At 52.3% G+C, this 56,315-nt stretch carries 58 protein-coding genes and 2 tRNA genes (1 of these 60 cut by a window edge); 44 read left to right on the forward strand and 16 right to left on the reverse strand.

The window, feature by feature from the left end; all coding sequences use genetic code 11:
- Window positions 1–110 precede the first annotated feature (110 nt).
- Together OGX91_RS23705 and OGX91_RS23710 are read left to right on the forward strand one after the other, a co-directional pair.
- Window positions 111–186: transfer RNA gene (locus OGX91_RS23705), tRNA-Gly, on the forward strand.
- A 155-nt stretch (window positions 187–341) separates the two neighbouring features.
- Window positions 342–417, forward strand: a tRNA-Gly gene (locus tag OGX91_RS23710).
- A 269-nt stretch (window positions 418–686) separates the two neighbouring features.
- Here OGX91_RS23710 and queG read toward each other — a convergent pair.
- Window positions 687–1,826 carry a tRNA epoxyqueuosine(34) reductase QueG gene (gene queG, locus OGX91_RS23715; protein WP_005122159.1) on the reverse strand — a complete coding sequence of 380 codons (1,140 nt, stop codon included), beginning with the start codon at window positions 1,824–1,826 and terminating at the stop codon, window positions 687–689.
- Here queG and nnr point away from each other — a divergent pair.
- The 21 genes from nnr to OGX91_RS23820 all read left to right on the forward strand — a co-directional run bounded on the left by nnr (window position 1,825) and on the right by OGX91_RS23820 (window position 23,938).
- Complete coding sequence (gene nnr, locus OGX91_RS23720) at window positions 1,825–3,372, forward strand: bifunctional ADP-dependent NAD(P)H-hydrate dehydratase/NAD(P)H-hydrate epimerase (RefSeq protein ID WP_286627448.1); 1,548 nt, start codon at window positions 1,825–1,827, stop codon at window positions 3,370–3,372. The genes queG and nnr overlap by 2 nt on opposite strands.
- Window positions 3,344–3,805, forward strand: coding sequence for a tRNA (adenosine(37)-N6)-threonylcarbamoyltransferase complex ATPase subunit type 1 TsaE (gene tsaE / locus OGX91_RS23725; RefSeq protein WP_003025570.1), 462 nt, complete (start codon window positions 3,344–3,346; stop codon window positions 3,803–3,805). The genes nnr and tsaE overlap by 29 nt, the downstream gene beginning before the upstream one ends.
- A 16-nt stretch (window positions 3,806–3,821) precedes the next feature.
- Entirely contained in the window at window positions 3,822–5,159 is a 1,338-nt protein-coding gene (gene amiB, locus OGX91_RS23730) for an N-acetylmuramoyl-L-alanine amidase AmiB (RefSeq protein WP_286627450.1), read from the forward strand.
- A 9-nt stretch (window positions 5,160–5,168) separates the two neighbouring features.
- A complete protein-coding gene (mutL, locus tag OGX91_RS23735) occupies window positions 5,169–7,031 on the forward strand; it encodes a DNA mismatch repair endonuclease MutL (RefSeq protein ID WP_040232957.1) in 1,863 nt (620 codons plus the stop codon).
- Window positions 7,024–7,974: a tRNA (adenosine(37)-N6)-dimethylallyltransferase MiaA gene (gene miaA, locus OGX91_RS23740; RefSeq protein WP_005122167.1), complete on the forward strand. Its 951-nt coding sequence runs from the start codon at window positions 7,024–7,026 to the stop codon at window positions 7,972–7,974. Before mutL ends, miaA begins: the two co-directional genes overlap by 8 nt.
- Window positions 7,975–8,184: 210 nt before the next feature.
- A complete protein-coding gene (hfq, locus tag OGX91_RS23745; protein ID WP_003025584.1) occupies window positions 8,185–8,493 on the forward strand; it encodes an RNA chaperone Hfq in 309 nt (102 codons plus the stop codon).
- Between the two features lie 74 nt (window positions 8,494–8,567).
- Window positions 8,568–9,848 (forward strand): ribosome rescue GTPase HflX, encoded by a 1,281-nt coding sequence (hflX, locus tag OGX91_RS23750; protein WP_003830495.1) that lies wholly within the window; start codon window positions 8,568–8,570, stop codon window positions 9,846–9,848.
- Between the two features lie 189 nt (window positions 9,849–10,037).
- Window positions 10,038–11,291, forward strand: a complete 1,254-nt coding sequence (gene hflK / locus OGX91_RS23755) for an FtsH protease activity modulator HflK (RefSeq protein ID WP_155021459.1) — start codon at window positions 10,038–10,040, stop codon at window positions 11,289–11,291.
- Window positions 11,292–11,293: 2 nt separating this feature from the next.
- Window positions 11,294–12,298: a protease modulator HflC gene (gene hflC / locus OGX91_RS23760; protein ID WP_005122169.1), complete on the forward strand. Its 1,005-nt coding sequence runs from the start codon at window positions 11,294–11,296 to the stop codon at window positions 12,296–12,298.
- A gap of 82 nt (window positions 12,299–12,380) precedes the next feature.
- Window positions 12,381–12,578, forward strand: a complete 198-nt coding sequence (locus tag OGX91_RS23765; protein ID WP_005122170.1) for a DUF2065 domain-containing protein — start codon at window positions 12,381–12,383, stop codon at window positions 12,576–12,578.
- A 102-nt stretch (window positions 12,579–12,680) separates the two neighbouring features.
- Entirely contained in the window at window positions 12,681–13,979 is a 1,299-nt protein-coding gene (purA, locus tag OGX91_RS23770) for an adenylosuccinate synthase (protein WP_005134423.1), read from the forward strand.
- A gap of 216 nt (window positions 13,980–14,195) precedes the next feature.
- Window positions 14,196–14,621, forward strand: a complete 426-nt coding sequence (nsrR, locus tag OGX91_RS23775) for a nitric oxide-sensing transcriptional repressor NsrR (protein WP_005134424.1) — start codon at window positions 14,196–14,198, stop codon at window positions 14,619–14,621.
- Window positions 14,622–14,777: 156 nt separating this feature from the next.
- Window positions 14,778–17,240, forward strand: coding sequence for a ribonuclease R (gene rnr, locus OGX91_RS23780; RefSeq protein ID WP_040232960.1), 2,463 nt, complete (start codon window positions 14,778–14,780; stop codon window positions 17,238–17,240).
- A 70-nt stretch (window positions 17,241–17,310) separates the two neighbouring features.
- Complete coding sequence (rlmB, locus tag OGX91_RS23785) at window positions 17,311–18,042, forward strand: 23S rRNA (guanosine(2251)-2'-O)-methyltransferase RlmB (protein WP_003025615.1); 732 nt, start codon at window positions 17,311–17,313, stop codon at window positions 18,040–18,042.
- A gap of 115 nt (window positions 18,043–18,157) precedes the next feature.
- Window positions 18,158–18,562, forward strand: coding sequence for a YjfI family protein (locus OGX91_RS23790; protein WP_199947772.1), 405 nt, complete (start codon window positions 18,158–18,160; stop codon window positions 18,560–18,562).
- 15 nt (window positions 18,563–18,577) lie between these two features.
- Window positions 18,578–19,276, forward strand: coding sequence for a PspA/IM30 family protein (locus OGX91_RS23795; RefSeq protein ID WP_061548957.1), 699 nt, complete (start codon window positions 18,578–18,580; stop codon window positions 19,274–19,276).
- A gap of 57 nt (window positions 19,277–19,333) precedes the next feature.
- Window positions 19,334–19,993: a YjfK family protein gene (locus tag OGX91_RS23800; protein ID WP_048212887.1), complete on the forward strand. Its 660-nt coding sequence runs from the start codon at window positions 19,334–19,336 to the stop codon at window positions 19,991–19,993.
- 19 nt (window positions 19,994–20,012) lie between these two features.
- Window positions 20,013–20,411 (forward strand): DUF350 domain-containing protein, encoded by a 399-nt coding sequence (locus tag OGX91_RS23805; RefSeq protein WP_199947774.1) that lies wholly within the window; start codon window positions 20,013–20,015, stop codon window positions 20,409–20,411.
- A gap of 9 nt (window positions 20,412–20,420) precedes the next feature.
- Entirely contained in the window at window positions 20,421–21,062 is a 642-nt protein-coding gene (locus tag OGX91_RS23810; protein WP_048212885.1) for a DUF1190 domain-containing protein, read from the forward strand.
- 2 nt (window positions 21,063–21,064) lie between these two features.
- On the forward strand, window positions 21,065–22,231 hold the full coding sequence (locus OGX91_RS23815; protein WP_286627451.1) for a glutathionylspermidine synthase family protein: 1,167 nt from the start codon (window positions 21,065–21,067) through the stop codon (window positions 22,229–22,231).
- A gap of 84 nt (window positions 22,232–22,315) precedes the next feature.
- Window positions 22,316–23,938: an isovaleryl-CoA dehydrogenase gene (locus OGX91_RS23820; RefSeq protein ID WP_149691082.1), complete on the forward strand. Its 1,623-nt coding sequence runs from the start codon at window positions 22,316–22,318 to the stop codon at window positions 23,936–23,938.
- Window positions 23,939–24,023: 85 nt separating this feature from the next.
- Here the strand turns inward: OGX91_RS23820 and yjfN are convergent, their stop codons facing one another.
- Window positions 24,024–24,299 (reverse strand): DUF1471 family protease activator YjfN, encoded by a 276-nt coding sequence (gene yjfN / locus OGX91_RS23825; protein ID WP_182291323.1) that lies wholly within the window; start codon window positions 24,297–24,299, stop codon window positions 24,024–24,026.
- Between the two features lie 147 nt (window positions 24,300–24,446).
- The gene (gene bsmA, locus OGX91_RS23830) at window positions 24,447–24,776 is read right to left on the reverse strand and encodes a biofilm peroxide resistance protein BsmA (RefSeq protein ID WP_040232967.1); all 330 of its coding nucleotides are present in this window, start codon (window positions 24,774–24,776) and stop codon (window positions 24,447–24,449) included.
- A 181-nt stretch (window positions 24,777–24,957) separates the two neighbouring features.
- Between bsmA and yjfP the strand changes: the two genes are divergently transcribed.
- Window positions 24,958–25,707, forward strand: coding sequence for an esterase (yjfP, locus tag OGX91_RS23835; RefSeq protein WP_005134430.1), 750 nt, complete (start codon window positions 24,958–24,960; stop codon window positions 25,705–25,707).
- Here yjfP and ulaR read toward each other — a convergent pair.
- The 3 genes from ulaR to ulaG form a co-directional block, all read right to left on the reverse strand.
- Complete coding sequence (gene ulaR, locus OGX91_RS23840; RefSeq protein ID WP_005134431.1) at window positions 25,704–26,459, reverse strand: HTH-type transcriptional regulator UlaR; 756 nt, start codon at window positions 26,457–26,459, stop codon at window positions 25,704–25,706. The two genes, yjfP and ulaR, sit on opposite strands and share 4 nt — an antisense overlap.
- A gap of 289 nt (window positions 26,460–26,748) precedes the next feature.
- The gene (locus tag OGX91_RS23845) at window positions 26,749–27,726 is read right to left on the reverse strand and encodes a hypothetical protein (RefSeq protein ID WP_286627453.1); all 978 of its coding nucleotides are present in this window, start codon (window positions 27,724–27,726) and stop codon (window positions 26,749–26,751) included.
- Window positions 27,727–27,925: 199 nt separating this feature from the next.
- Window positions 27,926–28,990: an L-ascorbate 6-phosphate lactonase gene (ulaG, locus tag OGX91_RS23850; RefSeq protein ID WP_149691083.1), complete on the reverse strand. Its 1,065-nt coding sequence runs from the start codon at window positions 28,988–28,990 to the stop codon at window positions 27,926–27,928.
- Between the two features lie 363 nt (window positions 28,991–29,353).
- Between ulaG and ulaA the strand changes: the two genes are divergently transcribed.
- From ulaA to OGX91_RS23880, 6 genes are read left to right on the forward strand one after another with little or no spacing between them, the layout of a single operon-like run.
- The gene (gene ulaA / locus OGX91_RS23855; protein WP_040232971.1) at window positions 29,354–30,751 is read left to right on the forward strand and encodes a PTS ascorbate transporter subunit IIC; all 1,398 of its coding nucleotides are present in this window, start codon (window positions 29,354–29,356) and stop codon (window positions 30,749–30,751) included.
- A 15-nt stretch (window positions 30,752–30,766) separates the two neighbouring features.
- Window positions 30,767–31,072: a PTS ascorbate transporter subunit IIB gene (gene ulaB, locus OGX91_RS23860; RefSeq protein WP_003025655.1), complete on the forward strand. Its 306-nt coding sequence runs from the start codon at window positions 30,767–30,769 to the stop codon at window positions 31,070–31,072.
- Window positions 31,073–31,081: 9 nt separating this feature from the next.
- Window positions 31,082–31,549, forward strand: a complete 468-nt coding sequence (gene ulaC, locus OGX91_RS23865; protein WP_005134435.1) for a PTS ascorbate transporter subunit IIA — start codon at window positions 31,082–31,084, stop codon at window positions 31,547–31,549.
- 12 nt (window positions 31,550–31,561) lie between these two features.
- Window positions 31,562–32,212, forward strand: a complete 651-nt coding sequence (gene ulaD, locus OGX91_RS23870) for a 3-keto-L-gulonate-6-phosphate decarboxylase UlaD (RefSeq protein ID WP_005134436.1) — start codon at window positions 31,562–31,564, stop codon at window positions 32,210–32,212.
- A gap of 9 nt (window positions 32,213–32,221) precedes the next feature.
- Entirely contained in the window at window positions 32,222–33,076 is an 855-nt protein-coding gene (locus tag OGX91_RS23875) for an L-ribulose-5-phosphate 3-epimerase (RefSeq protein ID WP_005134437.1), read from the forward strand.
- Entirely contained in the window at window positions 33,076–33,762 is a 687-nt protein-coding gene (locus tag OGX91_RS23880) for an L-ribulose-5-phosphate 4-epimerase (RefSeq protein ID WP_005134438.1), read from the forward strand. The genes OGX91_RS23875 and OGX91_RS23880 overlap by 1 nt, the downstream gene beginning before the upstream one ends.
- A gap of 129 nt (window positions 33,763–33,891) precedes the next feature.
- Here the strand turns inward: OGX91_RS23880 and yjfY are convergent, their stop codons facing one another.
- The gene (gene yjfY, locus OGX91_RS23885; protein ID WP_003025668.1) at window positions 33,892–34,167 is read right to left on the reverse strand and encodes a DUF1471 family protein YjfY; all 276 of its coding nucleotides are present in this window, start codon (window positions 34,165–34,167) and stop codon (window positions 33,892–33,894) included.
- Between the two features lie 298 nt (window positions 34,168–34,465).
- On the opposite strand from yjfY, the gene OGX91_RS23890 reads away from it, so the two are divergent.
- The 6 genes from OGX91_RS23890 (at window position 34,466) to OGX91_RS23915 (ending at window position 37,894) form a co-directional block, all read left to right on the forward strand.
- Window positions 34,466–35,230, forward strand: coding sequence for a TSUP family transporter (locus tag OGX91_RS23890; RefSeq protein ID WP_040232973.1), 765 nt, complete (start codon window positions 34,466–34,468; stop codon window positions 35,228–35,230).
- Window positions 35,231–35,388: 158 nt separating this feature from the next.
- Complete coding sequence (gene rpsF / locus OGX91_RS23895) at window positions 35,389–35,784, forward strand: 30S ribosomal protein S6 (RefSeq protein ID WP_003025672.1); 396 nt, start codon at window positions 35,389–35,391, stop codon at window positions 35,782–35,784.
- Between the two features lie 6 nt (window positions 35,785–35,790).
- Entirely contained in the window at window positions 35,791–36,105 is a 315-nt protein-coding gene (gene priB, locus OGX91_RS23900) for a primosomal replication protein N (protein ID WP_003025674.1), read from the forward strand.
- A 4-nt stretch (window positions 36,106–36,109) separates the two neighbouring features.
- Window positions 36,110–36,337, forward strand: coding sequence for a 30S ribosomal protein S18 (gene rpsR, locus OGX91_RS23905; protein WP_000135199.1), 228 nt, complete (start codon window positions 36,110–36,112; stop codon window positions 36,335–36,337).
- Window positions 36,338–36,378: 41 nt separating this feature from the next.
- A complete protein-coding gene (rplI, locus tag OGX91_RS23910) occupies window positions 36,379–36,828 on the forward strand; it encodes a 50S ribosomal protein L9 (RefSeq protein ID WP_005134442.1) in 450 nt (149 codons plus the stop codon).
- 142 nt (window positions 36,829–36,970) lie between these two features.
- Window positions 36,971–37,894, forward strand: coding sequence for a DMT family transporter (locus tag OGX91_RS23915; protein ID WP_005134443.1), 924 nt, complete (start codon window positions 36,971–36,973; stop codon window positions 37,892–37,894).
- Window positions 37,895–37,923: 29 nt separating this feature from the next.
- Here OGX91_RS23915 and OGX91_RS23920 read toward each other — a convergent pair whose 3' ends face one another.
- Window positions 37,924–38,574 (reverse strand): OapA family protein, encoded by a 651-nt coding sequence (locus tag OGX91_RS23920; protein WP_040232975.1) that lies wholly within the window; start codon window positions 38,572–38,574, stop codon window positions 37,924–37,926.
- A gap of 218 nt (window positions 38,575–38,792) precedes the next feature.
- Between OGX91_RS23920 and bamJ the strand changes: the two genes are divergently transcribed.
- Window positions 38,793–39,413: a BamJ family beta-barrel-assembly machinery protein gene (bamJ, locus tag OGX91_RS23925; protein ID WP_170974407.1), complete on the forward strand. Its 621-nt coding sequence runs from the start codon at window positions 38,793–38,795 to the stop codon at window positions 39,411–39,413.
- Window positions 39,414–39,721: 308 nt separating this feature from the next.
- Window positions 39,722–41,131 carry a D-serine/D-alanine/glycine transporter gene (gene cycA, locus OGX91_RS23930; RefSeq protein ID WP_005134446.1) on the forward strand — a complete coding sequence of 470 codons (1,410 nt, stop codon included), beginning with the start codon at window positions 39,722–39,724 and terminating at the stop codon, window positions 41,129–41,131.
- 86 nt (window positions 41,132–41,217) lie between these two features.
- On the opposite strand, the gene ytfE is transcribed toward cycA, so the two are convergent.
- On the reverse strand, window positions 41,218–41,880 hold the full coding sequence (ytfE, locus tag OGX91_RS23935; RefSeq protein WP_005134449.1) for an iron-sulfur cluster repair protein YtfE: 663 nt from the start codon (window positions 41,878–41,880) through the stop codon (window positions 41,218–41,220).
- Between the two features lie 246 nt (window positions 41,881–42,126).
- On the opposite strand from ytfE, the gene OGX91_RS23940 reads away from it, so the two are divergent.
- Complete coding sequence (locus OGX91_RS23940) at window positions 42,127–43,698, forward strand: methyl-accepting chemotaxis protein (protein WP_040232976.1); 1,572 nt, start codon at window positions 42,127–42,129, stop codon at window positions 43,696–43,698.
- A gap of 61 nt (window positions 43,699–43,759) precedes the next feature.
- On the opposite strand, the gene OGX91_RS23945 is transcribed toward OGX91_RS23940, so the two are convergent.
- The 3 genes from OGX91_RS23945 to OGX91_RS23955 form a co-directional block, all read right to left on the reverse strand.
- Window positions 43,760–44,728: a DMT family transporter gene (locus OGX91_RS23945; RefSeq protein ID WP_040232977.1), complete on the reverse strand. Its 969-nt coding sequence runs from the start codon at window positions 44,726–44,728 to the stop codon at window positions 43,760–43,762.
- Between the two features lie 76 nt (window positions 44,729–44,804).
- Window positions 44,805–45,629 carry an AraC family transcriptional regulator gene (locus OGX91_RS23950; RefSeq protein WP_286627455.1) on the reverse strand — a complete coding sequence of 275 codons (825 nt, stop codon included), beginning with the start codon at window positions 45,627–45,629 and terminating at the stop codon, window positions 44,805–44,807.
- A gap of 81 nt (window positions 45,630–45,710) precedes the next feature.
- Window positions 45,711–46,559, reverse strand: a complete 849-nt coding sequence (locus OGX91_RS23955; RefSeq protein WP_188232330.1) for an SDR family oxidoreductase — start codon at window positions 46,557–46,559, stop codon at window positions 45,711–45,713.
- A gap of 90 nt (window positions 46,560–46,649) precedes the next feature.
- Between OGX91_RS23955 and OGX91_RS23960 the strand changes: the two genes are divergently transcribed.
- Window positions 46,650–47,030 (forward strand): winged helix-turn-helix transcriptional regulator, encoded by a 381-nt coding sequence (locus OGX91_RS23960; protein WP_005134463.1) that lies wholly within the window; start codon window positions 46,650–46,652, stop codon window positions 47,028–47,030.
- Between the two features lie 97 nt (window positions 47,031–47,127).
- On the opposite strand, the gene cpdB is transcribed toward OGX91_RS23960, so the two are convergent.
- Entirely contained in the window at window positions 47,128–49,071 is a 1,944-nt protein-coding gene (cpdB, locus tag OGX91_RS23965) for a 2',3'-cyclic-nucleotide 2'-phosphodiesterase (RefSeq protein ID WP_199947780.1), read from the reverse strand.
- 187 nt (window positions 49,072–49,258) lie between these two features.
- Here cpdB and cysQ point away from each other — a divergent pair, with 187 nt between their 5' ends.
- A complete protein-coding gene (cysQ, locus tag OGX91_RS23970; protein ID WP_040232979.1) occupies window positions 49,259–49,999 on the forward strand; it encodes a 3'(2'),5'-bisphosphate nucleotidase CysQ in 741 nt (246 codons plus the stop codon).
- On the opposite strand, the gene OGX91_RS23975 is transcribed toward cysQ, so the two are convergent.
- Complete coding sequence (locus tag OGX91_RS23975; RefSeq protein ID WP_286627456.1) at window positions 49,989–50,546, reverse strand: YtfJ family protein; 558 nt, start codon at window positions 50,544–50,546, stop codon at window positions 49,989–49,991. The two genes, cysQ and OGX91_RS23975, sit on opposite strands and share 11 nt — an antisense overlap.
- Before the next feature lie 326 nt (window positions 50,547–50,872).
- Between OGX91_RS23975 and OGX91_RS23980 the strand changes: the two genes are divergently transcribed.
- Complete coding sequence (locus tag OGX91_RS23980) at window positions 50,873–51,079, forward strand: DUF1107 domain-containing protein (RefSeq protein ID WP_003025710.1); 207 nt, start codon at window positions 50,873–50,875, stop codon at window positions 51,077–51,079.
- A gap of 65 nt (window positions 51,080–51,144) precedes the next feature.
- Here OGX91_RS23980 and paeA read toward each other — a convergent pair whose 3' ends face one another.
- Together paeA and msrA are read right to left on the reverse strand one after the other, a co-directional pair.
- Window positions 51,145–52,485 carry a polyamine export protein PaeA gene (paeA, locus tag OGX91_RS23985; RefSeq protein ID WP_286627457.1) on the reverse strand — a complete coding sequence of 447 codons (1,341 nt, stop codon included), beginning with the start codon at window positions 52,483–52,485 and terminating at the stop codon, window positions 51,145–51,147.
- Window positions 52,486–52,637: 152 nt separating this feature from the next.
- A complete protein-coding gene (gene msrA, locus OGX91_RS23990; RefSeq protein WP_149691085.1) occupies window positions 52,638–53,276 on the reverse strand; it encodes a peptide-methionine (S)-S-oxide reductase MsrA in 639 nt (212 codons plus the stop codon).
- 212 nt (window positions 53,277–53,488) lie between these two features.
- On the opposite strand from msrA, the gene tamA reads away from it, so the two are divergent.
- Window positions 53,489–55,222, forward strand: a complete 1,734-nt coding sequence (gene tamA, locus OGX91_RS23995; RefSeq protein ID WP_005134471.1) for an autotransporter assembly complex protein TamA — start codon at window positions 53,489–53,491, stop codon at window positions 55,220–55,222.
- A protein-coding gene (gene tamB / locus OGX91_RS24000) for an autotransporter assembly complex protein TamB (RefSeq protein WP_286627458.1) crosses the window boundary here: on the forward strand, window positions 55,219–56,315 show its start. It continues 2,680 nt past the right edge of the window; only the first 1,097 of its 3,777 coding nucleotides appear in the window; it begins with the start codon at window positions 55,219–55,221; its stop codon lies off the right edge, out of view. The genes tamA and tamB overlap by 4 nt, the downstream gene beginning before the upstream one ends.

Genomic DNA, 56,315 nt, shown 5'->3' on the forward strand with positions numbered 1-56,315 from the left:
CGAATTGCGACAAGGCGGCAACTGAATGAGTCCTTAGGAGCTTACTGAAGTAAGTGACTCAGGCGAATGAAGGCGGCCAACGCAGTAGCGGTTCGAAAGACGAAGATTATGCGGGAATAGCTCAGTTGGTAGAGCACGACCTTGCCAAGGTCGGGGTCGCGAGTTCGAGTCTCGTTTCCCGCTCCAAAATTTGAAAGTGCTTATAAGCACAGACCACCAATCGCAGGATTTCGAATTGCGACAAGGCGGCAACTGAATGATTCCTTAGGAGCTTACTGAAGTAAGTGACTCAGGCGAATGAAGGCGGCCAAAGCAGTAGCGGTTCGAAAGACGAAGATTATGCGGGAATAGCTCAGTTGGTAGAGCACGACCTTGCCAAGGTCGGGGTCGCGAGTTCGAGTCTCGTTTCCCGCTCCAAATTCTTACCTCAATAAAAATATCCACAACGAATAATCGCGTTGGGGACGTTTTTTTTCGTCATTGACATACTCTTGTAAACAGACTTATCCACAGGTTCGGGTATTATCCCTGGAATACAAAAAACTTCGCTGGGTGAATAGTATCATTTTAACTATTTGAAATTATTGAATTAATTATCATTTCAAATTGTTAATGCGATCACTTGACGATCTTTTCCCTCTTGAATATCAATGTGTTTTTATTTTTATACACAAGCTGTGGATGACTTACGCGTCGCGCGGCAGCCCCTTTTCAATGACCCTGACCAAACGTTGTTTCTTCGGTAACTGCACCTCAACTACGCAGGCATTTCGCTTCTCAATTTGCTGAGCAACCGCCCAGTCTATGTGTTCGTCGAGAAGTGGGTGCTCACCTCTGCGACTTTCCAGCGCGTGAATAACCGCTTCATCCCATGGGGCATTACCCAACGCAACGGCGATATTTCGCAGCCAGCGCAGGTGGCCAATACGGCGAATGGCAGAACCTTCCGTGACTTTTAAAAACCACGCCTCGCTCCAGCTAAACAGTGCTATTAACTCTGGAGCATGAAGCTGCTTACGGGGGGAGAAGTCATCCTCTGTCGTCAACTGCGAATAGCGGTTCCACGGACAAATGAGCTGACAATCATCGCAGCCGTAAATTCGATTCCCCAGCAGAGGACGAAATTCTTCTGGGATCGCGCCTTCCAGTTCGATAGTGAGATACGAAATACAGCGGCGTGCATCTACCGTGTAGGGTTCCACGATGGCTCCGGTGGGGCAGATGGTCATACAGGCAACACACTTCCCGCAGCCTTCTTCGACTGGCTTATCGACCGGCAGGGGCAAGTCGATCAGTAATTCCCCGAGGAAGAAAAATGATCCCGCTTCGCGATTGAGGATAAGTGAGTGCTTACCTGTCCAGCCAAGCCCGGCTTTTTCCGCCAAAGGACGCTCAAGAATGGGCGCGGAATCGACAAAAGGTCTAAAATTCAGCGAAACGCAGTGCTGTTGAATCCTCTCTCCCAGCTTTTTTAAGCGGTTACGCAGCAGCTTATGGTAGTCGCGCCCAAGCGCGTAACGGCTGACGTAACCGAGTGAGGGGTTTTTCAACGTACTGGCAAAGGCTGCATTAGCAGGAAGATAGTTCATACGTACGCTGATGACGCGTAGCGTACCGGGTAATAATTCGTGAGGTCGGGCGCGCATCATGCCGTGACGGGCCATCCAGTCCATCTCGCCGTGGTATTGTTTATCCAGCCAGGCCTGCAGTTTGGGCTCCGCTTCGCTGAGGTCAGTATCGGCAATACCGACCTGCTGAAAGCCAAGCTCCAGCCCCCACTGCTTAATATTTTGCGCTAACTGATTGAGATCGAGGGGCTCTGACATGATGGACCATACAATGAAGAAAAACCTCGCAAGTATACCACACTCCATCTGGCACGCCGATGACATCAGGCGGATGGAGCAAGAGGCGGCAGACAGTTTAGGGCTGACGTTGTACGAGCTGATGCAACGGGCGGGAGAGGCGGTGTTTCAGGTCACCCGCGAACGCTATCCGAATGCCCAACACTGGCTGGTGCTATGCGGTCATGGCAACAACGGCGGTGATGGTTACGTGGTGGCAAGGCTTGCCAAAGCGCAGGGGCTTGACGTTACGTTGCTGGCGCACGAGAGTGATAAACCGCTGCCCGAGGACGCACTGCAGGCGCGTGATGCCTGGCTTAATGCGGGGGGCGTCATTCACTCTACAGACATCGTCTGTCCTGGTCGTGTGGATGTCATTATCGACGCGTTATTGGGGACCGGTTTAAAACAGGCACCGCGCGAACCTCTCCAGACGCTGATTGAGCATGCCAATGCCCATCCTGCCCCCATCGTCGCCGTAGATATTCCTTCTGGTTTGCTGGCACAAACAGGAGCGACGCCGGGGGCAGTCATCAACGCTGCGCACACCGTTACCTTTATTGCGCTCAAGCCAGGCCTGCTCACCGGTAAAGCTCGCGATGTCACCGGACGTCTGCATGTTAACGCACTCGGGCTGGACGACTGGCTGGCGGGGCAGAACGCGCCGCTGCAACGTTTTGATGCTCAACAGCTTGCGCACTGGCTAACGCCGCGTCGACCTACCTCGCACAAAGGCTCCCATGGTCGGTTGGTGATTATTGGCGGTGACCACGGCACGGCGGGTGCCATTCGTATGGCCGGTGAAGCGGCGCTGCGTGCGGGGGCTGGGTTGGTCAAAGTACTGACGCGCAGTGAAAATATCGCCCCCATTTTGACTGCCCGACCGGAACTCATGGTCGATACGCTAACGCCGAAGACGCTGGAAGAGAGCCTGGCATGGGCGGATGTTGTAGTGATAGGACCAGGGCTTGGTCAGCAGGAGTGGGGCAAAAAAGCACTGCAAAAGGTCGAGAATTTTCGCAAACCGATGCTCTGGGATGCCGATGCGCTGAACCTGCTGGCAATCAATCCCGATAAACGTCACAATCGCGTGATCACGCCGCATCCTGGTGAAGCCGCGCGGCTGCTGGGCTGTTCCATTGCAGAAATTGAAGACGATCGCTTACTTTGTGCGCAACGTCTGGTAAAACGGTACGGAGGCGTGGTAGTGCTGAAAGGCGCGGGTACGGTTGTTGCTGCTGAACAAACTGAGATGGGTATTATTGATACCGGCAATGCCGGGATGGCCAGCGGCGGAATGGGTGATGTGCTTTCCGGTATTATTGGCGCATTGCTCGGACAGAAGCTTACCCCGTATGATGCAGCCTGTGCGGGATGTGTTGCGCATGGTGCGGCAGCGGATGTGCTGGCGGCGCGTTTTGGTACGCGCGGCATGCTGGCGACAGATCTCTTTACCACGCTACAGCGTATTGTTAACCCTGATGTGATTGACGTTTATCATGATGAATCGAGTAATTCCACTACCTGATGAACAGGCGACTTTAGACCTGGGACTGCGGGTAGCTAAAGCCTGTGACGGCGCGACGGTAATTTATTTGTACGGCGACCTGGGGGCGGGTAAAACCACTTTCAGCCGGGGATTCCTGCAGGCGTTAGGCCACAAAGGTAATGTAAAAAGCCCCACCTACACGCTGGTTGAACCTTATTCGCTCGATAATTTGATGGTATATCACTTCGATCTGTACCGACTTGCGGACCCGGAGGAGCTGGAATTTATGGGGATCCGCGATTATTTTGCCAATGATGCCATCTGCCTGGTGGAGTGGCCGCAACAAGGTAAAGGTGTACTGCCAGACCCGGACGTCGAAATACACATTGAATATCAGGCGCAAGGTCGGGAGGCGCGCGTAAGCGCAGTCTCCTCATCGGGTGAATTATTGCTGGCGCGTTTAGCCGAATAACCTTAAGGGTGGCGGGATGATTTATCGCATCAGAAACTGGCTGATGGCAACCCTGGTCCTGCTGTGCGCGCAGGCAGGAGCCGCCAGCCTCTCCGATCTTCAGGTTTCCAATGGCGATCAACAGGCGCGGATCACGCTGAGCTTTATTGGCGATCCTGAATACGCCGTGACCCAGGACGGGAAACGCACCGTCGCGCTGGATATTAAACAAACCGGAGTGATTCAGGGATTACCGCTGCTGTTTAGCGGCAATAATCTGGTGAAATCTATCCGCTCCGGCACGCCAAAAGATGCGCAGTCTCTGCGCCTGGTGGTGGATTTAACCGAGAACGGCAAGGCCGAAGCCGTTAAACGCCAGAACGGCGGTAATTATACCGTTGTGTTTACCATCAAAGCGGATGCGCCACCGCCGCCGCCTCCACCTCCACCTCCAGTGGTTGCTAAGCGTGTTGAAACGCCGGTTGTCGCCCCGCGTCCTGCCGTGCCTGCGCGTAACCCGTTTAAAGCAGAGAACGATCGCACTACGATCGTTACCAACAGTAATACCTCCACACGACCTGCGGCGCGCGCCAGCTCCGGCAGCGGTGAAAAAGTGGTTATTGCCATTGATGCAGGACACGGCGGGCAGGATCCGGGGGCGATTGGCCCTGGCGGCACGCGTGAGAAAAACGTCACGATTGCCGTGGCGCGTAAACTGCGCAGTTTGCTCAATGATGACCCGATGTTTAAAGGCGTACTCACCCGTGATGGCGATTACTTTATCTCGGTGATGGGGCGTTCAGACGTCGCGCGTAAACAAAACGCCAATTTCCTGGTCTCTATCCATGCGGATGCCGCGCCAAACCGGGATGCCACCGGCGCTTCCGTCTGGGTACTGTCCAACCGTCGGGCGAACAGTGAGATGGCCGGCTGGCTGGAACAGCACGAGAAGCAATCAGAGCTGTTGGGCGGCGCAGGCGATGTGCTGGCAAACAGCCAGTCCGATCCTTATCTCAGCCAGGCCGTGCTGGATCTGCAGTTCGGCCATTCGCAACGTGTCGGGTATGATGTGGCGACCAGCATGATCGGCCAGTTAGAACGTATTGGCTCGATGCATAAACGCCGCCCGGAACACGCCAGCCTTGGCGTATTACGCTCGCCGGATATCCCGTCAGTGCTGGTCGAAACCGGTTTTATCAGCAACAACAGCGAAGAGCGTCTGTTGGCGAGTGATGATTATCAGCAGCAACTGGCCGAGGCGATTTACAAAGGATTGCGTAACTATTTCCAGGCGCACCCAATGCAAACCGGGCCGCAGGGCGCACCGGCGCAAACCGCCAGTGCGGTATCGCCTGGTAACACGTTAACAAATTAAGGATTAGCCATGCCGATTCAGGTTCTACCGCCACAGCTGGCGAACCAGATTGCCGCAGGCGAGGTGGTAGAACGGCCTGCGTCAGTGGTGAAAGAGCTGGTGGAAAACAGCATTGATGCCGGTGCGACGCGCATTGATATTGATATCGAGCGCGGCGGCGCCAAGCTTATCCGTATTCGTGACAACGGCTGCGGGATTAAAAAAGACGAGCTGGCGTTAGCGCTGGCCCGCCATGCCACCAGTAAAATTGCCTCGCTTGACGATCTCGAGGCCATCGTGAGCCTCGGATTTCGCGGCGAAGCGCTGGCCAGCATCAGCTCTGTTTCTCGTTTAACCCTGACGTCGCGTACACAAGAACAGGCTGAGGCCTGGCAAGCCTATGCAGAAGGGCGCGACATGGATGTGACGGTTAAACCTGCCGCACATCCGGTGGGAACCACGCTGGAGGTGTTAGATCTGTTCTACAACACCCCGGCGCGGCGCAAGTTTATGCGCACCGAAAAAACCGAATTTACTCATATTGATGAGGTTATTCGCCGCATTGCGCTGGCACGTTTTGATGTGACGATTAATTTGTCACACAACGGCAAAATGGTGCGCCAGTATCGTGCCGTAGCGGCGGATGGACAAAAAGAGCGCCGACTGGGCGCGATATGCGGCACGCCGTTTCTGGAACATGCGCTGGCGATTGAATGGCAGCATGGCGATTTAACGCTGCGCGGCTGGGTGGCCGATCCGAACCACACAACGGCAGCGCTGGCGGAAATTCAGTACTGCTATGTGAATGGCCGGATGATGCGCGATCGGTTGATCAACCATGCTATTCGTCAGGCCTGTGAAGATAAGCTGGGCGCCGATCAGCAGCCCGCTTTTGTTCTGTATCTGGAAATCGACCCGCATCAGGTGGATGTAAACGTGCATCCAGCCAAACATGAGGTACGTTTTCACCAGTCTCGTCTGGTGCATGATTTTATTTATCAGGGCGTGTTAAGCGTCCTACAACAGCAGTTGGAAACCTCGCTGCCGTTGGTTGATGACGAAGAGCTCGCCCCAAGACATATCCCGGAAAATCGCGTAGCGGCAGGGCGTAACCATTTTGCCGAACCTGCGCCAGCGCGTGAACCTGCTACTCCCCGTTATTCTGCCTCTTCCGGCAGCGGAAGTGGTCGCCAGGGGCAGGCAAGCGTCAGTTGGCCGCATGCCCAGCCTGGATATCAAAAGCAGCAGGGCGAAATTTATCAGCGCCTGCTGCAGACACCGGCTCCGATGCACAAACCGCCGGTCGCTGAAACACCGACAGCACCTCTTACCGGCAACAGTCAGGGGTTTGGAAGGGTGCTGACTATCGTAGGGACCGACTGTGCATTACTGGAAAGCGAGGGCCAGATTCGGTTGCTGGCATTACCAGTGGCGGAACGGTGGTTGCGGCAGGCGCAGCTTACGCCCGGGCAGACCCCTGTTTGCGCTCAGCCATTGCTGATCCCGTTACGTTTAAAAGTCAACGCCGATGAAAAAGCGGCGCTGCAAAAAGGACAGAGCCAACTGGCTGAGCTGGGCATTGAATTTCAACTGGATGCGCAGCATGTGACCATCCGGGCGGTGCCTTTACCCTTACGCCAACAAAATTTACAAATCTTGATTCCTGAACTGATAGGCTACCTGGCGCAGCAAACCGTATTCGAAGCGGGCAACATTGCGCAGTGGATTGCTCGTAACCTGATGAGCGAGCATCCGCAGTGGAGCATGGCCCAGGCGATTACGCTGTTGGCGGATGTTGAGCGGCTCTGCCCACAACTCGTGAAGGCGCCGCCGGGTGGTCTGTTACAACCTGTTGATTTACATTCGGTAATGAACGCCCTGAAACATGAGTGATACCTGTAAGGCGAGCCTGCCAAAGGCAATTTTTTTGATGGGGCCGACGGCCTCCGGTAAAACGGCATTAGCAATTGAATTGCGTAAAGTTTTGCCCGTAGAGTTGATAAGCGTTGATTCCGCCCTTATTTACAAGGGGATGGATATCGGCACCGCGAAGCCTGATGCTGATGAATTGAAGGCCGCACCACACCGATTGCTGGATATTCGTGATCCGGCGCAAGTGTATTCTGCTGCGGATTTTCGTCGCGATGCGCTAGCCGAGATGGCCGATATCACCGCAGCGGGGCGTATCCCGCTGTTAGTGGGTGGCACGATGTTATATTTCAAAGCGTTGCTTGAAGGGTTGTCACCGTTACCGTCGGCAGATCCGGAGGTCAGGGCCAGAATCGAGCAGCAGGCGGCAGAGCTTGGATGGGACGCGTTACACCGACAGCTTCAGGAGATTGACCCGGTAGCTGCAGCGCGGATTCATCCAAATGATCCGCAAAGACTTTCCCGGGCACTGGAAGTTTTTTTCATTTCGGGTAAAACTTTAACGGAGCTGACGCAAACGTCAGGAGATGCTTTGCCGTATCAGGTGCACCAGTTTGCGATCGCTCCGGCGAACCGTGAATTGCTCCATCAGCGAATTGAGCAGCGTTTTCATCAGATGTTAGCTTCAGGTTTTGAAGCAGAAGTCCGGGCGCTTTTTGCCCGAGGAGATTTGCATACGGATTTGCCTTCCATTCGTTGTGTCGGGTATCGCCAGATGTGGTCATACATTGAAGGCGAAATTTCACACGATGAAATGGTTTATAGAGGTGTTTGCGCCACGAGGCAGTTAGCGAAGCGGCAGATAACCTGGTTGCGTGGTTGGGAAGGGGTGCACTGGCTTGACAGTGAAAAGCCTGACCAGGCGCGAAACGAAGTATTACAGGTTGTTGGTGCTATCGCGAACTGAATGTGTACAATTGAAACGTATCGTGCGCAATTTTTCAGAACCATAAGGTTCAATACGCAAAGTCATTCAAGTTGCATCAAGGCAGCAAGAGAGTGAATCCCCAGGAGCTTACTCAAGTAAGTGACAGGGGGGAACGAACGTCGCTAACGTAGAGGCAACCTGAAGGATGAAGCGTATTAAGTACAAATAAGCATATAAGGAAAAGAGAGAATGGCTAAGGGGCAATCTTTACAAGATCCGTTCCTGAACGCACTGCGTCGGGAACGTGTTCCAGTTTCTATTTATTTGGTGAATGGTATTAAGCTGCAAGGTCAAATCGAGTCTTTTGATCAGTTCGTGATCCTGTTGAAAAACACGGTCAGCCAGATGGTTTATAAGCACGCGATTTCTACGGTTGTCCCGTCTCGCCCGGTTTCTCATCACAGTAACAATGCCACCGGCGGCACTGGCAGCAACTACCATCACGGTAGCAACGCGCAAGGTTCATCTGCGCAACAGGACAGCGAAGAAACCGAATAAGGTTGTCAGCTGTTTTACACACGGGGAGCCAGCGATCCTGCGTTCCCCGTTGATACATATTAAGGGGTTGACGCTTGTTTGACCGTTATGATGCCGGTGAGCAGGCGGTACTGGTACACATCTATTTTTCGCAAGACAAAGATATGGAAGACCTCCAGGAGTTTGAATCTCTGGTTTCTTCCGCCGGTGTCGAAGCAATGCAGGTGATTACCGGGAGCCGTAAAGCACCGCACCCGAAGTATTTTGTTGGTGAAGGTAAGGCAATCGAAATTGCCGAAGCCGTAAAAGCGACTGGCGCTGCGGTGGTGATTTTTGATCATGCTCTAAGCCCCGCCCAGGAACGTAACCTGGAACAGTTGTGCCAGTGTCTTGTTATCGACAGGACTGGTCTTATTTTAGATATTTTCGCCCAGCGTGCGCGCACCCATGAGGGTAAGTTGCAGGTTGAGCTGGCGCAGTTGCGCCATATGGCTACACGCCTGGTCCGTGGCTGGACTCACCTTGAAAGGCAAAAAGGCGGGATTGGTTTGCGTGGTCCGGGTGAAACCCAGCTCGAAACCGACCGTCGTTTGCTGCGTAATCGCATTTTGCAAATACAGTCGCGCCTGGAAAAAGTTGAAAAGCAACGTGAGCAGGGGCGGCAGTCGCGCAAGAAAGCGGATGTCCCAACCGTATCACTGGTGGGGTATACCAACGCCGGAAAATCCACCCTGTTCAACCAGATAACCGAAGCCCAGGTCTACGCAGCGGATCAACTGTTCGCGACCCTGGATCCGACGCTTCGTCGAATAGACGTTGCGGATGTCGGTGAAACCGTGCTGGCGGATACCGTAGGGTTTATCCGTCATTTGCCGCACGACCTGGTGGCGGCGTTTAAGGCCACTTTGCAGGAGACTCGTCAGGCGACCTTGCTGTTGCACGTTATTGATGCGGCAGATTTTCGTGTGCAGGAAAACATTGAGGCCGTCGACACGGTACTCGAAGAGATCGATGCGCATGAGATCCCGACTCTGCTGGTGATGAATAAGATCGATATGCTGGATGATTTTGAGCCGCGTATCGACAGAGATGAAGAGAATAAACCGATTCGCGTTTGGGTTTCAGCGCAAACGGGAATAGGTATACCACAGCTTTTTCAGGCTTTGACTGAGCGACTTTCCGGTGAGGTGGCGCAACATACGTTGCGTTTGCCGCCGCAGGAAGGGCGACTGAGAAGCCGGTTTTACCAACTTCAGGCAATAGAGAAAGAGTGGATGGAGGAAGACGGTAGCGTAGGTCTGCAAGTACGTATGCCGATCGTAGACTGGCGTCGCCTCTGTAAACAAGAACCGGCACTGGAAGACTATGTTGTCTGACCTGACGGATATGGCCTGAAGATTTTTTCGCCTCTATTCCTCGTGGATTTTATGCGGCAGAAAGGCGGCAAGTCCTGGAATCTCCAGGCGCATAGTCAACTATGTGACTGGGGTTGAAAGACGTAGCCAACGCATCTGCAGCGCAAAAAACGCAGGTATAGCATCGCATAACAAATATGGAGCACAAAAATGGCGTGGAATCAGCCCGGTAATAACGGACAAGACCGCGACCCCTGGGGAAGCAGCAAACCTGGCGGCAACCCTGAGGGAAATGGAAACAAAGGTGGTCGCGAACAGGGACCTCCCGATCTGGATGATATCTTCCGCAAACTGAGTAAAAAGCTCGGTGGTCTGGGTGGCGGTAAAGGCGCGGGTTCTGGCGGCGGTAGTTCATCGCAAGGCCCACGTCCGCAACTGGGCGGCCGAGTCTTTACTATCGCAGCGGCAGCTATCGTCATTATCTGGGCGGCCAGCGGTTTCTACACCATTAAAGAAGCGGAACGTGGCGTGGTGACACGCTTCGGTAAATTCAGCCATCTGGTTGAGCCGGGTCTGAACTGGAAACCGACCTTTATCGACGAGGTGACTCCGGTCAACGTTGAAGCCGTGCGTGAACTTGCCGCATCCGGCGTGATGCTGACATCAGATGAAAACGTCGTGCGCGTTGAAATGAACGTGCAGTACCGCGTGACCGATCCGCAGCGTTACCTGTTTAGCGTAACCAGCGCGGATGACAGTCTGCGTCAGGCAACCGACAGCGCCCTGCGTGGGGTTATCGGTAAATACACTATGGACCGTATCCTGACCGAAGGGCGTACCGTTATTCGTAGCGATACCCAGCGTGAACTGGAAGAAACCATTCGTCCGTACAACATGGGTATCACCCTGCTGGACGTCAACTTCCAGGCAGCACGTCCGCCGGAAGAGGTAAAAGCGGCGTTTGATGATGCTATCGCAGCGCGTGAAAACGAGCAGCAGTACATCCGTGAAGCAGAAGCGTACACCAACGAAGTGCAGCCACGTGCAAACGGTCAGGCGCAGCGTATTCTGGAAGAAGCGCGTGCGTATAAGACCCAGACCATCCTGGAAGCTCAGGGTGAAGTGGCTCGTTTCGCAAAAATTCTGCCGGAATATAAAGCCGCACCGCAAATTACTCGCGAGCGTCTGTATATCGAAACCATGGAAAAAGTGCTGAGCCATACCCGTAAAGTCCTGGTTAACGATAAGGGCAGTAATCTGATGGTTCTGCCGTTGGATCAGATGCTGAAAGGCGGTAATGCGCCAGCAGCTAAGACTGACAGCAGTTCAAATCTGCTGCGTCTGCCACCGGCAACGTCTTCCGGCACTGGAGCAAGCAACACCTCGTCCACCAGTCAGGGCGATATTATGGACCAACGCCGCGCGAATGCGCAGCGTAACGACTACCAGCGTCAGGGGGAATAACGATGCGTAAGTCAGTTATTGCGATTATCATCATCGTTCTGGTAGTTCTGTTCATGTCTGTCTTTGTGGTCAAAGAAGGCGAACGCGGTATTACTCTGCGCTTTGGTAAAGTTCTGCGTGACGATGACAACAAGCCGCTGGTCGTTGCACCAGGCCTGCACTTCAAGATTCCGTTTATTGAATCCGTGAAGATGCTGGATGCGCGTATTCAGACCATGGACAACCAGGCCGATCGCTTTGTTACCAAAGAGAAGAAAGACCTGATCGTTGACTCCTACATCAAGTGGCGCATCAGTGACTTTAGCCGCTACTACCTGGCAACGGGCGGTGGCGATGTTTCTCAGGCAGAAGTCCTGCTGAAACGTAAGTTCTCTGACCGTCTGCGTTCTGAAATTGGTCGTCTGGACGTGAAAGACATCGTTACCGATTCCCGCGGTCGTCTGACCCTGGAAGTTCGTGACGCGCTGAACTCCGGTTCTGCCGGCACGGAAGATGAAGTCGCGACGCCGGCGGCGGACAGCGCGATTGCCGAAGCGGCTGAACGTGTGCAGGCTGAAACGAACGGTAAAGTCCCGGTCATCAACCCGAACAGTATGGCGGCACTGGGTATCGAAGTGGTCGATGTGCGTATCAAGCAAATCAACCTGCCAGCTGAAGTATCCGAAGCTATTTACAACCGTATGCGCGCTGAGCGTGAAGCGGTAGCGCGTCGCCATCGTTCACAGGGTCAGGAAGAAGCGGAAAAACTGCGTGCAACGGCGGACTATGAAGTCACCAAAACGCTGGCAGAATCTGAGCGCCAGGGCCGCATTATGCGCGGCGAAGGTGATGCAGAAGCCGCTAAATTGTTTGCCGACGCGTTCAGTCAGGATCCTGACTTCTACGCCTTCATCCGTAGCCTGCGCGCTTACGAGAAGAGCTTCGAAGGAAACCAGGATGTCATGGTCATGAGCCCGGACAGCGATTTCTTCCGTTACATGAAGACGCCGAATAGCGCAACACGCTAAAATAGCTCCAGCGGTTTTAGACCAGCAAAACCACCGGCATCCCCAGGGATGCGGTGGTTTTCTTTTTAGATAAGGACGGCAGATGAACTCAACAATTTTGCTGGCGCTCGCGCTGGTTTTGGTGCTGGAAGGCTTGGGTCCTATGCTGTATCCCCGCGCCTGGAAGAAAATGATCTCGGCGATGGCACAACTTCCTGAAAATATTTTGCGTCGTTTTGGTGGAGGTCTTGTGGTCGCGGGCGTGGTCGTCTACTACATGTTGAGGAAAACGATTGGCTGATCAATAAGTAGACTAATTTGCGGATTTTTGGATGCAAAAAGTGCTGTATATCTGAAAAAGCGGTGGTAGAATCCATTTTTAAGCAAACGGTGATTTTGAAAAATGGGTAACAACGTCGTCGTACTGGGCACCCAATGGGGTGACGAAGGTAAAGGGAAGATCGTCGATCTTCTGACTGAACGGGCTAAATATGTTGTGCGCTACCAGGGCGGTCACAACGCAGGCCATACTCTCGTAATCAACGGTGAAAAAACCGTCCTCCATCTTATTCCATCAGGTATTCTTCGCGAGAATGTAACCAGCATCATCGGTAACGGTGTTGTGCTGTCTCCGTCCGCGCTGATGAAAGAGATGAAAGGGCTGGAAGATCGTGGTATCCCGGTTCGTGAGCGCCTGCTGCTGTCTGAAGCGTGTCCGCTGATCCTTGATTATCATGTGGCGTTGGATAACGCTCGTGAGAAAGCGCGCGGTGAGAAAGCGATCGGTACCACCGGTCGTGGTATCGGCCCGGCTTATGAAGATAAAGTGGCTCGTCGCGGTCTGCGCGTTGGCGACCTGTTTGATAAAGCAACTTTCGCTGAAAAACTGAAAGAAGTGATGGAATATCACAACTTCCAGTTGGTGAATTTCTACAAAGTTGAAGCAGTTGACTACCAGAAAGTGCTGGATGACGTGATGGCGATTGCCGACATCCTGACGTCTATGGTTGTTGATGTTTCCGATCTGCTGGACCAGGCGCGTAAGCGTGGCGATTTCGTCATGTTTGAAGGTGCGCAGGGTACGCTGCTGGATATCGACCACGGTACCTATCCGTACGTAACGTCTTCCAACACCACTGCAGGTGGCGTGGCGACCGGCTCCGGCCTGGGCCCGCGTTATGTGGACTATGTTCTGGGTATCATCAAAGCTTACTCCACCCGTGTCGGCGCGGGTCCGTTCCCGACTGAGCTGTTTGATGACGTTGGCGAGTTCCTGTGCAAACAAGGTAACGAGTATGGCGCGACCACCGGTCGTCGTCGTCGCACCGGTTGGCTGGATTCCGTTGCTGTGCGTCGCGCAGTACAGATTAACTCCCTGTCTGGCTTCTGCCTGACCAAACTGGACGTACTGGACGGTTTGAAAGAGGTTAAAATCTGTGTTGCTTACCGTATGCCGGATGGCCGTGAAGTCACGACGACTCCGCTGGCAGCAGACGACTGGAAAGGTATTGAGCCGATTTACGAAACCATGCCGGGCTGGTCTGAATCCACCTTCGGCGTGAAGGAACGTAGCGGTCTGCCGCAGGCAGCACTGAACTACATCAAGCGTATTGAAGAACTGACCGGTGTGCCAATTGATATTATCTCAACTGGTCCAGACCGTACTGAAACCATGATCCTGCGCGACCCGTTCGACGCATAATTCTGGTTATAGCGTGGCGTCGAATGGCGCTGCGCTTGCACTATCTTAGGCCGGATGGAGCGCTTTGCAGCAGAATCCGGCTTAAAATCACATAAGTTCCTCGCTTTTTTCCTTCCTGAATTGAAATAAATTAGCGACCTGGCTGGTGGCTGGTTTATCATCAATATAATTAATACCACCAGGTTTATCCGTTTTATCCCTTTTCCTGAGGTTGATGTGCAGTTAACAAGTTTCACCGATTACGGATTACGTGCGCTAATCTACATGGCGTCACTTCCCGAAGGACGTATGACCAGTATTTCTGAGGTGACAGAAGTCTACGGCGTGTCCCGTAATCATATGGTCAAAATAATCAATCAACTTAGCCGGGCGGGCTTTGTTACTGCTATTCGTGGAAAAAATGGCGGTATCCGCCTGGGCAAACCGGCTAAGGCTATTGGTATTGGTGATGTGGTTCGCGAGCTGGAACCTCTATCGTTGGTCAATTGTAGCAGCGAGTTTTGCCACATTACCCCAGCCTGTCGACTCAAACAGGCGCTTTCTAAGGCAGTGCAAAGTTTTCTCACGGAACTGGACAACTACACACTTGCTGATTTGGTTGAAGAAAATCAACCGCTTTATAAATTATTGCTGGTGGAGTAATGAAGTCCAAAGTAATTCGCGTCGCATCGCGGCGGCAACTGAGCGACTCCTCAGGAGCTTACAAAAGTAAGTGACTAAGGGGAGCAAAGGCAGCCAACAAAGAGGCGTCGTGAAAGACGAAGGAATTCCATCAGAGCTGACAATGGAGGAACCTCGATGTCACAAGATCCTTTCCAGGAACGCGAAGCAGAAAAATACGCGAATCCTATCCCGAGCCGGGAATTTATCCTCGAACATTTAACTAAACGTGAAAAACCGGCCAACCGCGATGAGCTGGCCGCTGAACTCAACATTGAAGGTGAAGAGCAGCAAGAAGCGCTGCGTCGCCGCCTGCGCGCCATGGAGCGTGACGGACAACTGGTCTTCACCCGCCGTCAGTGCTATGCGCTGCCGGAACGTCTTGACCTGCTGAAAGGTACCGTTATTGGCCACCGTGATGGCTACGGCTTTCTGCGCGTTGAAGGTCGCAAAGATGACCTGTATCTGTCCAGCGAGCAAATGAAAACCTGCATTCATGGCGATCAGGTGCTGGCACAACCGCTGGGCGCGGACCGTAAAGGTCGTCGCGAGGCGCGTATTGTACGCGTACTGGTGCCAAAAACCAGCCAGATTGTCGGTCGCTACTTCACCGACGCTGGCGTTGGGTTTGTTGTCCCTGACGATAGCCGTCTGAGCTTCGATATCCTGATCCCGCCGGAAGAGGTGATGGGGGCTCGTATGGGCTTTGTGGTGGTGGTTGAACTGACCCAGCGCCCGACCCGCCGTACCAAAGCTGTGGGTAAAATTGTTGAAGTGTTGGGCGATAATATGGGTACCAGCATGGCCGTTGATATGGCTCTGCGTACTCATGAAATTCCCTATATCTGGCCGCAGGCAGTAGAGAAACAGGTCGCCGGCCTGAAAGAAGAAGTACCGGAAGAAGCGAAAGTCGGGCGTGTTGATTTGCGCGATTTGCCGCTGGTTACTATCGATGGTGAAGATGCGCGTGATTTCGATGATGCCGTCTATTGCGAGAAGAAACGTGGCGGCGGCTGGCGTTTATGGGTGGCGATTGCTGACGTAAGCTATTACGTTCGCCCACCGACCCCGCTGGACCAGGAAGCCCGCAGCCGTGGCACATCCGTCTACTTCCCGTCGCAGGTTGTTCCGATGCTGCCGGAAGTGCTGTCTAACGGATTGTGTTCGCTCAACCCGCAGGTGGACAGGTTGTGTATGGTCTGCGAAATGACCATTTCGTCGAAAGGCCGTTTAACCGGCTTTAAATTCTACGAAGCGGTCATGAGTTCCCATGCTCGTCTGACTTACACCAAGGTCTGGCACATGCTGCAGGGCGACCAGGAACTGCGTGAGCAGTACGCGCCGTTGGTGAAACATATTGAAGAGCTGCATAACCTCTACAAAGTGCTGGATAAAGCGCGTGAAGAGCGTGGCGGTATCTCGTTTGAAAGTGAAGAGGCGAAGTTTATCTTCAATGCTGAACGCCGTATTGAGCGTATTGAGCAGACGCAGCGTAACGACGCGCACAAACTGATTGAAGAATGCATGATCATGGCGAACATCTCAGCGGCGCGATTCGTTGAGAAAGCCAAGGAACCTGCGCTGTTCCGTATTCACGATAAGCCAACGACCGAAGCGATTAACTCTTTCCGCTCGGTACTGGCTGAGCTGGGGCTGGAGCTGCCGGGTGGCAACAAACCGGAGCCACGTGATTACGCGGAACTGCTGGAGTCGATTGCTGACCGACCTGACGCAGAAATGCTGCAAACCATGCTGCTGCGTTCGATGAAGCAGGCGATTTACGATCCGGAAAACCGTGGTCACTTTGGTCTGGCGCTGCAATCTTATGCGCACTTTACCTCGCCGATTCGTCGTTACCCGGACCTCTCGTTGCACCGTGCAATCAAATATCTGCTGGCGCAGGAGCAGGGTCATAAAGGTAACACCACGGAAACGGGTGGCTACCATTATTCGATGGAAGAGATGCTGCAACTGGGCCAGCACTGTTCAATGGCCGAGCGCCGTGCAGACGAAGCCACGCGCGATGTTTCTGACTGGCTGAAGTGTGACTTTATGCTGGATCAGGTCGGTAATGTCTTTAAGGGCGTGATTGCCAGCGTGACGGGTTTTGGCTTCTTTGTTCGTCTTGATGAGCTGTTTATCGACGGTCTGGTGCATGTCTCCTCGCTGGATAACGACTACTATCGTTTTGACCAGGTAGGTCAGCGCCTGACGGGTGAATCCAGCGGTCAAATGTATCGCTTGGGCGATCGGGTGGAAGTTCGCGTGGAAGCGGTCAATATGGACGAGCGCAAAATCGACTTTAGTCTGATTTCCAGCGAACGTGCGCCGCGCAATGAAGGTAAAACCGCGCGCGAAAAAGCGAAAAAGGGCGATGCGGGTAAAAACACCGGTAAACGCCGTCAGATGGGCAAAAAGGTGAATTTCGAGCCGGACAGCGCTTTCCGCGGCGAGAAGAAAGGCAGAGCCAAACCTCAGACAGATAAGAAAGCGGCTGAGAAGAAAGGCGATAAAAAAGCGAAAAAGCCATCGGCAAAAACGCTTAAAATCGCTGCCGCCACCAAAGCTAAACGCGCGGCGAAAAAGAAAGTCACGGAATAAGCCATAAACCGTAAGCCGGGTGGTCAGCGTGCCGCCCGGCGTTACACCTAAACTATTAACGAGTACATTCATGAGTGAAATGATTTACGGCATCCATGCGGTGCAGGCTCTGTTGGAGCGTGCGCCTGAGCGCTTTCAGGACGTCTTTATTCTCAAAGGTCGTGAAGATAAACGTCTGCTGCCGCTGATCCATGCACTGGAAGCACAGGGTGTTGTCATCCAGTTAGCTAACCGCCAGTTCTTGGATGAGAAAAGTGAGGGTGCGGTTCATCAGGGGATTATTGCGCGAGTGAAGCCGGGTCGTCAGTATCAGGAAAACGATCTTCCGGATCTGATTGCTACGCTCGATCAGCCGTTCTTTTTGATCCTCGATGGCGTTACCGATCCGCATAACCTGGGCGCATGCCTGCGTAGTGCAGACGCTGCCGGTGTGCATGCGGTTATCGTGCCGAAAGATCGTTCTGCACAATTGAATGCGACGGCGAAAAAAGTCGCCTGTGGCGCGGCAGAAAGCGTACCGCTGATCCGCGTGACCAACCTGGCGCGCACCATGCGTATGTTGCAGGAAGAGAACATCTGGATCGTTGGTACCGCAGGCGAAGCTGACCATACGTTGTATCAGAGCAAAATGACCGGACGTCTGGCGCTGGTAATGGGCGCAGAGGGCGAAGGTATGCGCCGCCTGACCCGTGAACACTGTGATGAACTGATCAGCATCCCAATGGCCGGGAGCGTTTCATCGCTTAACGTCTCTGTCGCGACGGGAATTTGCCTGTTTGAAGCAGTCCGTCAGCGCAGCTAAGCTTAATTTTCGGAAAAAGCCATCCTGATTCGGATGGCTTTTTTTTATCTTAAACAAGTATGATAAAGGCTGAAAAATGATATTTATTTCTAATTGACTAATATATGGGAAATATATGGCATGGAATCCGCAGGTGCTTGCTGAAGCACTACAAACTCTTCATGAATTAAATATAGATATTGAAAATAATGAGCGATCATTAATTATTAAAATGAATGATTATGGCGATTTGCCGCTCAGTGTTTTATTTACATCCCGCCAGATTATTATTGAAACCATTATTTGTCCTGTCAATAGTATTCATCAGCAAGATGAATTTAATGTTTTCTTATTGCGTAATCAGAAACTCCTTCCTCTGTCTTCCGTGGGGATTTCACGCGTTCAGCATGATGAATATTACGTCGCATTTGGGGCGCTTTCCCTGAACTCATCGTTGGATGATGTGGTCCTGGAGATGACGACGCTTGCGGATAACGCGCTGGATTTGGCTGAAATCACTGAAGAATACACTCACGAATAACAAGGAACGCTATTTATGGGAATTTTAAAAAGCCTGTTTACCCTCGGCAAGTCCGTACTTTCTCAGGCGGAAGAGTCAATTGAAGAAGCGCAGGGTGTGCGGATGCTGGAACAACATATTCGTGATGCGAAGGGTGAATTGGATAAAGCCGGAAAATCGCGGGTTGACCTGCTGGCGCGCGTGAAGCTGAGTCATGACAAGTTGAGCGATCTGCAGGCACGCAAAAGTAGTCTGGAAACGCGAGCGCTGGAAGCTCTGAGTAAAAACGCTAACCCGTCTCTGATTAACGAGGTTGCAGAAGAAATTGCCCGTCTGGAGAATGTCATTACCGCTGAAGAGCAAGTGCTTACTAACCTTGAAGCCTCTCGTGATGGCGTTGAAAAAGCGGTTAGTGCTACCGCGCAACGGATTGCACAGTTCGAGCAGCAGCTGGAGGTGGTAAAGGCTACAGAAGCGATGCAGCGCGCCCAGCAGGCCGTGACCACGTCGACCGTGGGCGCGTCTTCCAGCGTGTCTACAGCCGCAGAGTCGCTCAAGCGTTTACAAACGCGCCAGGCAGAGCGTCAGGCCCGTCTGGATGCCGCTGCGCAGCTGGAAAAGGTTGCGGATGGGCGTGACCTGGACGAGAAGCTGGCCGAAGCCGGCATTGGGTCAGCCAATAAAAGTTCGGCTCAGGATGTTTTGGCACGACTGCAGCGCCAGCAAGGCGAGTAAACGTCGGTGAAATGCGCCAGCCTCGAAAGAAGGCTGGCAGGTCATTAAAGGAAAATAATGATGAGTTTTTTCCAGCGCTTATTTGGTAAAGCGGATGTTGCTGCGCCAGTTCGCGGGCCGTTGGGGTTACATCTGAATGCCGGGTTTACGCTCAATACATTGGCGTTTCGCCTGTTAGAAGAGGCTTTATTGATCGAATTGCCCGGCGAAGAGTACACCGTCGCCGCGATTAGCCACATCGATTTAGGCGGCGGAAGCCAGATTTTTCGCTACTACACGTCTGGAGAAGAGTTTCTGCAAATCAATACCACGGGCGGCTCAGACATTGATGATATCGACGATATCAAATTTTTTGTTTATGCAGAAAGCTACGGGATTTCGCAGAAAAAAAACTGGCAGTCTGCCATTAGCCCATCCGCGATAGGTACGCCAACGCTCTCTTGGCAGGAAGAGCGCTGGCTGCGCTTTTTTAACGAGGAAGAGCCGGGGAACATTGAGCCGGTTTATATGCTGGAAAAAGTGGAAAATCATCAACATGCCACATGGGATGTACATAATTTTACCATGGGTTATCAGCGCCAGGTTACAGAGGATACATGGGAATACCTGCTGTTGAACGGTGAAGAGTCGTTTAATGAGCTGGGAGAGCCTGAGTGGGTATTCTCGCGGGCGCTGGGTGTGGATATTCCATTAACATCACTTAATGTAATTGGTTAATTTCAGGGAAGGTTACACAATGCACATACTGGATTCATTACTGGCTTTTTGCGCCTATTTTTTTATTGGCGCAGCCATGGTGATCGTTTTTCTTTTTATCTACTCAAAAATCACGCCGCATAACGAATGGCAACTGATTAACAATAATAATACAGCAGCGTCACTGGCCTTTAGCGGTACGTTGCTTGGCTACGTTATTCCGTTATCCAGCGCGGCAATTAACGCCGTCAGCATTCCGGATTATTTTTCCTGGGGCGGTATCGCGCTGGTGATACAACTTATCGTTTACGGTGGCGTGCGTTTATATATGCCGACACTGAGTGAAAAAATTATTAATCATAATACTGCAGCGGGATTATTTATGGGGACCGCTGCGCTGGCGGGTGGCATTTTTAACGCCGCCTGCATGACATGGTAATGGACGATCATGGCAAGAAAACGTAAATCAGGAAACAAAAACAGGGCGCCAGGGCATTCTGCCATCACGCGAATCGGGCGCCCGATAGATCCTTTTGCCAAAAAACGCAGTCGTTACAGCGGAAAGTACCTGACGTTGGCCATTATGGGCGGAGCGGCATTTTTTGTTCTTAAAGGATGTGCAGACGACGGCAATACCGATAACGATGGCGACGGTACCTTTTACTCCGCGGTGAGTGAATGTATTGATGATGGCAATAGCGCCACCGTTTGTGCTGATGGCTGGAACAATGCGAAAACAGAGTTCTACTCCAACCTGCCAAAGCAGATGAGTAAGCAAAGCTGTCAGACCCAGTTTGGCGACTGCTATCTCGACAGCACCGATCAAAGCTGGGTGCCGGTATTCACCGGTTTTTTACTCAGTCGCGTCATTCGTAAAAATCGCGACGAACAGTATGTCTACAGCAGCGGCGGTTCTTCTTATGCTTCGCGCCCGGTCTGGCGCACGACTTCTGGGGATTACAGCTGGCGTTCCGGTAGTGGAAAAAATGATACCGCGACCAGCCATAGCTATACGACAAAGAAAGTTTCGACGGTTTCACGCGGTGGCTACGGACGTTCGTCCAGCGCGCGTGGGCACTGGGGAGGTTAACGATGCTGCAACATGATGTTCCTGTTCGGCAAGATTTGGACAGGATCGCTTACGATCACGGTTTCGATTTTCATATTATCGATAACGAAATCTACTGGGATGAGAGTCGGGCTTACCGCTTTACGCTCAGACAAGTGGAAGAGCAGATCGAAAAACCTACTGCGGAACTGCACCAGATGTGTCTGGATGTCGTCGAACGAGCAGTTAACGACGAACAGATTATGCAGCAACTGGCGATCCCGCCGCTGTACTGGGACGTTATTGCCGAAAGCTGGCGCAATCGCGATCCCTCTCTGTACGGCCGTATGGATTTTGTCTGGTGCGGAAATAACTCGCCGGTCAAGCTGCTGGAGTACAACGCGGATACGCCAACGTCGCTCTATGAGTCAGCGTATTTCCAGTGGTTATGGCTGGAAGATGCGCGTCGCAACGGGGTGATTCCACGCGATGCCGATCAGTACAACGCTATTCAGGAGCGGTTGATCTCCCGTTTTGCTGAGCTTTATAGCCCGGATCCCTTCTATTTCTGCTGCTGTGAAGATACCGATGAAGACCGTACCACAGTGCTGTATTTACAGGATTGCGCACAGCAGGCCGGGCAAGAATCGCGATTTATTTACGTTGAGGATCTGGGGCTTGGTGTTGGCGGCGTTCTCACTGACCTTGACGATAACGTCATTCGTCGCGCCTTTAAGCTCTATCCCCTGGAGTGGATGATGCGAGATGAGAATGGCCCCTTGCTGCGCCATCGCCGCGAACAGTGGGTTGAGCCGTTGTGGAAGAGTGTGCTCAGCAATAAAGGGCTAATGCCTTTGCTGTGGCGTTTATTTCCCAACCATCCCAACCTGCTGCCTGCCTGGTTTGACGGTGAAATGCCACAAATTGCGGTTGGTGAAAGCTATGTACGCAAACCGATATTTTCTCGAGAGGGGGGTAACGTCACTATTTTTGATGGTCAGCAGCAGATAGTGGAACATGCTGAGGGTGATTACGCGGAAGAACCGATGATCTATCAGGCATTTCAGCCATTACCACGCTTTGGCGACAGCTACACGTTGATTGGCAGTTGGATCGTGGATGATGAAGCCTGTGGTATGGGGATCCGCGAGGATAATACTTTGATCACTAAAGATACTTCTCGTTTTATTCCTCATTATATTGCGGGCTAACCGTGCTTTTGTGATCTCCTTCCGTCGCGAATTCTGGGGTTCTGACCATACTTAAAGCGACGGCCATTGACGGAGGGAGACACAATGCACTGGCAAACGCATACCGTTTTTAACCAACCTGTACCGCTCAATAACAGCAACTTATACCTGTCCGATGGCGCACTGTGTGAAGCCGTTACTCGCGAAGGCGCGGGCTGGGACAGCGATCTTCTCGCCAGTATTGGCCAGCAATTAGGGGCCGCGGAATCGCTTGAGCTGGGTCGCCTGGCTAATGCCTTTCCCCCCGAATTATTGCGTTACGATCCGCAGGGGCAGCGACTGGATGATGTGCGGTTTCATCCCGCCTGGCATTTGCTGATGCAGGGATTGTGCGCCAACCGCGTGCATAACCTGGCCTGGGAAGAAGAGGCCAGGCAGGGCACGTTTGTTGCCCGGGCGGCACGTTTTATGCTGCATGCGCAGGTGGAGGCGGGCACGTTGTGCCCGATAACCATGACCTTTGCCGCCACGCCGCTGTTACTGCAGATGCTACCTTCACAATTTCATGACTGGTTTACCCCTCTGCGCAGCGATCGCTATGACTCACATTTACTGCCTGGTGGACAAAAGCGTGGTGTGCTGATTGGTATGGGGATGACGGAGAAGCAAGGTGGCTCAGATGTGTTGAGCAATACCACTCAGGCTGAGCGTCTTGCAGATGGCTCATATCGCCTGGTGGGACATAAATGGTTTTTCTCCGTGCCGCAAAGCGATGCCCATTTGGTGCTGGCGCAGACAAAGGGGGGATTATCCTGCTTTTTTGTACCGCGATTTTTACCTGATGGTCGGCGCAACGCCATCCGCCTTGAACGTCTGAAAGATAAGCTCGGTAATCGTTCTAATGCCAGTTGTGAGGTCGAGTTTCAGGATGCCATTGGCTGGTTGCTGGGCGAGGAAGGGGAAGGTATTCGCCACATCCTGAAAATGGGGGGTATGACGCGTTTCGACTGTGCAATTGGTAGCCACAGCATGATGCGACGTGCCTTTTCCGTGGCGATTTACCATGCGCACCAGCGACAGGTTTTTGGCAAGGCATTGATTGAACAGCCGATGATGCGTCAGGTATTAAGTCGAATGGCGCTCCAGCTGGAAGGTCAGACGGCGTTATTGTTCCGACTGGCGCGGGCCTGGGACCGTCGTGCTGATGCCAAAGAAGCGCTGTGGGCCAGGTTGTTCACGCCAGCAGCGAAATTCTCCGTTTGTAAGGCCGGTATGCCGTTTGTTGCAGAGGCGATGGAAGTGCTGGGTGGGGTGGGATATTGCGAAGAAAGTGAGTTGCCTCGTTTGTACCGTGAAATGCCGGTGAACAGTATCTGGGAGGGTTCCGGTAACATTATGTGCCTTGATGTATTGCGGGTACTGACAAAACAACCCGGCATCTACGATATGCTCAGCGAAGCCTTTGCGGAGGTAAAGGGGCAAGATCGGCATTACGATCGGATGGTACGTCAGCTACAGCAGCGTTTACGTAAACCCAGCGAGGAGTTGGGGCGGGAGATTACGCAGCAACTGTTCCTGCTCGGCTGCGGGGCGCAGATGTTACGCTATGCCTCTCCGCCAGTGGCGCAGGCCTGGTGTCAAATGATGCTCGATACGCGGGGTGGACTACGATTGTCTGAACCGGTGCAGAGTGATTTGTTGCTGCGGGCGACGGGAGGAATACGGTAATACCATGCCAGATGGCGTTGCCGTCGCGTCGTATCCTGCCTACGTTCAATACAGGCAGGATACGTTTACGCCATCCGGCAATCTGTTATGCATAAAGTATGGCCTGTACGCGCCAGTTATCGGGCTGCTGTTCTTCATACATCTGAATAATCCGGTACCATGAGGCACCTTGTTCATCCGCTTTTAACGCCACAACGCGTTCTACGTCCTGCGGGTTTCCTGTAATGTTACTGACCGATATCAGGCCAATTTCGTTCAGGCCTGTTACGCAGTCAGCACTGGCGAACTCGGCAGACTGCGCCGTTGTACCTACCAGTCCGGCAGAAAGCAGCAGTGAGGATAAGGCAAGTGATTGTTTCATCGTCAGCTCCATTATTCGTACCCCTACACATGGCAGGGCATTCCATCGCGATAATAAACCTCAAGCTCCCTGCTGTTGGTTTATTGTGCACAGGTAAACGCATAGGGGCGCAAAGCAATGTAAAGCTGACTAAATTTCAAGCCAATGTTATTTACGATACAAAATAGCTTGTGAATACCATTGGCCTGTCACGATGGTCTCATCAACTAATAAGACAACGTAATAATCAGCTTTAGCCGCGACGGCTTTGGCACGGATCTCTGCCAGCGCATCATCTGGAGAGCCTCTTACCAGCGCATTGACTGTCCCTATTCGCTGCAACCCGTTGCTCTGGTCACGGCGGATCTCTTGCGGGTGGTCGGCTACGGGCGGTGCAGGTTGTGGTGTACCCTGTAGCACGCTACAGGCGCTTAAAAACGTCACCAGCAACAAAGAGGCAAACCGACGCATAACTCTATCTCGTTTCCTGATAGCCATAGTGTAGTGCCTTATTAAATTCCCTTTAGGGGAATGTTCCCGAATTGTTATCTCTCACGCGATTTTCGAATGAAAATGTTGCGAAAGCGTAACCCAGTTCTCAACATTATGAATCATTGCCGAACACATTCGCTTGCGTTAAGTATTGCGGGATGGCATACCAGAAAGAAAGAGGCGACAAATGATCGAAATTGAAACACGACAGTTGGCGGGTATCCCTGTCCTGCACGCCGTTCCGGCTGGCAAACGCGAATGTTCACTCCCTTGTATTATCTTCTATCACGGGTTTACTTCTTCAAGCGTGGTCTACAGCTATTTTGCCGTTGCTCTGGCTCAGGCCGGATTTCGCGTCGTCATGCCAGATGCGCCCGACCATGGTGCCCGCTTTGACGGTAATGCTCAGGAGCGAATGTTCCGCTTCTGGCAGATTTTGCAGCAAAACATGCAGGAGTTTACGACGTTACGTGCGGCGCTGGTGGCAGAAAATTGGCTATCAGATGAACGTCTTGCCGTCGGCGGTGCCTCAATGGGGGCAATGACGACTCTGGGCATTATGGCACGCCATCCTGACGTAAAATGTGCAGCGAGCCTGATGGGGTCGGGTTATTTTACCCGGCTGGCGCAGACGCTTTTTCCCCCTGTAGTGGTTCATACGCCAGAACAGCAGGCGGAGTTCGATGCCGTTATTGCACCACTCGCCGAATGGGACGTGACGCATCAACTGCAATGCCTGGCCGACAGGCCGTTGCTGCTGTGGCATGGTCAGGATGACGATGTGGTTCCGGCTGTGGAAACTTTTCGTTTGCAGCAGGCATTAATTCAGGCAGGTCTGGATAACCATCTGACCTGCCTGTGGGAAGCGGGCGTACGCCATCGCATCACGCCAGAAGCGCTGGCTGCGACGGTAACGTTTTTCCGCCAGCACCTTTAAACGCGCATAATGCTAACGCCCTGAGCCTCAAGCTGTTGCAGAATCTCAGGGTTCGCGTTTTTACCGGTAATCAGCATATCGATTTGATCGGCGCGGCTGAACAGCATCCCCGCGCGTTCACCGACTTTACTGCTATCGACCAGCACCACCAGTTTACCCACCACGTTAAGCATCTTCTGCTCGGCCATCGCGGTCAGCATATCGGTTTTATACAGCCCGTCCGCAGTCAATCCTTTACCGCTGGTAAACATCCAGTGTCCGGCATACAGGCTATTTTCACTGCCTTGCGGGCTAAGCGTGATGGATTGGCTTTTGTTGTATTGCCCACCCATGATGATCACGCTGTCATGCTCCTGGTCGATCAGAAAATTCGCCAGCGGCAGGTAGTTGGTGATGATCTGCACCGGCTTGCCGCACATTTCTCGACCCAGCAGGAACGCTGTTGATCCGCAGTTGATCACCACGCTTTCACCTGCATTCACTAACTGGGATGCCGCTTTGGCAATACGGACTTTTTCATCGTGGTTCTGCGCCTGGTGCAGATTCATTGGCGTCCAGCGCGGACGCTGCTGGGTAATGGCTTCTGCGCCGTTGCGGACTTTCTTGAGTTTGCCGCTTTCGTCGAGTTTGTTGATGTCCCTACGTGCCGTTGCGGGTGAAATTCCCAGACGCTCAATCACGTTCTCAACGGTAACAAAGCCCAACTGCGCCAGCATATCCAGCAATATTTGATGTCTTTGTGCTTCAGTCATGAGCTATTCCGATACAAATTGATTTGAAAAGATGATATTTGAAATAGCCTGGAAATACTAAAGTAAATGTAGAAAATGCTGCGTAAGCAGCCTTTAGTTTGTCGCTCATAGTGGTTACCAAAACGAGCGAAATCAACCGGACACATTACCCTTTCGGTTTTACTTACAAACTGGATGGATGTTGGGGCGACAATGCTGCTTTGTGGGGAGGTGGGAATGTGCAAGCAGTGTTGGTAAAGTCGCCACGAGTAACGTCAATGGCGGTTTACCATCATTCATAGAATGAATATCATACAACATTAGTTGTTCGAGGGTCTTTTACTGTTTGTGCATAATCTATGAGTTTTTGACCCAGTGTCTTAATTATTGCTGTTGCCGCATTCAGTTCATGTTCCGTTGCGATACTCGCTGCGTCTGATAAGTGAAAGTTACTACTAATGCTAGTAATATGGTCGCGAACTTTAGAATCAACAGCGTTTTGTCCGAACATTACTGACCTAATATCCCGGATGAAGGCATTACCGTCTTTCGATAATTTTCCTAATTCATGGAAGAGCACTTTTGCTAGCACGCGATCCTCTTCCCGTAGGTTCTCCATCTTGTTATTCATATATTGGCTGAACTCTTCACTGTTCATATTTAAAGCACTAACATCAGTTATGCGAGGTGAACGTTCTGAATGCAAGAAATCATTTATTAATGAGGCTGCAGCCTGACTCTCACTGCCGCTACGGAAGGATTCATAACTTGCGCCTCTAGCTTCAATAAATTTAACACCTTCAGCTGATTTATTGATATTATACTCGCGGGCAGGTTTCCTTTCGGCAGTCCTTCCACCGTCGATACTTCCCTTTGTAGCCAGTGTCACTAGATCGTCCATATGGAAAACAGGTGGATTTCGCATTGGAGACGTGATGATGTCATCATTGTTGATGACATACCCCGCCTTCATCTTATCCAAAAGATTATCGATGTTATTAGTATTTATTTGTTTTGCACCCATCTCCCTTCTGTTTTTAACAGAATTTGTCGCTAATTCATTTCCTGTGTATCTGGCTTGAATCTTTATTATATTTTGGGAGGTGAGTTTTTGTTTGCCTACGAACTCAGACAATTGCTGAACCGTCGTCATGTTATCCAGTTTCATTTGTCGATGGCCATTGTGCACTGAACTTAACATTTTCCCAAAGGTTGTTTTATGTCTTGCTGAATCACCTTCACTTTTTTGTAATTCGTAATTATGTTTTATACCAGAAGTAGTTTTCATTTTCATTCTCCTTAATATCACACATTAATCGGAGGATACTCGACAAAGTATCTTTACGCCCTGAGCCTATATGATTCAGGCAGAGTACGCTTTCAAAAAGTGCTCCAGTTTTGATTGTGGGAGGATTTTATTGAGTATACTTCAATAGAGGTTGCCGTATCGTTTGTGTGAGCAGTGATACGGCAGTTATGGAAAAGGATCACAGAAAGGATTTAAACGGTAAATCCGGTTCAATGGTGAAGCAGTCATCAAAGCCGCGCGGATAGTGATATTCAAAGTTATCTTTGTCCAGCGGCCAGGTGAACTTGCCGCCTACCTGCCAGATGAATGGCTTAAAACCATACTTCAGCCGATCTTTTTTCATCTCCCACAGGACGCGGATCTCCTGAGGGTCGGCCTGAAAATTTGACCAGATATCATGATGGAAAGGGATCACTACTTTTGTATTCAGCGCTTCCGCCATACGCAGCATGTCGGCGCTGGTCATTTTGTCCGTAATCCCACGCGGATTCTCACCGTAGGAGCCGAGCGCGACGTCGATCTGATGCTCGTTGCCATGTTTTGCGTAGTAGTTGGAGTAGTGGGAGTCACCGCTGTGGTACAGCGTGCCGCCCGGAGTCTTGAACAGATAGTTGACTGCGCGTACATCCATGCCATCTGGCAGCACGCCAGCGGCTTTCTGATCGGCGGGCAGGGTGATTAACGCAGTACGATCGAACGCGTCAAGCGCATGAATTTCAATATCTTTTATTTTAACAACATCACCCGGTTTTACCACGATACAGCGTTCTTTTGGCACACCCCAACCGATCCACAGATCCACGCAGGTTTGTGGTCCGATAAACGGCACGTCGTCGGCGCAGTTCTGCATGACGGCTGCCGCAACATTCACATCGATGTGATCGTTATGATCGTGCGTCGCCAGTACCGCATCGATCTGTCGAATGGCAAACGGATCAAGAACAAACGGCGTGGTGCGCAGGTTCGGCTGCAGTTTTTTCACCCCAGCCATACGTTGCATTTGGTGGCCGGTTTTCATCAGCGGGTTACCGTGACTCTGTTTACCCGTGCCGCACCAGAAATCGACGCAGACGTTAGTCCCGCCCTCCGACTTCAGCCAAATTCCGGTACAACCCAGCCACCACATAGCGAAAGTGCCAGGTGCGACCTGTTCCTGTTCGATCTCTTCATTCAGCCAGCTTCCCCACTCCGGGAATGTACTCAGGATCCATGATTCACGCGTGATGCTTTTCACTTTACTCATCGCATTTACCTTCATGTTTGTTCAAATTGAATCAATGTGTGATTTGTTTTGATTGATTCTGACATTATTTTTTCATATTAGCAATGGGGGATTTTTGAGCTTTGTGCGGACGACAGAAAAGGCAATGTAATGATTTTAGGTGGTGTTACGCTATATTTCTTTTTGTAATTTATTGATTTAATTGATATTAAATGTTGTTCATAGCATTGGATAATTACCCACTCTTCAAATGTGGTAATTATTTGCGTACTTCATCACATTTAATCAAATTTAATCTTGTTGTGATTACTTTTGAAAATTACAGTGAGTGCACAACATCCTGGCGTGTGGAAAGCCCGGCAACTTCGTCTACTGGAGATCGTTATGGAGATCCTCTACAACATCTTTACCGTCTTTTTTAATCAGGTTATGACCAACGCCCCGCTGTTGCTGGGTATTGTGACCTGTCTTGGCTATATCCTGTTGCGTAAAAGTGTCAGCGTTATCATTAAAGGCACGATCAAAACGATTATCGGTTTTATGCTGCTGCAGGCGGGGTCTGGCATTCTCACCAGCACGTTCAAACCGGTAGTGGCGAAGATGTCCGAGGTTTACGGTATCAACGGTGCGATTTCCGATACCTATGCCTCCATGATGGCAACCATCGAACGTATGGGGGATGCCTATAGCTGGGTAGGGTACGCGGTACTGTTGGCGCTGGCGCTGAACATTTGCTACGTACTGCTACGGCGGATTACCGGTATTCGCACCATCATGCTGACCGGGCACATCATGTTCCAGCAGGCGGGCCTGATCGCCGTCTCTTTCTACATCTTTGGCTATTCCATGTGGACGACCATCATCTGCACTGCGGTGCTGGTGTCGCTCTACTGGGGCATTACCTCCAACATGATGTACAAGCCGACCCAGGAAGTGACCGACGGCTGTGGTTTTTCCATCGGTCACCAGCAGCAGTTCGCCTCGTGGATTGCCTACAAAGTCGCGCCTTACTTGGGTAAGAAAGAGGAGAGCGTGGAAGATCTCAAGCTGCCAGGCTGGCTGAATATCTTCCATGACAACATCGTTTCAACCGCGATTGTGATGACCATTTTCTTCGGCGCTATTCTGCTCTCTTTTGGTATTGATGTCGTTCAGGCGATGGCAGGTAAAACCCACTGGACGGTCTATATCCTGCAGACTGGTTTTTCGTTCGCCGTCGCTATTTTCATCATCACCCAGGGCGTACGTATGTTCGTTGCTGAACTTTCAGAAGCGTTCAACGGTATCTCTCAACGTTTGATTCCGGGCGCAGTGCTGGCCATCGACTGCGCGGCGATTTATAGCTTTGCTCCTAACGCGGTGGTCTGGGGCTTTATGTGGGGCACTATCGGCCAACTGATTGCGGTGGGCATCCTGGTGGGCTGTGGCTCCTCCATCCTGATTATCCCAGGCTTTATCCCGATGTTCTTCTCGAACGCGACTATCGGCGTATTTGCTAACCACTTTGGCGGCTGGCGCGCGGCGCTCAAGATTTGCCTGGTGATGGGGATGATCGAAATCTTCGGCTGCGTTTGGGCTGTGAAGCTCACCGGTATGAGCGCCTGGATGGGCATGGCGGACTGGTCAATTCTGGCACCGCCAATGATGCAAGGCTTTGCCTCCATCGGCATCGTGTTTATGGCCGTCATTATTCTGATTGCACTGGCTTATATGTTTTTCGCAGGACGCACGTTGCGCGCTGAGGAAGACGCAGAAAAACAACTGGCAGAACACTCTGCTTAATAAGGAGTTCCGATTATGACCGTACGTATTCTGGCTGTATGTGGCAATGGGCAGGGCAGCTCCATGATCATGAAAATGAAGGTGGATCAGTTTTTAACCCAGTCAAATATCGACCATACGGTAAACAGCTGTGCCGTGGGTGAATACAAAAGTGAACTGAGCGGCGCAGATATCATCATCGCCTCTACCCATATTGCCGGCGAGATTACCGTATCTGGCAATAAATATGTTGTCGGCGTGCGCAACATGCTGTCTCCCGCCGATTTTGGACCAAAACTGCTGGAAGTGATCAAAGCGCATTTCCCACAGGACGTGAAGTAAGGACGCGCCATGAAATTACGTGATTCGCTGGCAAACAATAATTCCATCCTTTTACAGGCTGACGCCAGCACCTGGCAGGAAGCGGTAAAGCTTGGCGTGGATCTGCTGGTTAAGGCTGATGTGGTCGAGCCACGCTACTACCAGGCCATCCTCGACGGAGTAGAACAGTTTGGCCCGTACTTTGTGATTGCGCCTGGCCTTGCTATGCCGCATGGACGTCCGGAGGAAGGGGTCAAGAAAACCGGTTTTGCGCTGGTAACGCTGAAAACACCGCTGGTGTTTAACCACGAAGATAACGACCCGGTCGATATCCTGATAACGATGGCGGCAGTTGATGCCAACACGCATCAGGAAGTCGGCATCATGCAGATCGTGAATCTGTTTGACGACGAAGCCAATTTTGACCGTTTACGTGCCTGCCGCACCGCGCAGGAAGTGCTGGATTTAATTGATAACGCCACTGCGGCGGCTGTTTAAAGGAACAATAAAATGTCATTACCTATGTTGCAGGTTGCGCTGGATAACCAATCAATGGCTTCTGCGTATGAAACGACGCGGCTGATTGCCGAAGAGGTGGATATTATTGAGGTCGGCACCATCCTTTGTGTTGCTGAAGGTGTGCGTGCTGTTCGCGATCTGAAGGCGCTCTATCCACATAAAATAGTGCTGGCGGACGCCAAAATTGCCGACGCGGGTAAAATCCTCTCCCGCATGTGTTTCGAAGCTAACGCTGACTGGATTACTGTCATCTGCTGTGCTGATATCAACACCACTAAGGGTGCGCTGGAGGTGGCGAAAGAATTTAACGGTGACGTACAGATTGAACTGACCGGCTACTGGACCTGGGAGCAGGCGCAGGAGTGGCGTGACGCAGGTATTGGGCAAGTTGTCTATCACCGCAGTCGTGATGCGCAGGCGGCAGGCGTGGCGTGGGGAGAGGCAGATATCAGCGCGATCAAGCGTCTGGCTGATATGGGCTTTAAAGTTACCGTTACCGGCGGTCTGGCGCTGGAGGATTTGCCGCTGTTCAAAGGGATCCCGATTCACGTCTTTATCGCTGGTCGCAGCATTCGCGACGCCGCTTCTCCGGTTGAGGCCGCACGTCAGTTCAAACGTTCCATCGCCCAGTTGTGGGGATAAGGAGCGGCTATGCTGTCGAAACAGGTTCCGCTCGGTATTTATGAAAAAGCGCTCCCCGGCGGGGAGTGCTGGCTGGAACGCTTGCAACTGGCGAAGGAACTGGGCTTTGACTTTGTCGAAATGTCGGTTGATGAAACCGACACGCGCTTGTCGCGGCTTGACTGGAGTCGCGAGCAGCGACTGGCACTGGTGGCGGCTATCGCCGAAACCGGTGTGCGTGTCCCCTCTATGTGCCTGAGCGCCCACCGTCGTTTCCCGTTGGGTAGCGAAGATGATGCTGTTCGTGCCCTGGGGCTCGAGATTATGCGTAAAGCCATCCAGTTTGCGCAGGATATCGGTATTCGCGTTATTCAACTGGCGGGTTACGACGTCTATTACCAGCAGGCTAATAACGAAACGCGTCGTCGGTTTCGCGATGGGCTAAAAGAGAGCGTGGAGATGGCGAGCCGTGCGCAGGTGACGCTGGCGATGGAAATCATGGATTATCCGCTGATGAATTCGATCAGCAAGGCGCTGGGTTACGCCCACTATCTCAACAATCCGTGGTTCCAGCTGTATCCCGATATTGGCAATTTGTCGGCATGGGATAACGACGTGCAGATGGAGCTGCAGGCTGGGGTGGGTCATATCGTCGCGGTACACGTGAAGGATACCAAACCTGGCGTATTCAAAAATGTGCCGTTTGGTGAAGGGGTCGTTGATTTCGAACGTTGTTTTGCGACGCTCAAGCAGAGTGGGTATTGCGGACCATATCTGATTGAAATGTGGAGTGAAACGGCGGACGACCCGGCGTGTGAAGTCGCGAAAGCGCGCGATTGGGTGAAAGCGCGTATGGCCAGCGCAGGACTGGTGGAGGCGGTGTAATGCAAAAACTTAAACAGCAGGTTTTTGAGGCCAACATGGATCTGCCGCGCTACGGGCTGGTGACATTTACCTGGGGCAACGTCAGCGCCATCGATCGTGAACGTGCGCTGGTAGTGATCAAGCCCAGTGGTATCGCCTACGAGCACATGACCGTTGATGATATGGTCGTGGTCGATATGTCAGGAAAAGTGATAGAAGGCGGCTTTCGTCCTTCTTCCGATACCGCCACCCACCTGGCGCTCTACCAGCGTTATCCGTCGCTGGGCGGAGTCGTGCATACGCACTCTACTCATGCCACGGCCTGGGCGCAGGCAGGGCTGGCGATCCCAGCGCTCGGCACGACGCATGCGGACTACTTCTTTGGCGATATTCCCTGTACCCGGGCTTTAACTGAAGCTGAAGTTCAGGATGAGTATGAGCTGAATACCGGCAGGGTGATTGTTGAAACGCTGGGGGAGGTCGAACCTTTACATACGCCTGGCGTAGTCGTGTACCAGCATGGCCCCTTTGCCTGGGGTAAAGATGCTCACGATGCGGTACACAACGCGGTGGTGATGGAAGAGGTGGCAAAAATGGCATGGATCGCGCGTGGCATTAATCCGGCTCTCAGCGCTATTGACGGTTATCTGATGAATAAGCACTTCATGCGTAAGCACGGCCCAAATGCCTATTACGGCCAGAAGTAACGGCTAAGCCCTAGAGCCAAATCATTCAGGGGATGTTATCGATCTGGCTTCGGGGCTTTTTTGCAAAAAAAGCCCCCGATAAGGGGGCAAATCAAACTGTGGCAATGTTCTCGTTGGTTGTTTCTGGTGCTAGCGATAAATATCTGCACTGGCGTGCATATTTCCGTTACTACCGGGTTCCCTCGTGAGGATCACGTGATAGTAGGTTGCGCCTTGCGCATCGGTTTCTTCATTCAGAGCCTGAGTGGCTTCACTTTCAGTGGCGAAGTTATGATTTATGTAAATAACGCCTAAGCTCTGCACATCATCCATATTCCTGGCCTGATGATTGTCAATTTTGATGGCTGCCGTTGCATTTGCACTGAGCAAAAGTACAGCCAGAAGGGTCAAAACACGGGCTCGCATAGGTACCTCCTCGACTGCGGTCTCTGGTTAGCTCTCTCCTGTGAGTGATTAGCTTCTGATGTAATTTTAACCGCTCCCGGCGCAGTCGATAGCGACCATTTCTGATGCAGTTGTTCAAAAAATTACCGCAAAGCCATCTTTTCTTTAATTAACAATCAGCTGATACCTTCCGCTGCGGTTAAAAATACCTGCCTTACGCGCATAAGCTCTTACCAAATCGTCAATTTAATCGGGTGAGTACGCCGTTTATAGTGAGCCGAATAGTTAATATAACTTTATGATAATAAGGCAAAAACTTATGGATACTTCATTCATGGATTTCAGCTACTTTGTGATTATGTTTATGGTCGCGCTGGTGGCAGGCTTTATTAATGTGGTGTCGGGCGGCGGTGGTTTTCTCTCTATTGGCGCTCTCTTAATTTCTGGTTTACCCCCTGCCAATGCGCTGGCAACCAATAAAATTCAGGCGTTGGGCAGCTCGCTGACCTCCGGAATTTACTTTTTACGCCGGGGACATATTAATGTGCAGGAACACAAATATGTCTTTTTATCTGCCTTTATCGGTTCTGCGCTGGGCACGACGCTTATCCAGTTTATTGAACCGGACGTGTTGAAGAAACTGCTGCCGATCCTGATAATCGCGGTCGCCATCTACTTTATTTCTGCGCCTAATCTTAGCGAACCGAAAAGAAAGCAGCAGATATCCCTGTTTCTCTTCTCGTTGATCTGCGGGGGAGGTATTGGGTTTTATGATGGTTTTCTCGGTGCCGGGGCCGGCTCCTTTTATACGCTCTGCTACATCCTGCTGTGGGGATACAGCATCGATAAGGCGCAAATTCACTCGAATTTTATCAACCTGGCGTCGAACATTGCCTCGATTCTGTTCTTCATTTTCGGCGGTAAAATGATCTGGTCGCTGGGGCTGGTGATGTTTGCCGGTCAGTCCCTTGGCGCACGTCTTGGCGCGACGGTGGTACTGACGCGCGGCAAGAAAGTTATCCGGCCGATGATTGTCGTTGTCTCCATTTGCATCAGCGTCAAAATGCTGCTGGATATGTATTAATGGCGGCACGATAAATAATCGTACAAGCACCTTGAGTTTAGCGGCTGACCCCAGTATTATGACGCGTCATTTTTCAGCCGACCTTTAACACGTTCCTTGCCTCCATGGGCCTCGGCTGACCCAGACAGGAGGCTGAATAATCCGTAAGGAGCAATTCGATGCGTCATTACGAAATCGTTTTTATGGTCCATCCTGACCAGAGCGAACAGGTTCCGGGTATGATCGAACGCTACACTGCTGCCATCACTGGTGCAGAAGGCACGATCCACCGTCTGGAAGACTGGGGCCGCCGTCAGCTGGCTTACCCGATCAACAAACTGCACAAAGCTCACTACGTTCTGATGAACGTTGAAGCGCCGCAGGAAGTGATCGATGAGCTGGAAACTACCTTCCGCTTCAACGATGCCGTTATCCGCAGCATGGTTATGCGTACTAAACACGCTGTTACCGAAGCATCTCCGATGGTTAAAGCGAAAGACGAGCGTCGTGAACGTCGCGATGATTTCGCTAACGAAACCGCAGATGATGCTGAAGCTGGGGATTCTGAAGAGTAATTTCTGATGACCAACCGTCTGGCGCTGTCCGGCACCGTGTGCAGGGCTCCCCTTCGAAAGGTCAGTCCATCAGGAATTCCTCATTGCCAGTTCGTGCTTGAGCATCGTTCTGTGCAGGAGGAAGCCGGGTTTCACCGGCAGGCATGGTGCCAAATGCCCGTTATTATTAGCGGACACGAAAACCAGGCCATTACTCACAGTATAACGGTCGGTAGCGCAGTGACCGTTCAGGGGTTCATCTCTTGCCACAAGGCAAAGAACGGCCTGAGCAAAATGGTTCTGCATGCCGAGCAGATTGAATTGATAGATTCTGGAGACTAGCCATATGGCACGTTATTTCCGTCGTCGCAAGTTCTGCCGTTTCACCGCGGAAGGCGTTCAAGAGATCGACTATAAAGATATCGCTACGCTGAAAAACTACATCACCGAAAGCGGTAAGATTGTCCCAAGCCGTATCACCGGTACCCGTGCAAAATACCAGCGTCAGCTGGCTCGCGCTATCAAACGCGCTCGCTACCTGTCCCTGCTGCCGTACACTGATCGTCATCAGTAATCGGTCACGGTCCATTAATACGACTTTGAGAGGATAAGGTAATGCAAGTTATTCTGCTTGATAAAGTAGCAAACCTGGGTAGCCTGGGTGATCAGGTTAACGTTAAAGCGGGCTATGCTCGTAACTTCCTGGTACCACAGGGTAAAGCTGTTCCTGCTACCAAGAAAAACGTTGAATTTTTCGAAGCGCGTCGCGCTGAACTGGAAGCCAAACTGGCTGACGTTCTGGCCGCTGCTGAAGCTCGTGCTGAGAAAATCAATGCACTGGAAACCGTTACCATCGCGTCTAAAGCAGGCGACGAAGGTAAACTGTTCGGTTCCATCGGTACTCGCGACATCGCTGACGCTGTAACTGCAGCTGGCGTTGAAGTTGCTAAGAGCGAAGTTCGTCTGCCGAACGGCGTTCTGCGTACCACTGGCGAGCACGAAGTGAGCTTCCAGGTTCACAGCGAAGTGTTTGCTAAGCTGACTGTAAACGTAGTTGCAGAATAAGTTTTTATTCTGATGACCGCGTAAAAGCGCCGGCCCTGTGCCGGCGTTTTGCTTTTCTACCCTTCTGTTTTTCGCTCTGGCTATTCTTTGTCCTTTTCGGGATAATCATAAAAATAAAACATTATTTCAAAGTGGTGATGGAATGGAACCAACGCACCAACCTCTTTTCGCGCGTAAAAATGTTGTCTACCTGGGCGCAGCCTTCTGTTGCCTGTTGTGGGGGAGTGCTTATCCAGCGATAAAAAGCGGATATGAGATCTTCCAGATTGCCACGGATGACATTCCGTCAAAAATTGTCTTTGCCGGCTATCGCTTCCTGTTTGCGGGATTATTGCTGTTGCTGCTGGCGATGGTGCAACGTAAACCGATTGGCAGGTTAAGCCCGCGCCAGTTTGGCCAGCTTACGCTGCTTGGGCTGACGCAAACCTCGCTACAATACATTTTCTTTTATATCGGTCTGGCATTCACGACGGGTGTAAAGGGGTCAATCATGAACGCTACCGGTACATTCTTTAGCGTGCTGTTGGCCCATTTTATCTATCAAAACGACAAACTAAGCTACAACAAAGCGCTGGGCTGTATCCTGGGATTTACCGGGGTAATGGTGGTGAACTTTAGCAGCGGGATGGATTTTAGCTTCAGCTTGTTAGGGGACGGTTCAGTGGTGATGGCCGCCTTTATCCTTTCTGCCGCCACGTTATACGGTAAACGCATTTCTCAGACGGTAGACCCGACGGTAATGACGGGGTATCAACTGGGCGGTGGGGGTCTGGCGCTGGTTATCGGCGGCTACGCTTTTGGTGGTACGCTGACCGTACACGGCGCGTCTTCGGTGGCGATTCTGGGTTACCTGACGTTGCTTTCATCGGTGGCCTTCGCTTTGTGGAGCATTTTGCTCAAGTACAACCGCGTGGGCATGATCGCGCCGTTTAACTTCCTGATCCCGGTTTCAGGGGCGGTGCTGTCGTCAATTTTCCTCGGTGAGAACATTCTCGAATGGAAATATGCGCTGGCGCTGGTACTGGTCTGTTCGGGGATTTGGTGGGTGAATAAGGTGAAGCACTAACGCTTCACCTTGATGCCTGATGGCGCCGCTTAACGTGCGCGAATAAAGCTGCCGTTGGGCTGGCGGGTAAACAGGACCTGCTGGCCATTACTGGTATCGATGGTTAACCCAGTCACCACGCCATTGGCATTCTGCCTGATCTGCACCATCTGACCGTCTTTCAGGTTGCTCAGCGGTTTTCCTGCGCCTTCAACCTGCGCCATTGCATACACATCGGTTGGCGGGAGGTTATGGTCACGGAAGACCTGGGCCAGCGTTTTGCCCGAGTCTACGCGATAAGAGCGCCACTGTTGTTCAATTCCGCTATTTTGTTGGAAAGGTTGCGTCTGTGGCTGAGATTGCTGAGCCTGCGGCTGCGCGTCTGGTTCTCCTTCCTGGATCGGTTCCGGTGCAACGGGAGCCACCTGGCCGGGATCGTTTTGCGGTGCGACCAACTGTGCCTGAAGCTGCGCTTCAGTTGGCGGCTGGGACTGCGACTGCAAATCCAGCGGTGCATTACGCGTGACCACCGGGGCATCAGTGGTGTCACTGGAAGGAAGCAGGAAACCTAGCACCAGCACGATAGCAGCAATAATAATGCCGCGTCGGTGCATAGGCGGTAGCGGGTCCATAATGCGAAAATTGTCCGGTGCATGCCAGATTTTCGCCAGGGTTGGTTTTAATTCAAAGCGCCCGGGCATGGCTTTCCTCCTGCTCCGCGTCTCGTTCCTCTGTCATAGAGTATAGATCGCTAACTCTATGATACTTGTTCAGGTACCCGCTTTCGTGACATTGATGCGGACAATAGCATTGTTTCTTTTTCCTCGCGATTTGTCATCTGTTCCCGAGACAAAGTTTTACCGGATGCGGCATGGCTGATATGCTGCCCGCTACTTTACATCCGATGAAAGGAAATATGATGGCTACCCCGACTTTTGACACTATCGAAGCGCAAGCAAGCTACGGCATTGGTTTGCAGGTAGGACAGCAGCTGAGCGAATCCGGTCTGGAAGGGCTGTTGCCTGAAGCGCTGGTAGCGGGTATCGCTGATGCGCTGGAAGGTAAACACCCGGCAGTGCCTGTTGATGTTGTGCACCGTGCGCTGCGTGAAATTCACGAACGTGCTGATGCAGTACGTCGCGAGCGTTTCCAGGCTATGGCGGCTGATGGCGTCAAATATCTGGAAGAAAACCGTGAGAAAGAAGGTGTGAACAGCACTGAATCCGGTCTGCAGTTCCGTGTGTTGACTCAGGGTGAAGGTTCTATCCCGGCACGTACCGACCACGTACGCGTGCATTATACCGGTAAACTGATCGACGGTACCGTGTTTGACAGCTCCGTTGCGCGTGGCGAACCGGCTGAATTCCCGGTTAACGGCGTGATCCCTGGCTGGATTGAAGCACTGACCCTGATGCCGGTAGGTTCCAAATGGGAACTGACTATTCCTCAGGAACTGGCTTACGGTGAGCGTGGCGCTGGCGCGTCCATTCCTCCGTTCAGCACGCTGGTATTTGAAGTTGAGCTGCTTGAAATCCTGTAAGCAGTAACTTCTGTTCCCCCCGAGGCTGGGGGGAGCAAAAAAATAGCGTGAAAAGCTATAGTTACGTCGATGTCGATATTTTATCTTGCAAATGATGTTATTGCGTGTATTTTTGTGAACTGATTCTCGCTATCAGAGTGATATGACACTCACTTTAAACATAAAATTAACATTATATCTAAATCTTAGTATTCATCCCGCCGATTCTTACCTAATATCGATGAGTCCTGCCAACAGGATCGTCGTATCATAGACACACTAAAGGCCGTAGAGCCTGAACAACACAGACAGGTACAGGAAGAAAAAACATGGTAGATCAGGTAAAAGTCGACGCCGTTGAAGAGTCGTCGTCTGAACAGTCGCTACGGCGCAATCTCACAAACCGTCATATTCAACTTATTGCCATTGGTGGCGCTATTGGTACCGGCCTGTTTATGGGCTCAGGGAAAACCATCAGCCTCGCCGGGCCGTCGATCATTTTTGTCTATATGATCATCGGTTTTATGCTGTTTTTCGTGATGCGGGCAATGGGAGAATTGCTGCTCTCGAATCTCGAATACAAATCCTTTAGTGATTTCGCCTCCGACCTGCTCGGGCCATGGGCCGGGTATTTTACCGGCTGGACCTATTGGTTCTGCTGGGTGGTTACCGGGATGGCAGACGTCGTTGCGATTACGGCGTATGCGCAATTCTGGTTCCCCGGACTGTCAGACTGGGTGGCATCGCTGGCGGTGATCATTCTGTTGCTGGCTCTTAACCTCGCCACGGTGAAAATGTTTGGTGAGATGGAGTTCTGGTTTGCGATGATTAAAATCGTCGCCATTGTCGGCCTGATTGTCGTCGGTCTGGTGATGGTACTGACGCACTTCCAATCGCCAACCGGCGTTCAGGCCTCGTTCACGCATCTGTGGAATGACGGTGGCTGGTTCCCGAAAGGTCTGAGTGGCTTCTTTGCGGGCTTCCAGATAGCGGTTTTCGCGTTTGTCGGTATTGAGCTGGTGGGGACGACGGCTGCAGAAACTAAAGATCCGGAAAAGTCTCTGCCGCGTGCTATTAACTCGATTCCAATCCGTATCATCATGTTCTACGTTTTCGCGCTGATCGTGATTATGTCCGTGACGCCGTGGAGTTCGGTGGTTCCAACCAAGAGCCCATTCGTTGAACTGTTTGTGCTGGTCGGTCTGCCAGCGGCGGCGAGCCTGATTAACTTTGTGGTGCTGACATCAGCGGCCTCTTCCGCAAACAGCGGCGTGTTCTCTACCAGCCGTATGCTGTTTGGCCTGGCACAGGAAGGCGTTGCGCCTAAAGCGTTTGCCAAGCTGTCTAAACGTGCGGTGCCGGCAAAGGGCTTGACCTTCTCCTGTATCTGCCTGCTGGGCGGTGTGGTGATGCTCTACGTGAATCCGAGCGTAATTGGCGCGTTCACCATGATCACCACCGTGTCGGCGATTCTGTTCATGTTCGTCTGGACCATCATTCTTTGCTCGTACCTGGTGTACCGCAAACAGCGTCCGCACCTGCATGAAAAATCAATCTACAAGATGCCGTTAGGCAAGCTAATGTGCTGGGTATGTATGGCGTTCTTCGTCTTCGTATTGGTGCTGCTGACGCTGGAAGAGGATACCCGTCAGGCGTTGATGGTGACGCCGCTGTGGTTCATCGCGCTGGGTCTGGGTTGGTTGTTTATCGGTAAGAAACGTATGGCGGGTATGCGTTAAGCATGTTGCCGGGTGGCCCTGACGCTTACCCGGCCTACGTTCGAGGACGTTGTAGGCCCGGTAAGCGCTAGCGCCACCGGGCTTTTCTATTCACCTGCGAGGGCACGCGGGAACAACACATTATTTTCCAGACTGATGTGTTCCATCAGATCGTCGATCATCTCGTTAATGCCGTTATACATGGCTTTCCAGGTGGTGCAGGCTTCTGGCGGCGGCGTCACGTTGTGGGTGATGTGTTTGATCACTTCCACCAGTTCACCCGCATCGTCGTGTTCGCTTTCCATCACGCTGATTGGTCCCATCGCCTGACTCCCCATGCCCTGTTTGATCATCGGGAACAGGATCTGCTCTTCTTTCATCATGTGGCTGGACAGTTCTTCATGCAGCATGGTCAGGTTTTTCGCCAGACCGCGCGGTACGTTCGGTTTGTCTGCGTGAACGCGTTCAACTTTAGTGGCCTGCAGGATCAGCTCCGGCAGCTGTTCACGGTGTCGGTCGTGATAACGTACGATGATATGGTCAATGATTTCTGCCAGCGCCACGGTACGCCAGTCTTTTTCCAGCGGCTGCTCAGCGAGTTTTGACAGTTCGGCTTCGATGGCCTCGACATCCAGCTCTTTACGTGCGGCAGCGCGTGCCAGCGTTTGCTTACCGCCGCAGCAGTAATCCATATCGTATTTACGAAACAGTGCCGACGCACGAGGAATAGAGAGCGCCAGTTCACCTAAAGGTTGATCGCGATAAGACATAGCCGTTACCTCATTCTCAATAATATAAGGTGCATTTTAAATGCAACTTATAAAGAAGGATATAACCCTTTCGGGGCAGAGGATTTTGTGATGATTGTCACGAAAATTTCTTATCTCGTTAAGGTGCTGAATCTTATTGGAAAGGAGAGGAGCGGCGAAAAAAGCCGCGAGACAGGATTAAATAAGCGCACGCTGCTGCCGATAGTTAGACCTCAGACAATACCTGCATATAATAAAAGGCTACAGATGTTCAAACGAATCAAAGTGATAACCTTACTTATCACCGTGTTACTCGCCCTGGGCGCAATGCAGCTCATCTCCGCGGGCGTGTTTATTGGCGCGCTTAACAACGATAAGCAGAACTTTAACGTTTCTCAACTTTCCAGCCAGAACGTGGCCGAGTTTACCGATGCGTGGATTAGCCTGAACCAGGCGCGCGTTACGCTCAATCGGGGCATGCTGCGTCTGCAGGGCACGATGGCCAGCGATATTAACGGCGGTCAGTTGAAGGAACTGGTGAACACGGCGAATCGCCTGCTGGCAGACGCAAAAGAGCATTACGATAAATACTACGCGTTGCCGGAAACGCCGGGTCTGGATGAAAGTCTGGCAGACCGACTGGAAGAACAGTACGGTATCTATTCTACTGCGCTTGCAAAAATGAACGCGCTGCTGGCTGAAGGCAAGCTGGAAGAGATGTTCAAACAGAATGCCGAACAAAAGCAGACGGCCATGCAAGAGGTTTATCAGGAATGGCGTACCGCGCAAACCGCGCTGGCAAATGAGGGCGTTCGGGATAACGAAAATGACTACCAGAAAATTATCTGGTTGTTATCCGCCATACTGTTGATTGTGTTGACCGTCATTATCGTTAGTTGGATTGCCATGCAGCGTGTCCTGCTGAAACCACTCCATGAGGTGATGGGGCATATTCGGCATATCGCTTCAGGTGATCTGACCCACACTATTACCGCTGATGGCCGTAACGAAATGGCGCTATTGGCCCAGAACGTCCGTGATATGCAGCAGGCGCTGGCGAACACGGTCAGCGTAGTGCGTGACGGTGCAGATACTATCTATACCGGTGCGGGTGAAATTGCCGCTGGCAGTAACGATCTCTCTTCACGCACTGAGCAGCAGGCTGCTTCTCTGGAAGAGACTGCTGCCAGTATGGAACAACTCACGGCCACCGTAAAACAGAATGCGGATAATGCGCGACAGGCGACCAGCCTGGCAAAAAATGCCTCGCAGACGGCGCAGAAAGGTGGAGCCGTGGTCGACGGCGTGGTGCGTACCATGGATGAAATCGCTACCAGTTCCAGCAAAATTGCGCAAATTACCACTGTTATCGACGGCATTGCTTTCCAGACCAACATCCTGGCGCTGAACGCGGCGGTAGAAGCGGCGCGCGCGGGCGAACAGGGGCGCGGCTTTGCTGTCGTTGCAGGTGAAGTGCGCACGCTGGCGCAGCGTAGCGCTCAGGCGGCGAAAGAGATTAAGGCGCTGATTGATGACTCAGGGAATCGGGTCAATGCCGGTACGGCGCTGGTGCATGAAGCGGGTGAGACGATGGCGGAAATTGTCAGTGCCGTCACCCAGGTTACCGATATTATGGGCGAAATTGCGTCAGCCTCTGATGAACAGAGCCGGGGTATCGATCAGGTCGGTCAGGCGGTGGCTGAGATGGACCGCGTCACGCAGCAAAACGCCTCGCTGGTGGAGGAATCTGCTTCCGCCGCTGCTGCGCTCGAAGAGCAGGCTGCACGGTTGAACCAGACGGTGGCAGTGTTTAAAGTGTCGCGCCGGATGGCGGCGTAAACGCCTTATCCGGCCTACATGAGATCGTATAGTCCTTGTAGGCCTGATAAGCGCAGCGCCATCAGGCATCCCCCGAAACCGGCACTACCGCCGGTTTTTGCGGTTTTGACCGCACCGCAATCACCACGCCTATTATCAGCAGCGCAATACCGCTTATCGTCAGCAGCGGCGGAAATTCCTTGCGCAGAATAAAGGTGTACAGCAGTCCCGCCAGCGTTTCAAAGACGATCAGCGGGCCGAGGATCACCGTCGGCAGCTTCTGACTGGCGACGTTCCAGCACAGTGCGCCAACCCACGAACATAAGACCGCAATGGCTATCATCAGGCCGATAAACACGCCCGGACGTGGGCCGAAGGGCAGCGCGAAGTCCGGCGTTTGCCCGTTCAGCCACAGGCAGGCGGCAATATAACCGAGCAGGGATACAGGCAGCGTCACCAGTGCCTGGGCCGTCGCCCACATCATTGGGTGCTTATCCGGATTCTCGCGTAGCCAGCGGGCATTACGCAGCGCATACCACGCCCAACACACCACCGAAATCAGCGCCAGCGCGATGCCATAGCCATACCTCCAGCCGCTAAAATCAGGCAACCCCTGACTCAGCTCAGAGATATTCACGCATAGCAGACCCATGCCGATCAGTACCAGCGCAGGAGCCAGGTGCCACCACGATAATTTGCCGTCACGTTGGCTATAAAGCAGGTTGGCGAAGACTGGGATCACGACCGGTAATGTGCCGATGATCATGGTTGAAACGGGTGCGCCGGTACGCTGAATGGCGCTGGCCAGACAAACGTAATAAATCAGGTTGCCCATCAGGGTTAACGCCAGAGCGGTTACCCAGTCTTTGTACGTCAACTGACGCAGTCGTCCGCGACCCAGCCAGGCCAACGGGAGTGCGATCAGCCCCAACGCCAGATAACGCCCCATCGACTGTAATACCGCTGGGTATTCCGGCACGATCAAGGGGCCGACAAAAATTAATCCCCACATCAGCCCGGCCAGCAGGGCATACAACACACCGCTAATCATTTTTGACATCCACATCATTAAACATAGCGCTGAGTGTAGGCAGGGAAAACATCACTGTATTGTATGAGATTGCGCATTAGCGCGAATAAACCTGCTTCTGATAGCGTACCGGCGTAATGCCGTAGCGATGGGTAAAGGCGCGGGTGAGGTGCGATTGGTCGGTCAGTCCGGTGGCGGCGGCCACATCTGCGGCAGGCATACCGTAGGTAAGAAAACCTTTGGCTCGCCACAGACGGATCGCCATCAGCATCTGGTGCGGTGTGACGTGAAAATGCAATTTGAACTGGCGCTGGAAATGCCAGGGACTGAGTGACGCCACGCGAGCCAGTTCATCGAGGGTCACAGGGTGCATGTAGTTATCGTGCAGGTATTCACGCACGCGTTCGAAGCGATGTGCCCCCTCCGGTAATACCGGTGCATGGCGAGCCAGCGGCTGGAACGTGTCGATCAGATCGAGTAATAATCCTTTTTGTGCCAGCGGATCCTCCGTGTTCCACAGGCCATGGATCAGCGAGCAGATCTGACGCGAACGCAGCGGATCGTGACGGGTAACGTCATGGAACCACCAGTGACGAACCCCGGTGACCTCCTCCAGAAGATCGGGTTCAAGGTAGATCATCCGGTAGCGCCAGCCGTCGGCGGTTTCGGCTTCGCCGGTGTGCAGCTCATCGGGATTCATGGTGACGACGGAATGGGCAGGCGCTACGTATTGCGTGCCGCGATAGCGAAAACGTTCGGCTCCGGCTTCTATCGCGCCGATACCAAACGCTTCATGGGTGTGTGGCTCAAAGGCGTAACGCGAGATATGCGCATGATACAGCTCAACGCCGGGCACCTGCGCCAGATGGTGAAAGCGGGCGCTGTCTTTCTCATCAATAAACTGCTCAGGTACACCTTGCACGTTTTTTCTCCCCACGCATCATCCTGTCATTATCAGAGAGGATGCGTGGGGATGCCACCACAATTAACTAATTTTTAACACTTACACGATGCCTTTGACGCTGTCAGCCAACGATGTGGTCGGGCGACCAATCAGTTTGCTCAACGTATGGCTGTCATCGAACAGACCGCCTTTGGACGCGCCAACGTCTGAGTCAGCCAGCATATCCGCCAGCCCGGCAGGCAGACCAAAACCCTTCAGCGCGGCGGCAAAATCGGCTTCACTCAGGTTCTGATACACCACTTTTTTACCGCTCTGTTTTGCCAGTTCGGTAGCCAGTTGGCTCAGCGTCCAGCCGTCATCGCCCGCCAGCTCATAGATTTTACCGGCATGACCGTCTTCGCTGATAACGCGCGCGGCGGCAGCGGCATAGTCGGCGCGGGTCGCCGAGGCGATTTTGCCTTCTCCTGCAGCCCCAATAAACACGCCGTGTTCCAGTGCGGCTGGCGCACTCGCCAGATAGTTTTCGGTGTACCAGCCGTTACGCAGCAGCGCGTACGCGATACCGGATTCAGCCAGCATCTTCTCGGTTGCCACATGCTCATCAGCCAACCCCAGCGGGGAGGTGTCGGCATGTAGCAGGCTGGTGTAGGCGATAAATTTCACGTGAGCGGCTTTCGCTGCGTTAATCACGTTGCGATGCTGCGGGGCACGTTGTCCCACTTCGCTCGACGAGATCAGCAGTAGCTTGTCGATATTCTGTAGGGCAGTTGTAAAGGCGGCTTCATCGCTGTAATCCGCCTGACGAACGGTAATCCCCTGCTGGCTAAGCGCCGTCGCTTTCGCAGGGTTACGCACAATGGCCACAATCTGGCTGGCAGGAACGGTTTTCAGCAGAGTTTCAATAACGTGTTGGCCCAGTTGGCCGGTGGCGCCGGTAATCGCGATCATGGGGTGACTCCTTGGTATTGGTCTTGTGTTTAATCACGCTAACACCTAAACTAACTTTTAGTAAGTACGCACAAAAAGGTAAGTATGAAAATGGCCACACCAACGCTTTCTCAGCAGTTACGCGATGGTAATTTGTTCGCCGAGCAGTGCCCCTCCCGCGAGGTGTTAAAACACGTCACCAGTCGCTGGGGGGTGTTGATTCTGGTGGCGCTGCGCGACGGTACGCACCGTTTTAGCGATCTGCGCCGTAAGATGGGCGGCGTCAGTGAAAAGATGCTGGCGCAATCCCTGCAGGCGCTGGAGCAGGATGGGTTTATCAACCGGGTATCGTATCCGGTCGTACCGCCGCATGTGGAGTATAGCCTGACGTCGTTGGGTGAGCAGGTGAGCGATAAAGTCGCCGCACTGGCGGACTGGATTGAACTAAATTTGCCGCAGGTTTTGGCGCAGCGGGAAGAGCGGGCGGCGTAAAGTATTGCCGGATGGCGGCTAACGCCTTATCCGGCCTACAGATTACTTCGACGCGTAGGCCGGATAAGACGCTATTGCGTCGCATCCGGCACGAAAATTACTTACTTAAATCCAACTGGTAAATGGCAAAACCAATGTCATCGGTCGCGACTTTTTTCAGTGGATATTGCCCTTTCTCTTTGATAAATGCGGCGGCCTTCTCGGTTGGCGATGTTTCAAAGCGAATATCCAGTTTTGTATCGCTGTGAATCGGCGCCAGACGCCAGTTGTTATCTGCTGCCGGATGTATTTCACCGGCGCGCTTCGTTTCGGCACCTATCCATGCCGCCAGCACCGAGCGGTTTTCATCCGGTGATGCAAACGCGATGTGACTGTCGCCAGTTCCGGCAAACTTACCGCCGTAGGCACGATAGTTATTCGTCGCGACGAGGAAGGTGGCATTTGGATCGACAGGCTTGCCGTTGAAGGTCAGATTTTTAATACGCTCTGCTTGCGGGTTGATAGTCTGGCATTCACCGTCATAGCGGGCGGGTTGCGACACATCAATCTGGTAATTCACGCCGTCAATCACGTCGAAGTTATAGGTACGGAAGCCGTCCCAGTTAATCAACGACTGTGGTTTGCTGCTGTGGATATCAATCTGATTGAACTGCCCGGCGGAACATTCCAGCCACTCTTTCACCTCTTTACCGCTGGCTTTTACGACCACCAGGGTGTTGGGATAGAGATATAAATCGGCGGCGTTACGGAAGGTGAGCTGACCTTTTTCGACTTCGACAAAGCTGGCTGGATCGTTCTTGCGTCCACCGACCTTAAACGGCGCAGCTGCGGAAAGTACCGGCAGTTTCGCCAGGTCCGGATCGCCCTGAATAAAGTGTTCCACATAGGCTTTCTGCGCGTTGTTCACCACCTGTACGGTCGGGTCATCCTGTACCAGCGCCAGATAGCTGTACATATTGTCGGCGGATTTACCGATCGGTTTGCTGACAAACTCACGCGTGGCGTCGTGATCGGCTTTCAGGATCTCAACGATTTTTTTGTCTTCTGCTGCCAGTGATTTTTTCGCTGCCGCGTCATAGATCGGGCGCGCCTCGGCTTTCGCCTGGGTGACCTGCCATTTACCGCTGTCGTTATTCAGCACCAAATCGACTACGCCGAGGTGATCGCCCCACATGCCTGGCATTACCGCCGGAACCCCATTCAGCGTACCTTTTGTGATATCTGCACCTTTGATGTTGGCAAAGTCTTTACCGGGGAAAACGGCGTGAGCGTGACCAAACATAATGGCATCCACGCCCGGGACTTCACTGAGGTAATAAACGGAGTTTTCCGCCATGGTTTGATACGGGTCGGCAGAAAGCCCGGAGTGAGCAACTACCACCACGACATCGGCACCTTTTTCTCGCATTTCGGGAACGTATTTGCGTGCAGTTTCCGTAATGTCGTTCACCGTCACTTTACCGCTGAGGTTGGCTTTATCCCAGGTCATAATCTGCGGTGGCACAAAACCGATATAGCCAATCTTCAGCGTCTGCTTTTTCCCTTCTTTGTCGACAACCTCAGTGTCTTTGATCAGATAAGGCGTAAACAGCGGCTTCTTGGTCTTAACGTCGATGATATTGGCATTAACGTAAGGGAACTTCGCTCCGGCTAGTGCGTTGTGCAGATACTCAAGACCGTAGTTGAATTCATGGTTGCCGAGGTTACCCACCGCGTAATCCAGCGTGTTTAGCGCCTTATAGACCGGGTGAGTTTCGCCCGCTTTCAGCCCCTTGGCCGCCATATAATCCCCGAGCGGACTGCCCTGAATCAAATCGCCGTTATCAACCAGCACGCTGTTTTTGACTTCACCACGCGCAGCGTTGATAAGGCTGGCCGTACGCACCAGGCCAAATTTTTCAGTCGGTGTATCTTTGTAATAATCGAAATCCATCATATTGCTGTGTAAATCAGTGGTTTCCATTATCCGCAGATCGACGGTCGCGGCATTCGCGCTGGCTGCAATCAGCGTGGCGAGAAGCGTTGCACTAAACTTAATCATCAGGGGCATCCTTTTAAGATCTAAGCCACAAAAGAAAATGTATATATATCTTCTTGCTTACAGAACTGTGAATCATGACATGAATATAGCGTTTAAAACCGCAGACGCTATCACAGTTGGCGGATCCCCTGACGATCGGGTATAAGTAAAACAACGAGTTAACACCACGAAAGAAACGAGGTGGAGAATGTTAGAACATGTATGCCAGCTTGCACGGAATGCGGGCGATGCCATTATGCAGGTCTACGATGGACTCAAACCGATGGAGATTACCAGCAAGCAGGACGATTCTCCGGTCACGGCGGCGGATATCGCCGCGCACAAGGTGATCCTCGAAGGATTACTGGCGCTGACGCCGGATATTCCCGTTCTGTCTGAAGAAGCGCCTCCTGGCTGGGATGTTCGCCAGCACTGGCAGCGGTACTGGCTGGTAGACCCGCTGGATGGGACCAAAGAGTTCATTAAGCGTAACGGTGAATTTACCGTTAATATTGCGCTGATCGAAAAGGGAAAGCCGGTGCTGGGCGTGGTGTATGCCCCAGTGATGAAAGTGATGTACAGCGCGGAACATGGCAAAGCGTGGAAAGAAGAGTGCGGCGTGCGCAAACAAATCCAGGTTCGTGACGCGCGTCCACCGCTGGTGGTGATTAGCCGCTCGCATGCCGACAATGAGTTAAAAGAGTATCTGCAACAGTTGGGCGAGCACCAGACCACCTCGATTGGTTCCTCGCTGAAGTTTTGCCTGGTGGCGGAAGGGCACGCACAGCTGTATCCGCGTTTTGGACCCACAAACGTGTGGGACACCGCAGCTGGCCACGCGGTCGCAGCCGCAGCCGGGGCACACGTTCACGACTGGCAGGGAAAACCTCTGGATTACACCCCGCGTGAATCGTTCCTTAACCCCGGCTTCCGCGTCTCTATTTACTGAGCAGTTTGTGCAGCAGGGCGATAACCTGCTGCACCTCATCCTGCGTTAACGCGCCATCTTTTGCCCACTGTACGCGTCCGTCTTTGTCGAGAACGACGATAGCGGAGCTCTCTTCATCCAGTTGCCAGGCCTTACGCGCAATGCCATCGCTGTCGACAATAAATTGTGACCACGGGTAGAGCTTCTTATTGCTCTCCAGACTGCTGCGCACAAACATACCGGAGCCTGGGATGGCGTCATCGGTGTTGACGATTGTGGTGGTCTGGTATTTGTCGTGCGGCAGATTGGCCGCTTTGATGGCCTCGATCAACGTAGCATTTTTCTCTTTGGCGGAGGTGCGTCCGGCGATGTGTTGCACAATGCGGACTTTCCCTGGCAGTTGTGCGCTATTCCAGTTTTTGTAGCTAAACTTATCGTTATTGAGGATCAGTTCGCCGCGATCGGCAATACCCACCGGCGGTACGCGCTGGTTGGTTTCAAATTTATGCGCGGAGGCAATCATCGGCAGCAGCAGGCACGACAGCGCCAGCAGTTTTTGTAAGGTCATGGGTTTTCCTTCTTTCTTTATTTTGCAGGTGATCCGACCACTTGGGCCTGGAATTTAATCATATGTGCGAATTATGCTTTTTCCCGCAAGCGCGATGCCAGTTTGCGGACGGGCGCACAAATCCTGTGAAAAATGAAGGCTTATACTGAAGATAGCGAAGCGTTGAAAAGATAATTCTGAATAATTGTAACCTGAAGGTAAATAAACTTATACACGCTGGAAACATCGTTCAGATAGTCTATAGTCATAAGGCATTAAAATTTGCGCCTGAGGATTGTCGGACCGATTGTGGTACCGCAAAGGCGTAACGCTCAGCAGGAGATACAATGAAAATTTTCCAACGATACAACCCGCTGCAGGTGGCGAAGTACGTGAAGATCCTGTTTCGTGGACGGTTATATATCAAGGATGTAGGCGCTTTTGAGTTTGATAAGGGTAAGATTCTTATCCCAAAAGTGAAGGACAAACTGCATTTTTCTGTTATGTCCGAAGTTAACCGTCAGGTTTTGCGTCTGCAGACTGAGATGGCTTAACCAAAGTGCTATGCAGTAGTTAAAAAAACGGCTCCTGATGGGAGCCGTTGATGTTTCTGTAGGCGTTAAGACGCCTTGGTCTCTTCTTTTGCATCCGGCAGCTTTGGTACCAGAACGGTAGGTTTACTGTCCAGGCGCGTCACCAGCAGCTGATCGATCTTGTAGTTATCGATATCCACCACTTCAAATTTGTAGCCAGAATACTTCACCGAGTCGGTGCGTTTCGGGATTTTACGCAGCATGAACATCATGAAACCGCCGATGGTTTCATAGTTGCCGGACTGCGGAAACTCGTCGATATCCAGCACACGCATCACGTCATCAATCGGCGTACCGCCGTCAACTAACCATGAGTTCTCATCACGCGCGACGATCTGTTCTTCCAGCCCCTGGCCGACTAAGTCACCCATCAGCGTCGTCATTACGTCATTAAGCGTAATAATCCCCACCACCAGTGCATACTCGTTCATGATGACGGCAAAATCTTCGCCTGCGGTTTTGAAGCTTTCCAGCGCTTCTGAGAGCGTCAGCGTATCCGGAACAATCAGCGTATTGCGGATCTGCACGCCGCTGTTCAGCGCCATGCTTTGATTTGCCAGTACGCGGTTGAGGAGATCCTTTGAATCAACATAGCCAATGATGTGGTCGATATCTTCATTACAGACCAGAAACTTGGAATGCGGATGTTCCGCCACTTTGTTCTTCAGGCTCTGTTCGTCTTCGTGCAGATCAAACCAGATAACGTTTTCGCGCGAGGTCATTGAAGACGGCACGGTTCGGGATTCCAGTTCAAATACGTTTTCGATTAGCTCATGTTCCTGCTTGCGCAGAACCCCTGCCAATGCGCCGGCTTCGACTACGGCGTAAATATCGTCCGAAGTGATGTCATCTTTACGCACCATCGGGATCTTAAACAGACGGAAAATGTTATTTGCCAGACCATTAAAGAACCATACCAGCGGGCGGAACACGAGCAGACAGAAGCGCATCGGGTTGATGATACGCAAAGCCACAGCTTCTGGCGCAATCATACCGATGCGTTTCGGGGTTAAATCCGCGAACAGGATGAACAGGCCAGTCACCAGGGAGAACGACAGAATAAAGCTTAACTGTTCGGACAGCTCTGGGGCGAAGTATTTCGAGAACAGATCGTTAAATGCCGGTGAAAACGCTGCGTCACCGACGATACCGCCAAGAATAGCAACCGCATTAAGACCAATTTGCACAACGGTAAAGAACATGCCGGGGTTTTCCTGCATCTTCAAAACACGTTGTGCGTTTACGTTGCCTTCATCGGCAAGCAGTTTAAGTTTGATTTTGCGTGATGCAGCAAGTGAGATCTCGGATATCGAGAAAAACGCACTCACGGCGATCAGGCAGAGAATGACTAAAATACTGTTTAACATATCTTATCCGACCGTTAAGGCCAGATCCTCGGAAGGGATAAATTGATAAATTCGTGTGAAATACACATTGAAAACCGGTCCGAAGGGAGTGGACCGGCAATTTCAGGAGCTAGTATAGCGTAAGGTACTGTAAAGCCGCCAGAGGGGGGCGCTTATCCTTGTGGCGGCAGACAAACGCCAATCCCGCCAATGCCACAGTACCCATAAGGGTTTTTGTGCAGATATTGTTGGTGATCGTCCTCGGCATAGTAGAACGGGGTAGCAGTATTAATTTCTGTGGTGATGTGGCGGTCATCGCCCGCTGCGGTCATTGCCGCCTGAAAACGCTCCAGGCTGGCGTGCGCGGCGCTCTTCTGCTCCGGCGTGAGCGGATAAATTGCGGAACGGTACTGAGTGCCCTGGTCGTTCCCCTGACGCATACCCTGCGCCGGGTCATGATTTTCCCAGAACACCTGCAGCAGTTGTTCGTAGCTGATAACATGCGGGTCATAGACGATGCGTACCGCTTCGGCATGGCCAGTATCACCAGAACACACTTCCCGATAGGTTGGGTTAGGGGTATAGCCACCGGTGTATCCAGCTGCTGTGCTGTATACCCCTGGTAGTGACCAGAATAAGCGCTCCACGCCCCAGAAACATCCCATGGCGAAGAGGGCTATCTCCATGCCGTCGGGCACGTTGGTCATCGAATGCTGATTAACCGCATGCAACGTTGCTACCGGCATCGGGGTGTTGCGTCCAGGTAGCGCATCTGCTTGAGTAACAAGATGCTTTCTATCAAATAAACTCATGGCCGTTCTCCCGAAATCAGTCATTTGGGTTAAGGTTGTAACGAGACGCGTCTTTGCCCACAATAAATAGCGTGAATGCGTCTAGAGTTAAACATAAGAAATATTTGGGTTGTCGTCTGTTTTTCAACTCTTATTGTTGATTTTTTGTTAAGCCGAGGAACGGCATAGTATTTTTTTCCAGGGGTGGGAAAAAAGGATATTCAGGAGAAAATGTGCCACATATCCGTCAGTTATGTTGGGTGGGATTACTGTGCTTAAGTGGCTCCGCCGCCGCTGCGAATGTTCGCTTACAGGTCGAAGGATTATCTGGACCGCTGGAGAAAAACGTTCGTGCGCAGCTGTCCACGATTCAGAGTGACGAAGTCACTCCAGACCGACGCTTTCGTGCGCGCGTTGATGATGCCATCCGCGAAGGGCTAAAAGCGCTGGGCTACTTTGAGCCAACCATTGATTTTGAACTGCGTCCGCCACCGGCGAAAGGACGCCAGGTGCTGATTGCCAAAGTGACCCCCGGTGAGCCGGTGCTGATTGGCGGTACCGAAGTGATTCTGCGCGGTGGCGCACGTACGGATAAAGATTACCTGGATCTGCTGAAAACACGCCCTGCAATCGGCACAGTGCTCAATCAGGGCGACTATGACAATTTCAAAAAGTCACTCACCAGCGTGGCGCTGCGTAAAGGCTATTTCGACAGTGAATTTAATAAAAGCCAGCTCGGGATAGCGCTTGAGCGCCGCCAGGCATTCTGGGATATCGATTACAACAGCGGAGAGCGCTACCGCTTTGGCCATGTCACTTTTGAAGGTTCGCAAATTCGCGATGAATACCTGCAAAACCTGGTGCCGTTCAAAGAGGGCAAAGAGTACGAGTCGAAAGATCTGGCAGAGCTAAACCGTCGCCTTTCGGCAACCGGATGGTTTAATTCCGTGGTGGTGGCGCCTGAATTTGATAAAGCCCGAGAAACCAAAGTACTGCCGCTAAAAGGCGTGGTCTCGCCGCGCACCGAAAATACCATCGAAACCGGGGCCGGCTACTCTACTGACGTGGGACCGCGGTTGAAAACCTCGTGGAAAAAGCCGTGGATGAACTCCTGGGGCCATAGCCTGACCACCAGTGCCAGTATTTCTGCGCCAGAGCAGGTCCTTGATTTCAGCTATAAAATGCCGCTGTTAAAGAACCCGCTGGAGCAGTATTACCTGGTGCAGGGGGGCTTTAAGCGTACCGATTTGAACGACACCGAGCAGGACTCCACCACGCTTGCGGTTTCCCGCTACTGGGACCTCTCGAGCGGCTGGCAGCGCGCGATTAACCTGCGCTGGAGCCTCGACCACTTTACCCAGGGTAACGTCACTAATACCACCATGCTGCTCTATCCGGGTGTGATGATCAGCCGGACGCGCTCGCGCGGCGGCCTGATGCCTGTCTGGGGTGATTCCCAACGCTATTCCATTGACTATTCGAATACTGCGTGGGGTTCAGACGTTGATTTCTCCGTCTTCCAGGCGCAGAACGTCTGGATCCGTACATTGTACGATAAGCACCGTTTTGTGATGCGCGGTAACCTCGGCTGGATTGAAACCGGTGACTTCGACAAAGTCCCGCCGGATCTGCGTTTCTTCGCCGGGGGCGACCGCAGTATCCGCGGTTACAAATACAAATCTATTTCGCCTGAAGGCAGTGACGGTAAGCTGAAAGGGGCCTCGAAGCTGGCGACGGGCTCGCTGGAATACCAGTACAACGTGACCGGTAAATGGTGGGGCGCGATGTTTGTCGATAGCGGTGAAGCGGTCAGCGATATCCGCAAAAGCGATTTCAAAACCGGTGCAGGGGTCGGTGTACGCTGGCAGTCGCCAGTGGGGCCTATCAAGCTCGACTTTGCCGTCCCTGTCGGCGACAAAGATGAACATGGTTTACAGTTTTACATCGGTCTGGGGCCTGAATTATGAGTTTATGGAAGAAGATAAGCCTCGGGGTACTGGTTTTTATCCTGCTGTTGTTAGGTACCGTCGCGTTCCTGGTGGGGACAACCTCTGGTCTGCATCTGGTCTTCAAGGCAGCTAATCGCTGGGTGCCTGGGCTGGAGATTGGTCAGGTTACCGGCGGCTGGCGGGATTTATCGCTCAAAAATATTCGTTATGACCAGCCCGGCGTGGCAGTAAATGCTGGCGAAGTACATCTGGCCGTGGGGCTTAATTGTCTGTGGAACAGCAGTCTGTGCGTCAACGATCTGTCGCTGAAAAATATCAACGTAGCGATCGACAGCAAAAAAATGCCGCCATCAGCGCCGGTGGAGGAAGAAGACAGCGGTCCGCTTAACCTTTCCACGCCATACCCAATCACGCTTTCACGCGTGGCGCTTAACAACATCAATATCAAAATCGATGACACCACGGTGTCGGTGCTGGATTTCACCTCCGGTCTGAACTGGCAGGAAAAAACGCTGACCCTGAAGCCAACGTCATTGCAGGGGCTGCTGATTGCCCTGCCTAAAGTGGCGGACGTGGCGCAGGAAGAGGTCGTCGAACCAAAAATTCAAAATCCGCAGCCGGACGAAAAGCCGCTCGGTGAAACGCTAAAAGATCTGTTCTCAAAGCCGGTGCTGCCGGAAATGACCGATGTGCATCTGCCGCTCAATCTCAATATTGAAGAATTTCGCGGCGAGCAGCTGCGCGTGACCGGGGATACGGATCTCACGGTACATAACCTGCTGCTGAAAGTGAGCAGCATTGACGGCAACATGAAGCTGGACGCGCTGGATATCGACTCGAATCAGGGGGCGGTAAAAGCCAGCGGCACGGTGCAGCTCACCGACACATGGCCGATCGATATCACCCTGAACAGCACGCTGAATATCGACCCGTTAAAGGGCGAAAAGGTGAAGCTGAAAGTTGGTGGCGCACTGCGCGAACAGCTGGAAGTTGGCGTTAACCTGTCCGGTCCGGTGGATTTGGACCTGCGGGCGCAAACGCGTCTGGCGGAAGCCGGGTTGCCGCTCAATCTGGAAGTGGTGAGTAAGCAGATTTACTGGCCGTTCACCGG

The sequence above is a fragment of the Citrobacter sp. Cpa228 genome (assembly GCF_030333085.1).
Taxonomy (GTDB): Bacteria; Pseudomonadota; Gammaproteobacteria; order Enterobacterales; family Enterobacteriaceae; genus Citrobacter; species Citrobacter pasteurii.

Excerpts from the sequence above, each read along its gene's own strand:
- nnr (WP_286627448.1), top strand. The coding sequence starts at position 1,825 with ATGATGGACCATACAATGAAGAAAAACCTCGCAAGTATACCACACTCC.
- queG (WP_005122159.1), bottom strand. The coding sequence starts at position 1,826 with ATGTCAGAGCCCCTCGATCTCAATCAGTTAGCGCAAAATATTAAGCAG.
- tsaE (WP_003025570.1), top strand. The coding sequence starts at position 3,344 with ATGATGAATCGAGTAATTCCACTACCTGATGAACAGGCGACTTTAGAC.
- amiB (WP_286627450.1), top strand. The coding sequence starts at position 3,822 with ATGATTTATCGCATCAGAAACTGGCTGATGGCAACCCTGGTCCTGCTG.
- mutL (WP_040232957.1), top strand. The coding sequence starts at position 5,169 with ATGCCGATTCAGGTTCTACCGCCACAGCTGGCGAACCAGATTGCCGCA.
- miaA (WP_005122167.1), top strand. The coding sequence starts at position 7,024 with ATGAGTGATACCTGTAAGGCGAGCCTGCCAAAGGCAATTTTTTTGATG.
- hfq (WP_003025584.1), top strand. The coding sequence starts at position 8,185 with ATGGCTAAGGGGCAATCTTTACAAGATCCGTTCCTGAACGCACTGCGT.
- hflK (WP_155021459.1), top strand. The coding sequence starts at position 10,038 with ATGGCGTGGAATCAGCCCGGTAATAACGGACAAGACCGCGACCCCTGG.
- hflC (WP_005122169.1), top strand. The coding sequence starts at position 11,294 with ATGCGTAAGTCAGTTATTGCGATTATCATCATCGTTCTGGTAGTTCTG.
- OGX91_RS23765 (WP_005122170.1), top strand. The coding sequence starts at position 12,381 with ATGAACTCAACAATTTTGCTGGCGCTCGCGCTGGTTTTGGTGCTGGAA.
- purA (WP_005134423.1), top strand. The coding sequence starts at position 12,681 with ATGGGTAACAACGTCGTCGTACTGGGCACCCAATGGGGTGACGAAGGT.
- rnr (WP_040232960.1), top strand. The coding sequence starts at position 14,778 with ATGTCACAAGATCCTTTCCAGGAACGCGAAGCAGAAAAATACGCGAAT.
- rlmB (WP_003025615.1), top strand. The coding sequence starts at position 17,311 with ATGAGTGAAATGATTTACGGCATCCATGCGGTGCAGGCTCTGTTGGAG.
- OGX91_RS23790 (WP_199947772.1), top strand. The coding sequence starts at position 18,158 with ATGGCATGGAATCCGCAGGTGCTTGCTGAAGCACTACAAACTCTTCAT.
- OGX91_RS23795 (WP_061548957.1), top strand. The coding sequence starts at position 18,578 with ATGGGAATTTTAAAAAGCCTGTTTACCCTCGGCAAGTCCGTACTTTCT.
- OGX91_RS23800 (WP_048212887.1), top strand. The coding sequence starts at position 19,334 with ATGATGAGTTTTTTCCAGCGCTTATTTGGTAAAGCGGATGTTGCTGCG.
- OGX91_RS23805 (WP_199947774.1), top strand. The coding sequence starts at position 20,013 with ATGCACATACTGGATTCATTACTGGCTTTTTGCGCCTATTTTTTTATT.
- OGX91_RS23810 (WP_048212885.1), top strand. The coding sequence starts at position 20,421 with ATGGCAAGAAAACGTAAATCAGGAAACAAAAACAGGGCGCCAGGGCAT.
- OGX91_RS23815 (WP_286627451.1), top strand. The coding sequence starts at position 21,065 with ATGCTGCAACATGATGTTCCTGTTCGGCAAGATTTGGACAGGATCGCT.
- OGX91_RS23820 (WP_149691082.1), top strand. The coding sequence starts at position 22,316 with ATGCACTGGCAAACGCATACCGTTTTTAACCAACCTGTACCGCTCAAT.
- yjfN (WP_182291323.1), bottom strand. The coding sequence starts at position 24,299 with ATGAAACAATCACTTGCCTTATCCTCACTGCTGCTTTCTGCCGGACTG.
- bsmA (WP_040232967.1), bottom strand. The coding sequence starts at position 24,776 with ATGGCTATCAGGAAACGAGATAGAGTTATGCGTCGGTTTGCCTCTTTG.
- yjfP (WP_005134430.1), top strand. The coding sequence starts at position 24,958 with ATGATCGAAATTGAAACACGACAGTTGGCGGGTATCCCTGTCCTGCAC.
- ulaR (WP_005134431.1), bottom strand. The coding sequence starts at position 26,459 with ATGACTGAAGCACAAAGACATCAAATATTGCTGGATATGCTGGCGCAG.
- OGX91_RS23845 (WP_286627453.1), bottom strand. The coding sequence starts at position 27,726 with ATGAAAACTACTTCTGGTATAAAACATAATTACGAATTACAAAAAAGT.
- ulaG (WP_149691083.1), bottom strand. The coding sequence starts at position 28,990 with ATGAGTAAAGTGAAAAGCATCACGCGTGAATCATGGATCCTGAGTACA.
- ulaA (WP_040232971.1), top strand. The coding sequence starts at position 29,354 with ATGGAGATCCTCTACAACATCTTTACCGTCTTTTTTAATCAGGTTATG.
- ulaB (WP_003025655.1), top strand. The coding sequence starts at position 30,767 with ATGACCGTACGTATTCTGGCTGTATGTGGCAATGGGCAGGGCAGCTCC.
- ulaC (WP_005134435.1), top strand. The coding sequence starts at position 31,082 with ATGAAATTACGTGATTCGCTGGCAAACAATAATTCCATCCTTTTACAG.
- ulaD (WP_005134436.1), top strand. The coding sequence starts at position 31,562 with ATGTCATTACCTATGTTGCAGGTTGCGCTGGATAACCAATCAATGGCT.
- OGX91_RS23875 (WP_005134437.1), top strand. The coding sequence starts at position 32,222 with ATGCTGTCGAAACAGGTTCCGCTCGGTATTTATGAAAAAGCGCTCCCC.
- OGX91_RS23880 (WP_005134438.1), top strand. The coding sequence starts at position 33,076 with ATGCAAAAACTTAAACAGCAGGTTTTTGAGGCCAACATGGATCTGCCG.
- yjfY (WP_003025668.1), bottom strand. The coding sequence starts at position 34,167 with ATGCGAGCCCGTGTTTTGACCCTTCTGGCTGTACTTTTGCTCAGTGCA.
- OGX91_RS23890 (WP_040232973.1), top strand. The coding sequence starts at position 34,466 with ATGGATACTTCATTCATGGATTTCAGCTACTTTGTGATTATGTTTATG.
- rpsF (WP_003025672.1), top strand. The coding sequence starts at position 35,389 with ATGCGTCATTACGAAATCGTTTTTATGGTCCATCCTGACCAGAGCGAA.
- priB (WP_003025674.1), top strand. The coding sequence starts at position 35,791 with ATGACCAACCGTCTGGCGCTGTCCGGCACCGTGTGCAGGGCTCCCCTT.
- rpsR (WP_000135199.1), top strand. The coding sequence starts at position 36,110 with ATGGCACGTTATTTCCGTCGTCGCAAGTTCTGCCGTTTCACCGCGGAA.
- rplI (WP_005134442.1), top strand. The coding sequence starts at position 36,379 with ATGCAAGTTATTCTGCTTGATAAAGTAGCAAACCTGGGTAGCCTGGGT.
- OGX91_RS23915 (WP_005134443.1), top strand. The coding sequence starts at position 36,971 with ATGGAACCAACGCACCAACCTCTTTTCGCGCGTAAAAATGTTGTCTAC.
- OGX91_RS23920 (WP_040232975.1), bottom strand. The coding sequence starts at position 38,574 with ATGCCCGGGCGCTTTGAATTAAAACCAACCCTGGCGAAAATCTGGCAT.
- bamJ (WP_170974407.1), top strand. The coding sequence starts at position 38,793 with ATGGCTACCCCGACTTTTGACACTATCGAAGCGCAAGCAAGCTACGGC.
- cycA (WP_005134446.1), top strand. The coding sequence starts at position 39,722 with ATGGTAGATCAGGTAAAAGTCGACGCCGTTGAAGAGTCGTCGTCTGAA.
- ytfE (WP_005134449.1), bottom strand. The coding sequence starts at position 41,880 with ATGTCTTATCGCGATCAACCTTTAGGTGAACTGGCGCTCTCTATTCCT.
- OGX91_RS23940 (WP_040232976.1), top strand. The coding sequence starts at position 42,127 with ATGTTCAAACGAATCAAAGTGATAACCTTACTTATCACCGTGTTACTC.
- OGX91_RS23945 (WP_040232977.1), bottom strand. The coding sequence starts at position 44,728 with ATGATTAGCGGTGTGTTGTATGCCCTGCTGGCCGGGCTGATGTGGGGA.
- OGX91_RS23955 (WP_188232330.1), bottom strand. The coding sequence starts at position 46,559 with ATGATCGCGATTACCGGCGCCACCGGCCAACTGGGCCAACACGTTATT.
- OGX91_RS23960 (WP_005134463.1), top strand. The coding sequence starts at position 46,650 with ATGGCCACACCAACGCTTTCTCAGCAGTTACGCGATGGTAATTTGTTC.
- cpdB (WP_199947780.1), bottom strand. The coding sequence starts at position 49,071 with ATGATTAAGTTTAGTGCAACGCTTCTCGCCACGCTGATTGCAGCCAGC.
- cysQ (WP_040232979.1), top strand. The coding sequence starts at position 49,259 with ATGTTAGAACATGTATGCCAGCTTGCACGGAATGCGGGCGATGCCATT.
- OGX91_RS23975 (WP_286627456.1), bottom strand. The coding sequence starts at position 50,546 with ATGACCTTACAAAAACTGCTGGCGCTGTCGTGCCTGCTGCTGCCGATG.
- OGX91_RS23980 (WP_003025710.1), top strand. The coding sequence starts at position 50,873 with ATGAAAATTTTCCAACGATACAACCCGCTGCAGGTGGCGAAGTACGTG.
- paeA (WP_286627457.1), bottom strand. The coding sequence starts at position 52,485 with ATGTTAAACAGTATTTTAGTCATTCTCTGCCTGATCGCCGTGAGTGCG.
- msrA (WP_149691085.1), bottom strand. The coding sequence starts at position 53,276 with ATGAGTTTATTTGATAGAAAGCATCTTGTTACTCAAGCAGATGCGCTA.